Annotated in this window: 37 protein-coding genes and 1 pseudogene; 21 read left to right on the forward strand and 17 right to left on the reverse strand. The window is 70.4% G+C overall.

The genetic code is table 11. The annotated features are described in order from the left end of the window. Together KCH48_RS39365 and KCH48_RS39370 are read right to left on the reverse strand one after the other, a co-directional pair. Positions 1-1241 (reverse strand): annotated as a pseudogene (locus KCH48_RS39365) (rhamnogalacturonan lyase); the annotation flags it as partial. Positions 1242-1279: 38 nt separating this feature from the next. Next, complete coding sequence (locus KCH48_RS39370; RefSeq protein ID WP_210582433.1) at positions 1280-2236, reverse strand: YafY family protein; 957 nt, start codon at positions 2234-2236, stop codon at positions 1280-1282. Positions 2237-2275: 39 nt separating this feature from the next. Between KCH48_RS39370 and KCH48_RS39375 the strand changes: the two genes are divergently transcribed. Both KCH48_RS39375 and KCH48_RS43055 read left to right on the forward strand, forming a co-directional pair. Then, on the forward strand, positions 2276-2767 hold the full coding sequence (locus KCH48_RS39375) for a hypothetical protein (RefSeq protein ID WP_210582434.1): 492 nt from the start codon (positions 2276-2278) through the stop codon (positions 2765-2767). Between the two features lie 228 nt (positions 2768-2995). Further along, positions 2996-3121 carry a hypothetical protein gene (locus KCH48_RS43055; protein ID WP_282615243.1) on the forward strand — a complete coding sequence of 42 codons (126 nt, stop codon included), beginning with the start codon at positions 2996-2998 and terminating at the stop codon, positions 3119-3121. Here the strand turns inward: KCH48_RS43055 and KCH48_RS39380 are convergent. Beyond that, positions 3099-3848, reverse strand: coding sequence for a class I SAM-dependent methyltransferase (locus KCH48_RS39380; RefSeq protein WP_210582435.1), 750 nt, complete (start codon positions 3846-3848; stop codon positions 3099-3101). The two genes, KCH48_RS43055 and KCH48_RS39380, sit on opposite strands and share 23 nt — an antisense overlap. Positions 3849-3852: 4 nt before the next feature. Continuing rightward, positions 3853-4155, reverse strand: coding sequence for a 4a-hydroxytetrahydrobiopterin dehydratase (locus tag KCH48_RS39385; protein ID WP_210582436.1), 303 nt, complete (start codon positions 4153-4155; stop codon positions 3853-3855). A 142-nt stretch (positions 4156-4297) separates the two neighbouring features. Between KCH48_RS39385 and KCH48_RS39390 the strand changes: the two genes are divergently transcribed. Further along, positions 4298-5116, forward strand: coding sequence for a helix-turn-helix domain-containing protein (locus KCH48_RS39390; protein ID WP_210582437.1), 819 nt, complete (start codon positions 4298-4300; stop codon positions 5114-5116). Here KCH48_RS39390 and KCH48_RS39395 read toward each other — a convergent pair. Both KCH48_RS39395 and KCH48_RS39400 read right to left on the reverse strand, forming a co-directional pair. After that, positions 5095-7737 carry a cellulose binding domain-containing protein gene (locus KCH48_RS39395; protein WP_210582438.1) on the reverse strand — a complete coding sequence of 881 codons (2643 nt, stop codon included), beginning with the start codon at positions 7735-7737 and terminating at the stop codon, positions 5095-5097. The genes KCH48_RS39390 and KCH48_RS39395 overlap by 22 nt on opposite strands. Before the next feature lie 277 nt (positions 7738-8014). Further along, positions 8015-10930, reverse strand: coding sequence for a glycoside hydrolase family 48 protein (locus KCH48_RS39400; protein ID WP_210582439.1), 2916 nt, complete (start codon positions 10928-10930; stop codon positions 8015-8017). Between the two features lie 411 nt (positions 10931-11341). On the opposite strand from KCH48_RS39400, the gene KCH48_RS39405 reads away from it, so the two are divergent. Continuing rightward, the gene (locus tag KCH48_RS39405; RefSeq protein ID WP_210582440.1) at positions 11342-13051 is read left to right on the forward strand and encodes a glycoside hydrolase family 6 protein; all 1710 of its coding nucleotides are present in this window, start codon (positions 11342-11344) and stop codon (positions 13049-13051) included. Between the two features lie 85 nt (positions 13052-13136). Here KCH48_RS39405 and KCH48_RS39410 read toward each other — a convergent pair whose 3' ends face one another. Continuing rightward, positions 13137-13907: a phytanoyl-CoA dioxygenase family protein gene (locus KCH48_RS39410; protein WP_210582441.1), complete on the reverse strand. Its 771-nt coding sequence runs from the start codon at positions 13905-13907 to the stop codon at positions 13137-13139. 139 nt (positions 13908-14046) lie between these two features. On the opposite strand from KCH48_RS39410, the gene KCH48_RS39415 reads away from it, so the two are divergent. Both KCH48_RS39415 and KCH48_RS39420 read left to right on the forward strand, forming a co-directional pair. Further along, positions 14047-14946 carry a trans-aconitate 2-methyltransferase gene (locus KCH48_RS39415; RefSeq protein ID WP_210582442.1) on the forward strand — a complete coding sequence of 300 codons (900 nt, stop codon included), beginning with the start codon at positions 14047-14049 and terminating at the stop codon, positions 14944-14946. Positions 14947-15038: 92 nt separating this feature from the next. After that, positions 15039-15740: an SDR family oxidoreductase gene (locus KCH48_RS39420; RefSeq protein WP_210582443.1), complete on the forward strand. Its 702-nt coding sequence runs from the start codon at positions 15039-15041 to the stop codon at positions 15738-15740. A gap of 29 nt (positions 15741-15769) precedes the next feature. On the opposite strand, the gene KCH48_RS39425 is transcribed toward KCH48_RS39420, so the two are convergent. From KCH48_RS39425 to KCH48_RS39435, 3 genes are all read right to left on the reverse strand, one after another. Further along, on the reverse strand, positions 15770-16606 hold the full coding sequence (locus KCH48_RS39425) for an aldo/keto reductase (RefSeq protein ID WP_307841072.1): 837 nt from the start codon (positions 16604-16606) through the stop codon (positions 15770-15772). 108 nt (positions 16607-16714) lie between these two features. Continuing rightward, a complete protein-coding gene (locus KCH48_RS39430) occupies positions 16715-18541 on the reverse strand; it encodes a long-chain fatty acid--CoA ligase (protein ID WP_210582444.1) in 1827 nt (608 codons plus the stop codon). A 312-nt stretch (positions 18542-18853) separates the two neighbouring features. Next, a complete protein-coding gene (locus KCH48_RS39435) occupies positions 18854-19732 on the reverse strand; it encodes a LysR substrate-binding domain-containing protein (protein WP_210582445.1) in 879 nt (292 codons plus the stop codon). Between the two features lie 179 nt (positions 19733-19911). Between KCH48_RS39435 and KCH48_RS39440 the strand changes: the two genes are divergently transcribed. Then, entirely contained in the window at positions 19912-20916 is a 1005-nt protein-coding gene (locus KCH48_RS39440; RefSeq protein ID WP_210582466.1) for a bile acid:sodium symporter family protein, read from the forward strand. Here the strand turns inward: KCH48_RS39440 and KCH48_RS39445 are convergent. The 7 genes from KCH48_RS39445 to KCH48_RS39475 form a co-directional block, all read right to left on the reverse strand. Then, a complete protein-coding gene (locus tag KCH48_RS39445; protein WP_210582446.1) occupies positions 20852-22072 on the reverse strand; it encodes a DUF4185 domain-containing protein in 1221 nt (406 codons plus the stop codon). The genes KCH48_RS39440 and KCH48_RS39445 overlap by 65 nt on opposite strands. A gap of 9 nt (positions 22073-22081) precedes the next feature. After that, positions 22082-23980, reverse strand: a complete 1899-nt coding sequence (locus KCH48_RS39450) for a sialidase family protein (RefSeq protein ID WP_210582447.1) — start codon at positions 23978-23980, stop codon at positions 22082-22084. A gap of 449 nt (positions 23981-24429) precedes the next feature. Next, on the reverse strand, positions 24430-25278 hold the full coding sequence (gene fdhD, locus KCH48_RS39455) for a formate dehydrogenase accessory sulfurtransferase FdhD (protein ID WP_210582448.1): 849 nt from the start codon (positions 25276-25278) through the stop codon (positions 24430-24432). A gap of 7 nt (positions 25279-25285) precedes the next feature. Continuing rightward, the gene (locus tag KCH48_RS39460; RefSeq protein WP_210582449.1) at positions 25286-26146 is read right to left on the reverse strand and encodes a 2Fe-2S iron-sulfur cluster-binding protein; all 861 of its coding nucleotides are present in this window, start codon (positions 26144-26146) and stop codon (positions 25286-25288) included. Beyond that, positions 26143-27960, reverse strand: a complete 1818-nt coding sequence (locus KCH48_RS39465; RefSeq protein WP_210582450.1) for an NADH-ubiquinone oxidoreductase-F iron-sulfur binding region domain-containing protein — start codon at positions 27958-27960, stop codon at positions 26143-26145. The genes KCH48_RS39460 and KCH48_RS39465 overlap by 4 nt, the downstream gene beginning before the upstream one ends. Before the next feature lie 5 nt (positions 27961-27965). Then, a complete protein-coding gene (locus tag KCH48_RS39470; protein WP_210582451.1) occupies positions 27966-29894 on the reverse strand; it encodes a molybdopterin oxidoreductase family protein in 1929 nt (642 codons plus the stop codon). After that, positions 29891-30862: a 2-dehydropantoate 2-reductase gene (locus KCH48_RS39475; RefSeq protein WP_210582452.1), complete on the reverse strand. Its 972-nt coding sequence runs from the start codon at positions 30860-30862 to the stop codon at positions 29891-29893. Before KCH48_RS39475 ends, KCH48_RS39470 begins: the two co-directional genes overlap by 4 nt. Before the next feature lie 192 nt (positions 30863-31054). Here KCH48_RS39475 and KCH48_RS39480 point away from each other — a divergent pair, with 192 nt between their 5' ends. The 14 genes from KCH48_RS39480 (at position 31055) to KCH48_RS39540 (ending at position 48617) form a co-directional block, all read left to right on the forward strand. Beyond that, complete coding sequence (locus KCH48_RS39480; protein WP_210582453.1) at positions 31055-32392, forward strand: OFA family MFS transporter; 1338 nt, start codon at positions 31055-31057, stop codon at positions 32390-32392. Beyond that, on the forward strand, positions 32361-32495 hold the full coding sequence (locus KCH48_RS43060; RefSeq protein WP_282615244.1) for a hypothetical protein: 135 nt from the start codon (positions 32361-32363) through the stop codon (positions 32493-32495). The genes KCH48_RS39480 and KCH48_RS43060 overlap by 32 nt, the downstream gene beginning before the upstream one ends. Positions 32496-32642: 147 nt before the next feature. Next, complete coding sequence (locus KCH48_RS39485) at positions 32643-33581, forward strand: beta-ketoacyl-ACP synthase III (protein WP_210582454.1); 939 nt, start codon at positions 32643-32645, stop codon at positions 33579-33581. 83 nt (positions 33582-33664) lie between these two features. Then, entirely contained in the window at positions 33665-34342 is a 678-nt protein-coding gene (locus KCH48_RS39490) for a GntR family transcriptional regulator (protein WP_210582455.1), read from the forward strand. A 179-nt stretch (positions 34343-34521) separates the two neighbouring features. Then, positions 34522-35703 (forward strand): ROK family protein, encoded by a 1182-nt coding sequence (locus KCH48_RS39495; protein ID WP_210582456.1) that lies wholly within the window; start codon positions 34522-34524, stop codon positions 35701-35703. A gap of 113 nt (positions 35704-35816) precedes the next feature. After that, entirely contained in the window at positions 35817-37334 is a 1518-nt protein-coding gene (locus tag KCH48_RS39500) for a sugar ABC transporter ATP-binding protein (protein ID WP_210582457.1), read from the forward strand. Beyond that, entirely contained in the window at positions 37331-38350 is a 1020-nt protein-coding gene (locus KCH48_RS39505; protein ID WP_210582458.1) for an ABC transporter permease, read from the forward strand. The genes KCH48_RS39500 and KCH48_RS39505 overlap by 4 nt, the downstream gene beginning before the upstream one ends. A 17-nt stretch (positions 38351-38367) precedes the next feature. Continuing rightward, on the forward strand, positions 38368-39408 hold the full coding sequence (locus KCH48_RS39510) for a substrate-binding domain-containing protein (RefSeq protein ID WP_210582459.1): 1041 nt from the start codon (positions 38368-38370) through the stop codon (positions 39406-39408). Positions 39409-39662: 254 nt separating this feature from the next. Further along, the gene (locus tag KCH48_RS39515) at positions 39663-40889 is read left to right on the forward strand and encodes a Gfo/Idh/MocA family protein (protein WP_210582460.1); all 1227 of its coding nucleotides are present in this window, start codon (positions 39663-39665) and stop codon (positions 40887-40889) included. Positions 40890-40903: 14 nt separating this feature from the next. Beyond that, complete coding sequence (locus KCH48_RS39520; RefSeq protein WP_210582461.1) at positions 40904-41902, forward strand: sugar phosphate isomerase/epimerase; 999 nt, start codon at positions 40904-40906, stop codon at positions 41900-41902. A gap of 80 nt (positions 41903-41982) precedes the next feature. Further along, complete coding sequence (locus KCH48_RS39525; protein WP_210582462.1) at positions 41983-44472, forward strand: PQQ-dependent sugar dehydrogenase; 2490 nt, start codon at positions 41983-41985, stop codon at positions 44470-44472. Between the two features lie 11 nt (positions 44473-44483). Further along, a complete protein-coding gene (locus KCH48_RS39530) occupies positions 44484-45857 on the forward strand; it encodes a ThuA domain-containing protein (RefSeq protein WP_210582463.1) in 1374 nt (457 codons plus the stop codon). 169 nt (positions 45858-46026) lie between these two features. Further along, entirely contained in the window at positions 46027-47352 is a 1326-nt protein-coding gene (locus KCH48_RS39535; protein WP_210582464.1) for an inositol-3-phosphate synthase, read from the forward strand. After that, positions 47349-48617, forward strand: a complete 1269-nt coding sequence (locus KCH48_RS39540) for an SCO3242 family prenyltransferase (RefSeq protein WP_307841073.1) — start codon at positions 47349-47351, stop codon at positions 48615-48617. Before KCH48_RS39535 ends, KCH48_RS39540 begins: the two co-directional genes overlap by 4 nt. The last annotated feature ends 49 nt before the right edge of the window (positions 48618-48666 follow it).

Below are 48666 nucleotides of genomic sequence, written 5' to 3' on the forward strand. Positions count from 1 at the left end.
GCCCCGTGCCGGTCTGCGCCCAGGGTCACGCCGCCGACCACGTCCTCGCCGGGGCCGCCGGCCCCCCCGGCGGCGAGGGGCGGGCGGGGGCCCCCCCCCCCGCCGCCCCCCCCCCCGGGGGGGGGGGGGGGGGGGGGGGCGGGGGGGCGGGGGGGGGGGAGGGCGCCGCCCCGCCAGTCCCAGGCCGCGATCACGGAGCGGGTGTAGTAGCCGCGCGCCATGATGAGCGAGGGGCGGGCGCCGTCGAGGTACGCGGTGCCGGCGAGGAAGCGGTCGACGCGGTTGCCGTAGTTGTCGCCCCAGGAGGAGACGTTGCCGCGGGCCGGGACGTAGTCGACCGTGCCCATCGCCCTGCCGGTCTGCCCGTTGAACATGGTCAGGTACTCCGGGCCGGAGAGCACGTAGCCACTGGAGTTGCGGTGGTCGGCCGACGAACTGCCGATCACCGCGCCCGTGCCGTCCCGCGTGCCGTCGGCCGTCTTCATGGCGACCTCGGCCTTGCCGTCGCCGTCGTAGTCGTACACCTGGAACTGCGTGTAGTGCGCGCCGGAGCGGATGTTGCGGCCCAGGTCGATACGCCACAGCCGGGTGCCGTCGAGCTTGACGCCGTCGACGACGGTGTTGCCGGTGTAGCCGGACTGGGAGTTGTCCTTGGCGTTGGTGGGCTGCCACTTGAGGACGAAGTCGAGGGCGCCGTCGCCGTCGAGGTCGCCGACGGAGGCGTCGTTGGCCTCGTAGGTGTACGCGATGCCGTCGGGGGTGGTGCCGCCCGCGGGCGGGGAGATGGGGACGTCCTTGTAGCCGGTGCGGAACTGGATCGCGTGCACCGAGTCGGCCTGCTCGACGCCGCCGACGATCGCACGGACGGTGTAGTCGGCCTGTTCGGGAGCGCCGGAGTGGAAGTAGTTGGTGGAGCCGGTGATCGGGGTCGCGTTGACCTTCGTACCGGCGCGGTAGACGTTGAAGGAGACGTCGCCCGGGTCGGTGCCCAGCCAGCGCCAGCTGACCAGGTTGCCGGCGGCCGTGTGGACGCTGACCACACCCCGGTCGAGTTTCTCGACCTGGCGGGCGGTGGCGGCCATGGGGGTGCCCCCGCGCGAGCCGTGCGAAGCCGGTTCGAGCGTGGGGGACGTGCCGGTGGGGCCGGTCAGCGCGGTGAGTCCGGCGGCGACCAGCGCGGTCGTGGCGCCCAGCGCGGAGAGGACGACGCTTCGTCTGCGGTGCTTGTGCGGGTGCTGCACGAGACGTACCTCCTGAAGGACGGACGGGTTCCGGCCTCTCAGTGGTCGCCGTGCACCTCGAAGTTGCCGTATCTTTCGGCCAGTTCGGCGGCCGTCCGGGCGATCTTCGCCCGCAGCTCCGGCGGGCCCAGCACCTCGATGTCCGTGCCCAAACGCAGGAACTCGCCCGCCGCATGGTCGACGGACTCGATCGGGACGGTGGCCTGGATCCAACCGGTCTCGTCCGTACGGCCGTTGGCGGCGACGGCGCGGGCGAGCGGGCCGGAGAGCGTCACCGACGGCGCGATGCGTACGACCGCCTCCGCACGGTACAGCCAGTCGTGGAAATCCCTCTGGTACGCCTCCCAGTAGGCAGCCAGATCGAAGTCGCCGGGACGCGTGAACTCCTCGTCCGAGGCGGTGAGTTCGAGGATCTGGTCGACCCGGAAGGTGCGCGGCCCGGGACCGGCGACCACGTACCAGCGACCCGCCTTGAGGACCAGTCCGTACGGTTCCAGACGGCGCTCCACGTCGGTGGGCTCGCGCCAGCGCCGGTAGACGATGTGCAGCACCCGGCTGTTCCACACGGCATCGGCGACCGAGGGCAGATACGGGGCCTCCTCGCCGTCCGCGTACCAGCCGGGGGCGTCGAGGTGGAAGCGGCCGCTGATCCGGTCGGCTTGGACGGGCAGCGCGGCGCGCACTTTCAGCTCGGCGGCGGCGAGCAGGGAGCCGAGGCCGAGTTCAGCAGCCGGCCCCGGGACCCCCGCGAGGAACAGCGCCTCCGCCTCGTCGGCGGTCAGGCCGGTGAGGCGGGTGCGGTAGCCGTCCAGCAGCCGATAGCCGCCGTCGTGGCCCGCGTCGCCGTACAACGGGACACCGGCCGCCCTCAGCGCGTCGACATCCCGGTAGACCGTGCGGACGGAGACCTCCAGCTCCTCGGCGAGCTGGGCGGCGGTCATCCGGCCCCGGGTCTGGAGGAGCAGCAGGATCGAGATCAGGCGGCTGGACTTCACTGACACATGGTGGCAGTGAAGCGGTCCTAGCGTCCTGCCATGAGCTTCACCGAGAGACTGCTGACCGTGCCGCCGCCGATCGAGGTGGCCGGGCGGCACATCAAGCGCTACCACGTCACCGCCGACCCGGCGGGCATCGCACCCGACGTCGAGAAGGCGGCGTACGCGATCCTGCCGGACCTGCTGCCGGAACCGGACGGCACCCCGCCGGCCACCTTCGTCGTGCTGCACCGAGGCGGTGACGACGGGGCCTACCTGAACGCCTACAGCTGGGTCTGGGACAACGTCCTGCACTTCCGCGGCGCCGCGGCCGGCCAGCCGGCACTCGGCTGCCCGGACCACGACCCGACGCACTTCATCACACCGGACAAGCCGTGGATCGGCTGCGTCTGGGAGCTGCCGCCGATCCTGCACGAACGAGACGCCTGGGTACGGCACCTGCTCGCGCCCGAACTCCCCGACCTGGCCGCCTACTTGGCGGACACCCTGCCCGCCGGAACCACTGGAGACCGGGGCGCTGCGCTGGCGTGAGCCGATCACATCGGGCCGGTTCAGGGTGCAGGTCGGTCTGCGTGGCCGTCGCTCTGGGGGCTGCCGCCCCCAGACCCCCGCTTCGGCCTGAACGGCCTCGTCCTCAGACTCCCCCAGAGGGGGCACCCCCAACGGGCTCAGATGTGGTGACCGGCACTGAGAGGGCCGACGACGCGTTCCCCCCACTCTCAGCTTCGCCGAGCGGGTGGACCCATCGGAAGGGCCCGCGTGCGGTTCGTCTGGTCGGGCGTCTCGGCGGACGCGGCCCGCTGGGAGCAGGCGTTCTCCGTGGACGGCGGGGAGACCTGGCTGAGCAACTGGATCATGGAGTTCAGTCGTCGGGCGGCTTCCTGAAGGCCCGGAGGGAGAACACGGGGTCGGGGCGCGGCCGGTTCTGGTCGGGGAGCGTCGCCAGGAGCTCGGCGAAACGTTCGGTGCGCGGCTCGCCGGGCGGTAGCTGGGTGAACCAGCCGCGCCGCAGGTCGGCGGCGGTCCGCCGGGGGCTGCGGCCCTGCCCCACGCCCGGGAAGCGGGCCTGCCCGGCGGGGAGCAGTCCCTGCTCGGCGGCGTACGACTCCACGGCCGCCGCCTCGTCCCGGGCAGGCCGGCGTGGGCGCGGGGCGAGCACGGCATCGATGTCACTGCCCACGTCGTGCGCGGCGGCCTTGTCGACGGTGGTGACGTACATACCGCCCGGCCGCAGTACGCGGGCGCACTCGGCGACGGCGGCCCGCACGTCGTCGGGTTCGTCGAGCAGATGCAGCAGCCACACGCTGGTCACGGCGTCGAACGCGCGGTCCGGGAACGGCAGCCGCCGGCTGTCCGCGAGCACGACCGCGCCGGGCAGGCGTACGGCGGCCATCCGGGCCATCCCGGACGTCAGATCCGCGCCGGTCACCCGCAGCCCGGGCCGGGCCGCCGCGAGCCGCCGGGTCACGATGCCGGTGCCGCAGGCCACGTCGAGGAGGCGGCCGGTCACGCCGGGCAGCAGGCCCAGGACGGCGGCGGCAGCGGCGGCGGCCCGGGGCTCGCCGCCGCGTGTGATGTCGTAGGCGTCGGCTTCCTTGTCGTAGTCCAGCACCGCGTCACTTCGCCCCGTGGGCCGGTGCCAGTTCCTCCACCCGGCGGGCCAGCTTGAAGTCCCGCTCGGTCACCCCGCCCACCGTGTGCGTGTTCACGCTCAGTGACAGGGTGTTGTAGCCGAGGGTGAGGTCGGAGTGGTGGTCGAGCTCTTCCTGGACCTGGGCGATGTGGACGACCATCGCGGTGGCCGCGAGGTGCGAGCGCAGCCGGTAGGAGCGGGCGATACGGTCCCCGTCCAGGGACCAGCCCGGCAGCTGAGCCAGCCGCTCCTCGATCTCCTCCTGCGACAGCGGTTCGAGGGGCATGGCCTCGCTCCTTCCAGGGTGTCGGGTTCCTCTTCAGCGTGCCACAGCCGCGCACTTGACGCCCTGGTCAGACGGGTGCCCGGAGATCTGTTCCGGACACATTCCGGCGCCGCTGGACTCGCCCACGGACTACGGTCGTCGTATGACCACTCCCGTGTCCGACGGCGCCGCACTCCCCTCCGGCGACGGCGTCGGTCCCCTGCTGCGAGCCTGGCGGGAGCGGCGGCGGGTCAGCCAGCTGGAGCTGGCGCTGCGGGCCGACTCCTCCGCCCGGCACATCAGCTTCATCGAGACGGGCCGCTCCCGGCCGAGCGAGGAGATGGTGCTGCGGCTGGCCGAGCATCTCGACGTGCCCGTGCGCGAGCGCAACGCCCTGCTCCTGGCGGCCGGTTACGCCCCGCGCTACCGGCAGACCCCGCTGGACGACCCGGCGCTGGAGCCGCTGCGCGAGGGGATCGAGCAGCTGATCCAGGGCTACGAGCCCTACCCGGCCTTCGTGGTGGACGCGACGTACAACGTGGTGGCCGCCAACCGGGGCATCCTGGCCCTGCTCGACGGCCTGCCCGAGTCGCTGCTCGCGCCGCCGCTGAACGCGATGCGGCTGACCCTCCACCCGGAGGGCCTCGCGCCCCGCATCCTCAATCTGCGGGAGTGGCGCGGCCATCTGCTCGCCCAGATGGAACGGCAGATCGCGCTGCAACGCTCGGAACCGCTGCGGGAGTTGTACGAGGAGGTCGCCGCGTACCCGGTGCGGGAGACGGCGGAGGAACCGGCCGAACCGGCCCCGTCCTTCGCGCTCCCGATGCGCATCGAGCACGACGGCCGGGTGCTGTCCTTCATCTCCTCGATCTCCACCTTCAACACCCCCATGGACGTGACCGTCGCCGAGCTGGCCATCGAGACCCTGCTCCCGGCCGACCCGGCGACGGTCAAATACCTTCAGGCGATCGCGCAGGACTGATCACCGAGCTTGAAGGAAGCGGGTTTCGCGTTCGCTCCCGACCAGCTCCCCGTGAACCCGAAGCTCACCGACGACCCCGCCGCCACGGTGCCGTTCCAGCCCACGTTCTTCGCTGTCACCGCTGAACCCGACTGCGTGTGATCGGCGTTCCAGAGCCGGGAGATGGTCTGGCCGTTCGGGAAGGTCCAGCTGAGGGACCAGCCCGACCAGGCGCTCGTGCCGGTGTTGCTCAGCTGGACGTCGGCCTGGAAGCCGCCCGACCACTCGTTGGTCACCTTGTAGGTGACGGCGCAGGCGCCCGTCGGTGTGGGCGTCGGGTCGGTACCGCCGCTGTCGGGGGTGTCGCCGTAGATGACGCCGCGGCCGTTGGTCGCCACGTACACCCGGCCGTACACGCGAGGATCGCCGGTGATCGCCGCGCCCGTCCAACCCCACTGGTGGGCGTCGTCGTTGACGCGGGTCCAGCTCGCACCCTTGTCGGTGGAGCGGAAGATGCCTCGTACGCCACCGATCTTCGCGCTGGTGTAGAGGGTCTGGTACGTCGCTCCGGGCGCCGCCTTGCCGAAGCCGATGGTGTCGGCCTGATCGATGCCGGACAGCTTGGTGAAGGTGGCGCCGGAGTCGGTGGAGTGCCACAGGCCGTACGCGCCGTCGCTCGCGCCGCCCGCCAGCCATACGTCACCCTTCGTGCCGGGCAGCGCCTTGAAGCGGACGGTGTCGCCGGAGGGGAGCCCGGTCGCGGCCGACGCGGAGAAGGTCGCGCCGCCGTCCGTACTGACGTAGAACTTCCCGGACTTGAAGCCGTAGAAGGTCTTCGGGTCGACCCGGTCGGACTCGACGATCGCGCCCGCCGGGATGCCGCTCGACGCCGACCAGGACGTGCCGAAGCCCGTCGCGTAGTGGACCCCGGTGCCCTGCGGACTCCACACGAACCGGCTGCCGTCGGCCGCCGCGGCGACCGTGCCGCCACCGCTGACGCCCGAAGGGTCCGTCCCCGCGAACCAGTTGGCGCCGTTGTCCGTCGAGAACGCGATGTGCGGTCCGGAGTCCAGATTGCCGGCGCGGACCACGGTGTTCGGGTTGCTCTCCGCGAAGTCCAGGCTGGTCGTCGAGGTGAAGTTCGGCGAGGTGTACATCATCGGCGGGACCTTGGTGAGATCCGTGTGCCGGAAGCCGCCGATGTCGCCGAGCGCGCTGAGCAGGGGAGCGCCGGACGGCGGTGACGCCAGGTCCAGGACGGCCGTCTCCTCCAGGCCCCGCACCATCGGTTTGATGGTGAACTGGCCTCCGCTGTCCCACTTCGACAGCTCCTCGGTGCCGTAGATCGTCGCACCCGTCCCGTACATCATCCGGTTCGAGTCGAACGGGTCGATCTCCAGCGACTCCGTCATCCAGCCCAGTTTCGGGGTCTGTTCGGGCGGCGCCGGGTTCGCGCCCCAGGTCAGCCAGGGGGACGAGGAGACGTCCATCGTGTAGCGGTTCGCGCGGTTCGGATACGACGTGTAGTCCCAGGCCTTCGTCCACGTCCCGCCGCTGTCCGTCGAGCGGAAGATCTGGGTGTCCGGCCACCAGGAGCTGTACGCCGTCGCCATCACCGTGCCGGGCCGCTGCCGGTCGACGGTGAGACCGCTGAAGCCGTAGTACGTGTCGGCCTCCGCCACCGGGCTGATGTCCGTCCAGGTACCGGTCGCGGTCGCATACCGCCACAGCCGGCCCTTGCCGCCGTCGTACGGCCCGCCGGTGTCGCTGTACGCGAGGTACAGATAGCCGTTCGTCGCGTCCAGCACGCCTTTGTGAGCCAGATAACCGGTCGGCTGCCCGGCGACACGGGACCAGGTCGCCCCCGCGTCCGTCGAGCGGTATACCGCGTTTTCCTTGTCGGCGACCCCGACGTAGATCGTCCGCGTGGCGCTGCCCGCCGTACCGGTCGACTCGTCGAAGGTGACCCAGACGATGCCCTGGTTGTCGGAGGCGTAGCCGCTCGTGTCGCTCGGATCCTGCGCGTAGTTTCCGACGTTGGGGAAGTTCGTCACCTGAGACCAGCTGACTCCGGAGTCCGTCGACCGCCACAGCCCCTTGCCGCTGGGAGCCCCCAGATAGAGCAAGCTGTTCCTGTTCGGGTCGACGGCCAGCCGCTCACCCATGCCGCGTCCCGGCATGTTCCCGCCCAGCTTGAACGGCAGCTCGGCCTTCTGCCAGCTCGCGCCCCGGTCGGCGGAGCGCATGACGGCGCCGTTCCCCGGGTCCCAGCTGTTGGTGTACGTCCCGACCGCCGCGTACACCTTGTCGGGGTCGACGGAGTCGGAGGCCAGGCTCACGACACCGGTGTGCCCCCAGTCGTCCCAGCCGACCGAGTCCAGCAGCGGCGTCCAGGTCTTCGTCGACTCCTGCCAGCGGTAGGCACCGCCGATGTCGGTACGGGCGTAGGCGAGGTTCTTCTCCTTGCGGTTGAAGACGATGCCGGGGACGAAGCCGCCGCCGTCGATGCGCGCGTTCTTCCAGGTGTAGCTGTCGGCGGCGATCGACACCGGCTCGGTGTCGGCGGCGAGCGCGGACGGCGTGCCGGCGAGGAGACCGGCTGCCAGGGCCAGGACGGCCGTGAGGATGCGGGTTCTTCGCACGGGGGGTCCTTTCCGGGTGGGGGATGCGGAGACGGGAGGGTAAGCGCTTTCCCTATGGCGCGAGAGTTGCCGGGCGGCCCTCTGTGCGGGAGAGGACCGCCCGGCTGGTCGGTCTCGCCGTCAGGTGACGAGACCACGCACGCGAAGCTTTGAGGCGGTTCCGCGGAAACGCCGTGAACTGACACGCCCCGTCTTTCAGGGGCGCGGGGAACTGCGCGACCAGCCACAACGGACCCGCAGACAAATCACGGCCAACCCGCGGAGCGCCCGGCGGGGACTATTCGAGAAGCTCCGCGTACGAGCCCATGGCCAAGGCGATGTCCGCCTGGGCCCAGAACCGGTGATACGTGAACGACGGCGCCGCGCCACCCGCGAGATACGCCTCGATCTTCGACCAGGCCGGGTCGTCCTCGTAGAACGACCGGATCGAGTCGAACGTCGACGACGAGTTGATCGCGTCACCGTTCGGCATCGTGCCGCTCCAGCCGGACGGGACGTAGATCGCGTCGTCGAACCGGCTGTAGTCCGCCCGGGTCTCCGGGACGGCGACACCCAGCGCGTCCTGATGGTTGCTCCACATGCCGTCGAGCAGCGCCTTCGCCGTCGCCGCGGCCTCCGTGTCACCGGAGCGGTCCGCGTAGTACGTCAGGGTCTTGGCGTACGCGGCGGCCACACCGACATCGTTCGTGTAGTCGGCGACGGTGACATGAAGTCCGTTGTTGGCGCCCGGACTTGACGGGTTCCAGGTGTCGGGCTGGCCCGACCACTGAAGTGTCGACGGAATCTGGTACGTGCCGTCGGGATTGACGGTCGTCTCGGACAGTGCCCAGTCGACCCACTTGTCGAGGACCGCCTTGGCGTCCGCGTCTCCCGTCTGCTGGTAGTACTCGGCCACCCGCTCCATCGACCACGCCTGGAAGCCGAACCACTGGTTGGACGGCGGGTCGTGGTAGACGGGCTGCTGGTCGTAGTACATGCCGTAGAACGTCGACTTCCCGGCCGGCGGAGTCGCGTACCGGCCAGCCCAGCTGTTGGTCGCGCCGCCCGCGATGCCGCCCTCGGCCGACTGCAGCCAGCGGTAGAACTCCAGCTGCCGGTCGAGCGACTTGGCCCAGTCCGCCTGGCCCGTCGCCGACTTGGGCTTCAGGTCGGCGTAGGAGCTGAGCGCGTACGCGGCCAGCGGGTTCTGGTAGCCGCCGTGCGCATGGCTGGAGCCGATACGCCAGGACCAGCCGGCGGACGTGTCGGTCGCGCCGCCCCAGGCGTAGTACCAGGACATCAGGTACATCGAGGCGTCCTTGCCGGTGCCGGCCGCGCAGGTCGACGGCCCGACACAGTTGCCGACCTTCTTGAAGTACTTGTCGTACATCGAGTAGCGCAGGTAGTCGCCCATCTTCGCGGCCTTGCCGACGGTCGCGGAGACAGCACTGCCCTTGCCCTGCTCCTCGGCCCACTTGTCGGCCCAGTACGCGGCCTGCACGGCGCGCGCGTCGGCGTCCGGGGCGTTGGTGAACTTCCACTGTTTGGCGTAGGACGCGTCGCCGGTGAACAGGTCCAAGTACCCGTTCGGACCGCCGTACTTGAAGGCGTCACAGGTCGGCTGCGGCACCGTCTCCCACACCGACTCCTGCGCACCGCGCTGGAAGGTGTTGATGTACGACGGACCGGTGTCCGACGGCCCCGCCTCGCACTTGCCGGGCGAGTTGCCGTAGCCGTAGACGTTGTCGACGTCCTGCAGCCAGTGCATGCCGTACACGTCGTCCGTGCCGTACGCGCTCTTCAGCTCGGCCGCGATCGGGTCCGAGCCGACGGAGACGGACGAGTCGAGCCGGGCCGGGTACTCGTTCGGAGTGTCCAGCTCGGGTGCGTACGTCGCCGGCTTCGACGGGTTGTAGAAGGAGCCCGTCGGCTGGTCGGCGTGGGTGGGGATCATGTACTTCTCCATGATCTCCCAGGCGCCGTTGAACTTCGACCAGTCGCCGGTCACCTTGCCGTACATGGCCTGGAGCCACAGCAGATAGCTGTACGCCTCCGACGTGGTCTCATGGCCGTGGTCCGGCGCCTCGACGATCAGCGTCTCGACCGAGTGGTACGGGATGCCCTCGGGGGAGAAGTAGCCGTTCGCCGGGTTGGTGATCTTGCCGTAGAGCTCCAGGAAGCGGGCGTCGTACTGCTTCGTCGCCGCGATCTGCGTGACCGTGACCGCGGCCTTCGCATGACCCGTGGCGGACGACTCGAACGTCGCCGAGCCCGTGCCCGTCGAGCCCGCCGTGACCGTCACCGACTGTGCGGTGTTCCAGTTCGACGGAGTGAAGGTGAGGGACGCCCCACCGGTCACCGACAGACCCGAGTTGCCGCCCGTCCGGGCCGTCGTGACGGTCACATTGGCGGACGGCTGCGTCGACAGCTTCACCTGGTACGTGCCCGTCTTGCCCTGCTGGACGGCCAGTTGGTTGGTCGAGGCCACCACGGCGGGACCCGAGGCGACCGTGATGCCGACCGGTGTGGAGCTCGCGGACGCGCCCAGGCTGTCGTACGCCTTCGCCACCAGCGAATGACTGCCCACGGTCAAACTTGAGACCGAGAGCGAGTACGGCGCGCTGGTGTCGGTGCCGAGCAGCGTGGTGTCGTCGTAGAACTCGACCTTGCTGATCGTCGCGTCGTCGGCCGCCGCGGCGGTGGCCGCCAGCGGGACCGCGTCACCCTGCGAGTAGACGGCGCCCGGGGCCGGGCTGGTCAGCACGGTGATCGGCGGCTGGTGTGCGCCCGTGCAGGGCGTGCCGTTGATCGCGAAGCTGGTCGGCGCGGTGTTGGTGCCGCTGTAGGTGAACTGCGCGCCGGTCGTGGCGGCGGCTCCCGCCGCGATCGTCGCGTTGTACGAGGCGCTCTGCACGGTGACCGTCCGGCCGGACTGGGACCAGCTGCCGTTCCAGCCGTTGGCCAGCTTCTGGTTGCCCGAGTACGCATACGTCAGGGTCCAGCCGCTGATCGGATCCGTGCCGCGGTTGGTGATCGTCAGGTCCGCGGTGAAGCCGGAGCCCCAGTCGTTGGTCTTGTAGTCGACGCTGCACTGAAGTGCCGCCGCCTGGGCCGGTGTTGACCCTGTCGACAGCATCGTGAAAGGGAGGGCGAGGGCCGCCACGACGGCGGTCCACAACCGCCGCGCGGTGCGGCGTCTCCTTCTGGGGGGCATGTGCTGGTTCCTCCTTGCGGCTCGGGAGAAGTCAAGGCTTGAACCAGTGGGAGCGCTCCCATAGTGGAGATGGGCGTCAAAGGGGTCAAGGTGCTTGAAGAGTCGAAAAGATTCGATGGATTCCGTTGAGGAAAAGTCAAGCGCATCCCCTGTCCTTTACCGACACTTGGCGCTACCTTCCTTCGCACCAGTGGGAGCGACTCCATCAGTCGGCGCGTCCGTCCCGACGCGCCCGAACTGCAAGGACTCGCTCATGCGACACCCTCCGCGTTCAGGACTTTTACTCGGCTACGAGGTCGCCGGTGCGCGGAACCTGGACCTCGAACAGGCGGAACCGCAGTTCACGTGAGCCCTTGCGCGCCCTCGACGGACAACACCCCCATTCTCCGACCGAGAGGGAAACCCGCACTCATGAGTCGTACCAGAACAGCGATGCTCGCCGCCCTGGCGCTGGTCGCCGGGGCCTCAGGGACGGCATTGGCCGTCGACACCGGCTCAGTGGAGACGGCGGCCGTCCCCTGCACCGTCGACTACAAGGTGCAGAACCAGTGGGACACCGGCTTCACCACCGCCGTGACGGTCACCAACAACGGCGCCGCCAAGTCCACTTGGGCGGTCAAGTGGTCGTACGCCGGAAACCAGAAGATCACCAACGGCTGGAACGCGAAGTTCAGTCAGAGCGGGGCCGCCGTCACCGCAGCCAACGAGTCCTACAACGGGACGCTGGCGGCCGGCGGTTCGATCAGCTTCGGCTTCAACGCCTCGTACAGCGGCAGCAACGCGCTGCCGACGGCCTTCACCCTCGACGGCGTGACCTGCAACGTCGACGGCGGTGGCGGCCCCACGGATCCGCCGGACCCGACGGGACCGAAGGTCGACAACCCGTACGCGGGCGCCAAGGTGTATGTGAACCCGGAGTGGTCGGCGAACGCCGCCGCCGAGCCGGGCGGCAGCCGGATCTCCAACCAGCCGACCGGTGTGTGGCTCGACCGGATCGCCGCCATCAACGGAGCGGGCGGCAAGATGGGGCTGCGCGCCCACCTCGACGAGGCCCTGACGCAGAAGGGGAGCGGCGAGCTCGTCGTCCAGCTGGTGATCTACAACCTGCCCGGACGGGACTGCGCGGCCCTCGCCTCCAACGGTGAGCTCGGCCCGACGGAGATCGACCGGTACAAGACGGAGTACATCGACCCGATCGCCGCGATCCTCGCCGACCCGAAGTACGCCGATCTGCGGATCGTCACCACCGTCGAGATCGACTCGCTGCCCAACCTCGTCACCAACACCGGAAGCCGCCCGACGGCCACCCCGGAGTGCGATGTGATGAAGGCCAACGGCAACTACGTCAAGGGCGTCGGCTACGCGCTCAACAAGCTCGGTGACGCGCCCAACGTCTACAACTACGTGGATGCCGGGCACCACGGCTGGATCGGCTGGGACGACAACTTCGCGCCGTCCGCCCAGCTCTTCAAGGAGGCGGCGTCGGCCGAGGGCGCCACGGTCAACGACGTCCACGGCTTCATCACCAACACGGCCAACTACAGCGCCCTGAAGGAGGACAACTTCACCATCAACGACAACGTGGCCGGCAAGTCCGTCCGCGAGTCGAAGTGGGTCGACTGGAACCGGTACGTCGACGAGCTGTCCTTCGCCCAGGCCTTCCGCACGCAGCTGGTCTCGGTCGGCTTCAACTCGGGTATCGGCATGCTGATCGACACGTCGCGCAACGGCTGGGGCGGTACGGCACGGCCCGCCGGTCCCGGTCCGCAGACCAGCGTGGACGCGTATGTCGACGGCGGCCGTTACGACCGTCGCTTGAACCCGGGCAACTGGTGCAACCAGTCGGGCGCGGGTCTTGGCGAGCGTCCGCAGGCCGCGCCGGCCTCCGGTATCGACGCGTATGTGTGGATGAAGCCGCCGGGTGAGTCCGACGGTTCGAGCAAGTTCATCGAGAACCCTGAGGGCAAGGGGTTCGACCGGATGTGCGATCCGACGTATGAGGGCAATCCTCGGAACAACTACAACATGTCGGGGGCGTTGGCGGATGCGCCGATTTCGGGGCACTGGTTCTCTGCGCAGTTCCAACAGCTGATGCAGAACGCCTACCCGCCGTTGTCGTAGTGCTTTGACTGCGGCTGCGGGTTGTTCGTGGCTTGTCGCGCAGTTCCCCGCGCCCCTTTAGGGCGTTGCAGTCCGCCGGGGTTGGTCAGATCTCTTGGGCCAGGCCCCGGCGGATTGCGAACTCCACTGCTGAGTAGTCGGCGTCTGGGCGCTCCAGTTCGATGGGCTTTGCCGGGAGGAGGTTTGGCTGGGCCATGAAGCGGGGGTGGGTGCCGTGGTGGGGCTGGGCGGCGTGGACGAGGAAGGGGTGGCACAGGTAGACGTCGCCGGGGCGGCCGGTGGCGTGGGCGAGGGGGCGGTGTGCGGAGGCTTCGGCGACCTTGGGGCCGAGCTCCAGGTAGGAGGCGCCCGTTTCGCCGTACGGCGCCAGGACCGGTGGTACGTCGAGATGTGAGCCGACCCGGATGCGGGTCGGGGCGTTGTCCTCGGTGACCTCGCTGAACAGGAACAGCATCAGCAGGGCGCGGTCCTTCGAGCGCAGGTTCGTGTGGGGGTGCTCGGCGCCCTCGGGGACGTAGCTGCCCTCGATGTGCCAGCCCGCGTCGTCCGGTTCCTCCTCGTGCGGGAACCGCAGCGGGAAGGTGCCCAGCGAGTAGCGGGACTGCCAGCGGTCCTCACCCACCAGCAGGTCGAGGGCCTCGTGCAGGGCGGGGGAGTTGGCGGCGGCCGCGAAGGGGCCCTGCGCCATGTCGTAGACCCAGTGCACCGGGTCCTTCCAGGTGCCCGGATCCTCCGGGTCGTACCCGGTCTCCCGCCACAGCAGCCGCGCGCAGTGCTCGGCGACGCGCGGCGGGAAGGCGCCCTCGATCTTCACGAACCCGTCTTCGAGGAACCGCTCCACCATCACGTCGTCCATGGGGCCATCCTGGGCGACCGGCGGCAGGCGGCGCATCCGATTTTCGGCGCCGTGTTTTTTTGCTGTGGCGGCAACTCCGATTGCCTGTTCGCGGTGCGTCGGCGCACGCTGGCCGTACCTGGACGAGAGGCTGACCACCATGGCGCACGACCACCAGCACCAGCACCGGCACGACCACCATCACCACCACGAGCACACCGACATCGACTGGGCGGAGATGGCCCCGCTGCTGGAGGAGCAGGCGGAGCTGTACACGCCCCTGCACGAGCGCGCGCTCGCCTGGCTCGGCAAGAAACAGACCGAGCCGGGGCTGATCGTCGACGCGGGCAGCGGACCCGGCGTCGTCTCCTGTCTGCTCGCCGACGCCTTCCCCGGCGCCCGGGTCGTCGCCGTCGACGGCTCCGAGCCGCTGCTGGAGCGGGCCCGCGCGCGGGCGGAGCGGCTCGGCGTCGCGGACCGCTTCGGCACGCTCGCCGGTGAACTGCCGGACATCATGGCCGACTTGGAGTACCCGGCCGATCTGATCTGGGCCAGCCACAGCCTGCACCACCTCGGCGACCAGCGCGCGGCGATCGCGGCCTACGGCGAGCGGCTGACGTTCGGCGGCACGCTCGCGCTGGTGGAGGGCGGCCTGCCCACCCGCTTCCTGCCGCGCGACATCGGGATCGGGCGCCCGGGCCTGCAGGCGCGTCTCGACGCCGTCCAGGAGGAGTGGTTCACGCAGATGCGGGCGGCGCTGCCGGGCAGTGTGGCCGTGGCCGAGGACTGGCCGGCCCTGATGACCGCCGCCGGCCTGAAGCCCACCGGCACCCGCAGCTTCCTGCTCGACCTGCCCGCCCCGGCCCCCGACCGGGCGCGCACCGTCGCCGCCGCCACCCTCTCCCGCTACCGCGAGACCCTCGGCGACAGCCTCGACGCCACCGACCGCGCCACCCTCGACCGCCTCATCGACCCCGACGACAAGGCGAGCGTCCACCACCGCCCGGACCTGTTCATCCTGTCGGCCCGCACGGTCCACACGGCGGTCCGGACCGGCTGAGGCGGGGCTGGGCAGTCGTCGGCGGCACTTGACTTCAAGAGCACTCCAAGTGATGGACTCCCCGCTGTTCACCTACGAACAGGGGGAAGACCATGACCGACTCTCCGGTCGCGCTCATCACCGGCGGTGGCAGTGGCATCGGTGCCGCAGTGGCCCGGCAGTTGCTCGGCGCAGGGCAGCGGGTGGCTGTCACCGGTCGCGGTGAGGCACGTCTGCGGGGCTTCGCCGAGGAACTCGGCGATCCTGAGGGGCTGTTGACGATCAGTGGGAACGCGGGCGAGTACGACGAGGTCCGTGCGGCCGTCGAGGCCACGATCAAGGAGTTCGGGCGGCTCGATACCGTCGTCGCCAACGCCGGTGTCGCCACGCACGATTCGGTCGCCGAGGGCGATCCCGCCGGGTGGACGGAGATGGTGCTGACCAATGTGCTCGGCCCCGCGCTGCTCATCCGCGCGTCCATCGACGCGCTGAAGGAGACACGGGGCCGGATCGTCCTGGTCGGGAGTGTCGCCGGGTTCGTGCCCACGCCGGGCAATATCTACGGGGCGACGAAGTGGGCGGTGACCGGGCTCGCGGAGAACACCCGGCGGCAGGTCACCGAGTGGGGCGTCGGCGTGACCCTGATCGCGCCCGGCCGGGTGGAGACGCCGTTCTGGGACAGCTACGGCAGTCTGCCGCCCGGCCATCTCCTCACCGCCGACCAGATCGCCGACTCGGTGGTGTGGGCGATCCGCCAGCCGGAGGGAGTCGACATCAACACGGTCGTCGTACGGCCGATCGGGCAGCCCAACTGACGTAGGCGGGCCGCCCCGATCGGTGCTGCTCAGACTCCCTCGAAGGTGGCCGGGTTCAGACCCAGTCGCCGGTCCTCGTTGAGCGCGCTGATCGCCGCCAGGTCCTCGGTGTCCAGGGTGAAGTCGAAGACCTCGATGTTCTCCTTGATCCGGGACGGCGTCACGGACTTGGGGATCACCACGTTGCCCAGCTGGAGGTGCCAGCGCAGCACGACCTGGGCGGGCGTGCGGCCGTGCTTCTGAGCGATGGCCACGATCGCCGGGACCTCCAGCAGGCCCTTGCCCTGGCCGAGCGGCGACCAGGCCTCGGTGGCGATGCCCTGCTCCGCGTGGTACTCGCGGGCCGCGTGCTGCTGGAGGTGCGGGTGCAGCTCGATCTGGTTGACCGCCGGGATGACCGACGTCTCGCCGATCAGGCGCTCGAGGTGCTCCGGCAGGAAGTTGGAGACACCGATGGCCCGCACCCGGCCGTCGGCGAGGAGCTTCTCGAACGCCTTGTACGTGTCGACGAAGTTGCCGGTGGCCGGGCGCGGCCAGTGGATCAGGTACAGATCCAGGTGGTCCAGGCCGAGCTTGGCCAGGGACTCGTCGAAGGCGCGGAGGGTGGAGTCGTACCCGTGGTCGCTGTTCCAGAGCTTGGTGGTGACGAAGAGGTCCTCGCGGGGAACGCCGGAGGCGGCGATCGCCCTGCCGGTGCCCTCTTCATTGCCGTAGATCGCCGCTGTGTCGATGCTGCGGTACCCGGTCTCCAGCGCGGTGGTGACCGCCTGCTCCGCCTCGTCGTCCGGCACCTGCCAGACGCCGAAGCCCAGCTGGGGCATCTCGACGCCGTTGTTGAGGATGATCGGGGGGACCTTGCTGCTCACGAGCTCTCGATCCTTCGGTTGTCGTCAGGTGGTACTCACATCGTCAACGATCACGAGCCGTGACGCATTCCTGACCGGAGAATCCCTCGAAACTCCTGCGCACCGGCGTCACGCGCGGTACAGCGCCTCGACCTCATTGGCGTACGCGTTCTCGATCGCCTTGCGCTTCAGCTTCAGCGACGGGGTCAGCAGCCCGTGCTCCTCGGTGAACGGCTGGGCGAGTATCCGGAATGTGCGGATCGATTCCGCCTGGGAGACAAGGGTGTTGGCGGCGACCACCGCGCGCCGCACCTCCGTCTCCAGGTCCGCGTCGCGCACCAGCTCGGCCGGGGACATCTGGGGCTTGCCGCGCATCGACAGCCAGTGCTCGACGGCTTCCTGGTCGAGGGTGACCAGGGCGGCGATGTACGGGCGGTCGTTGCCGACGACGATGCACTGGGAGACCAGCGGATGGTCCCGTACGCGTTCCTCCAGCTGGCCGGGCGAGACGCTCTTGCCGCCCGAGGTGACCAGGATCTCCTTCTTGCGGCCGGTGATGGTGAGATAGCCGTCCTCGTCGAGGGAGCCCAGGTCGCCGGTGGCGAGCCAGCCGTCGTGCAGGGTCTCGTCGGTGGCCTTCTTGTTGTTGAGGTAGCCCTGGAAGATGTTGCCGCCGTGCAGCCAGATCTCGCCGTCGTCCGCGATGTGCACGGTCGTGCCGGGGATGGGCTGGCCGACGGTGCCGTAGCGGGTGCGCTCGGGCGGGTTGGCGGTCGCGGCGGCCGTCGACTCGGTCAGGCCGTAGCCCTCGTAGATGTGCACGCCCGCGCCGGCGAAGAACAGGCCGAGCCGCCGGTCCATCGCCGAGCCGCCGGTCATCGCCTGCCGGATGCGGCCGCCCATCGCCGCCCGGATCTTGGCGTAGACGAGCTTGTCGAACAGCTGGTGCTGCATGCGCAGACCGGCCGAGGGGCCGGGCCCGATGCCCCAGGCCTTCGCCTCCATGGCGTCCGCGTACTTCACGGCGATCTCGACGGCCTTCTCGAACGGCCCCGCCTTGCCCTCCCGCTGGGCCTTGCGGCGGGAGGCGTTGAAGACCTTCTCGAAGATGTACGGCACGCCGAGGAAGAACGTCGGCTTGAAGGCGGCGAGGTCGGGAAGGAGGGCGGCCGCGTTCATCTGCGGCTGGTGGCCGAACTTGACCTGGCCGCGGATCGCGGCGACCTGCACCATCCGCCCGAAGACATGCGCGAGCGGCAGGAACAGCAGGGTGGCCGCCTCGTCGCCCTTCTTCGAGTGGAAGATCGGCTCCCAGCGCTCGATGACCGTGTCCGCCTCGTACATGAAGTTGCCGTGCGTGAGGAGACAGCCCTTGGGGCGGCCCGTCGTCCCCGAGGTGTAGATGATCGTGGCGACCGAGTCCGGGGTGACCGCCTGCCGGTGCCGGTGCACGATCTCGTCGTCGATGTGGGCGCCCGCGTCGTACAGCTCCTGCACGGCGCCGGAGTCGAGCTGCCACAGCTGGCGCAGCTGCGGCAGCCGGTCGATGACGGTGGCGATCGTCATCGCGTGGTCCTCGTGCTCCACGATCGCGGCCGAGCACTCGGAGTCGTACAGCATCCAGAAGCACTGCTCGGCCGAGGACGTGGGATAGACCGGCACCACCTGGGCGCCGATCGTCCACAGCGCGAAGTCGAAGAGCGTCCACTCGTAACGGGTGCGGGACACGATCGCGACCCGGTCGCCGAACCGGATGCCTCGGGCAAGCAAACCCTTGGCGAGAGCCAGCACTTCGTCACGGAACTCCGCGGCGGTGACGTCCCGCCACTGGTCCTGCTCGTCCTTGCGGCCGAGCGCGATGTGCAGGGGGTCTTCCTGGGCGTGCTGGAAGACGACATCGGCCAGACCGCCCACCGGCGGTGCCAACGCCAACGGAGGGTTGGTGAACTCGCGCACTCCCCGCTCCCCGCTCCCTCTTACCTGGTTCGCTCACTGGTGACGCTCCGCACAGGCCGTGAAAGCTACCCCACGCGCGGGCGCGACGGGAGAGGGGCCGAAACGGAGTGACTCTCAGGTACGCCCTGGTCAGCGTCGGAAAATGCGCTCACATGGGGAAGGGTCGGACAGTTTCCTGACGGTTGAGTAAGTTTCGGTGCCGTAATCTCCACCGAATCTGTACGACGCGATTACGGCGTCGGCGGGGGCCGGTTTCACGCGCATACCCGAGCCGCCGGAAGGTATTCACCTCTCTACTCCGTAGCTGACGTATCAAAAGCCCTTCCGCTGGCGGCGGTGCAGTCGGTCGCCGCCCGCCAGGATCGACGCGGCGAGGGCGTCCGCCGCGCCCTGGGCGGAGGTGTGGCGGCGGCCGTGGACGAGGACGAAGTCGACCTGGCCGAGTTCCGGCAGGTCCGCCCGGTCCGGGACGCGGACCAGGCCGGGCGGGATCAGGCCGCGGGAGTGGGCCATCACGCCCAGGCCCGCGCGGGCCGCCGCGACGAGGCCGTTGAGGCTGCCGCTGGTGCAGGCGATGCGCCAGGCGCGGCCCTGTCGCTCCAGGGCCTCCAGCGCCAGGGCGCGGGTGATGCCGGGCGGTGGGTACACGATCAGCGGGACCGGGCGGTCGGGGTCCAGCCGCAGGCGTTCCGCGCCGATCCACACCAGGTCGTCGTGCCAGACCAGCTCACCGCGCGGGTCCTCGGGGCGCCGTTTCGCCAGAACCAGGTCCAGTTTCCCGGCGGTCAGCTGCTCGTGCAGGGTGCCCGACAGCTCGACCGTCAGCTCCAGGTCGACCTCGGGGTGGTCGTGCCGGAAGCCCTCGAGGATCTCCGGCAGCCGGGTCAGCACGAAGTCCTCCGAGGCACCGAAGCGCAGCCGGCCCCGCACCCGGGTACCCGTGAAGAACGCCGTCGCCTGCTCGTGCACCTCCAGGATCCGGCGCGCGAAACCGAGCATCGCCTCGCCGTCCTCGGTCAACTCCACCGAGTGGGTGTCCCGGCTGAACAGCTGCCGCCCGGCGGCGTCCTCCAGCCGCCGCACATGCTGGCTGACCGTCGACTGGCGCAGCCCGAGACGCCGGGCGGCCTGCGTGAAGCTGAGGGTCTGTGCCACCGCCAGGAAGGTGCGCAGGTGGGAGGGCTCGTACACACAGACCACGGTAGCGCGTTATCGCATACCGCGATGACAGTCAGAGCGGTATGACGGATTCCCGATCACGATGCTGTGGAGGACGATGGGGAGGGGCCTTCTCGGCCCGCACCGCCCGAGAACCAGAGCTGAACCAGAGCTAGTGGAGCACCGTGAAACGCCTGCGATGGCCCCGTTGGATGCCGATCGACCCGTACATCCTGCTGCTGCTCGGGACGGTCGGCGTAGCCGCTCTCCTCCCGGCGCGCGGGACGGGCGCGGACGTCGCCTCCGGTGCCTCCACGGCCGCGATCGCCTTCCTGTTCTTCCTCTACGGGGCCCGGCTGTCGACCCGCGAGGCGCTGGACGGGCTGAAGCACTGGCGGCTCCATGTCACGGTCCTGGCCTGTACGTTCGTGATCTTCCCGGTGCTCGGTCTGGCCTCCCGCGGCCTGGTCCCGGTGCTGCTGTCGGAGCCGCTCTTCCAGGGCCTGCTCTTCCTCACACTCGTCCCGTCGACCATCCAGTCGTCGATCGCCTTCACCTCGATCGCCCGCGGCAACGTGCCCGCGGCGATCTGCGCCGGCTCCTTCTCCTCCCTCGTGGGCATCGTCGCCACGCCGCTCCTGGCCGCCTCCCTGCTGGGCAGCACCGGCGGATTCTCCGCCGACTCGCTGATCGAGATCGTGCTCCAGCTGCTGGTGCCGTTCGTGGCCGGGCAGCTGCTGCGCCGCTGGATCGGGGGGTTCGTGGCGCGGCACAAGAAGGCGCTCGGGCTGGTCGACCGCGGGTCGATCCTGCTCGTCGTCTACACCGCGTTCAGCGAGGGAATGGTGCAGGGCATCTGGCACCAGGTCAGCCCCGCCCGGCTGGCCGGTCTGCTCGCCGTGGAAGCGGTCCTGCTGGCCGTGATGCTCGCGCTGACCTGGTACGGCGCCAAGGCGCTGCGCTTCGACCGGGAGGACCGGATCGCGATCCAGTTCGCCGGCTCGAAGAAGTCCCTGGCCGCCGGACTGCCCATGGCGAGCGTCCTGTTCGGAGCGCACGCCGCGCTGGCCGTGCTGCCGCTGATGCTCTTCCACCAGATGCAGCTGATGGTGTGCGCGGTGATCGCCAAGCGCCGGTCGCACGACAAGGTGCTCAGCGAGGCGCCTCCAGGCGAAGTGTCACGAATCGCGGTCGGTACAGGGACACGTTCCGGCTGAGCTGCGCCGCCGCCGCGCCGCCGTTGGTGTCCAGCCAGTTGACGTCGTAGCTGAGCACCAGCCGCCCGTCGTCGCTCAGTTCGGGGTGGACCTGCGGGTTGTACGCGGCGACCTGGCCGTCGGGCAGCGCGGGGCTGAAGTCCCGCGTCGGCCCGTGCCAGGGCCCGTTGGGGGAGCAGGCCCAGTACGAGGTGATCGTCGTCAGCCCCTCGGCGCCCGCCGCCATGCTGAACAGGACATACGTGTCGTCCTCACGCACCACCGAGAACGCGCTGCCCACCCCGTCGCCCAGCACCGTGCGCGGGGCGCCACCGGCCGCCCACTCGGACCCGTTCCAGTACCGCCAGGCGCCCGGCTCGGCGAGCCTTCCCTCGGGCACCCGCGCCACGTACGCCGACGAGGCCGGGCGGGACGCCGCCTGGGCGTCGTCGCCACCGAAGACGTAGGTCCAGCCGTCCCGTTCGACCAGCGTCGTGCCGAACAGGATCCGCCGGGAGGGGTCGGGGACGAGTCGCTGGTCCAGCACCGGGACGACCGACTCGACCCGCAGATCGGGCAGGGACAGGGTGGCGACCTCGGTGGCGGTGGGCACGCCGTAGATCCAGGGTGACTGGCCCGCCGTCCGCACCCACAGCACCACCCGTACGACCTGCTCCGACGAACCGGGAGAGCGCGGCTCGACCCGAGCGGCGACCGGCCACCGCCACTGGTTCGGGGCCGGATCGGGGAACAGGGGCGCGGGCAGGGTGCTCTGGAGCCGACCGTCCCGCATCACCACCGCCGAGTTGCGCACCAGCGGTGCCGCGGTGTCCCGCCAGGCGTGCGACTCGCCGGCCGGATTGGGCGGCGCGTACACCTGCCCGAGATAGGTGTCCGAGAACAACCACAGCAACCGCCCGTCCGGCAGCCGCACCGAGTGGGTGCCGTCGCCGCCGGTCCAGTCGTCCGCGCGGGACGCGTCGTCGCCGTAGCGGGCGAACTCGCCGGTCAGCCCGCGGTCCGCCGACCAGGAACCCACCGTACGGGCCGGGCACGCTCCGTCGCCCTCCCGGTCGCCGTCCGGGAGGGCGGTGAGCAGCACGGCCCCGAGGACCAGGGTCAGCAACAGGCCGATCCCGGTCCCCGTCCGCTGTCGTGCTCGTACGTCGTCGGGCACGCCGCGACGTTAGCCGCTGCCGTTCACCTGGTCCATGGGCAGCCACACCACGGTGCCGAGGACCGGCCCCGTGCCGTCCGTACGGACCTCGCCGATCTCCGCGTCGGTCAGCGCCCGGTCCCAGACGCGGACGTCGTCGATCGCGCCGGTGAAGAAGGCACGGCTGTCCATGCGCTCGCCGATGTGCACACCGAAGGGCGAGTTGCGGCTCACCGAGCCGGGCACATCGGCGGCGCTGATCGCCTTGCCGTCGAGAAACAGGGTCAGGGCCCCGTCGCCACGCCGCAGCGCCAGATGGTGCCAGCGGCCGTCGTTGTACGCCCCCACGGTGCTCACGGACGCCTTGCGCACGGTCGTCGGACCCTCCCGCGCGGTCATCAGGGCCTGTACGCGGTTGCCGGCGGGCTCGCCGCGCAGCGTGATGTGCGGCTGGCCGGTCGCGACGCCGCCCATCGACAGCAGCGGCTGCTCGCCGGAGGTGGCGGTGTGCCGGAACCAGAGGGAGGCGGTGAAGTCCTTGGTGCCGAGCGGGAGCCGGTCGTGGTACGGCAGGCGCACGGCGTCGTCGGTGCCGTCGAAGGCCAGCGCACCGTCGAACGCGCCGTCCGTCACCGTGGCACCGCCGAGGACGGCGGCCGCCGGGGCGAGCAGGGCCTGGTCGGCGGTGGTGGGATCCGGGCCGCGGCGCGGGCCGAGCCAGTCCTCGTTGAACCGGGCGAAGCGGATCTCGTCGCGGGCGTCGACGGTCCCCGCCTCGTACATCAGGCCCACGCTCGTGCCGGTGATGTGCACCAGATCGGAGTAGCCGGACCAGTCCCGGGTGACGACCCTGCCCCGGTCGACGCTGTCCCAGGTGGCGCCGCCGTCGTACGAGGAGCGGATCATCATGGTCCGGCGGCGGTCGGGGTCGCCCGGGCAGGCCAGCAGCATGCGGGTGCTCACCCGCAGCATCGAGCACTGCACCTGCGGGGCGTACAGGTCGGGAAGGTTCTGGAACGGCGTCTCGAAGCTGTCGCCGCCGTCCTCGCTGATGGCCTGGGTGCGATGGCCGACGTTGGTGCCGTCCTGCTCGCGGCCGCTGACCAGGATCGAGCCGTCGGTGCGCTCGGCCAGCGTCAGCTCGCCGTTCTTCTGCTCGAACGTGCCGTCCGCGGCGACTTCCGACGTGTCGGTGGCGCCGAGCCGCCAGTGGTCGCCGCCGTCGTCGCTGATGATGAGCGCCGCATGGTTCGCGGTGACCCGACTGCCGTTCCATGTCTCGCCGTTGACGCTGATGACGATCCGCCCGGCGTTCAGGCCCCGGGTGAGCTGGATGCCGTGCACGGGCCCGGTCGCGTACCACGAGTTCCAGTGCTCGGGCAGGATCTCGGCGCTCAGGTCGCGCGGCTCGGACCAGGTGCGCCCGTCGTCGTCGCTGTACTGCAGATACGGGCTGCGCTTGCAGGGCACTTCGCAGTTCCCGCTGTCCGTACGGCCCTTGTTGTACGTCTCCGCCAGCAGGATCCGGCCCGTGGACTGGTCCACGACCGGCGTCGGATTGCCGTGCGTATCGCCCGCACCCTCGTTCACCACCTGGAGCGGACCCCAGGTACGGCCGCCGTCGGTGGAGCGCTTGACGACGATGTCGATGTCGGTGGCATCACCGCAGTTGAGGACCCGGCCCTCGGCGAACGCCAGCAGTGTCCCCTCGTTGGTGCGCACGATCGCCGGGATCCGGTAGCAGGCGTAGCCGGGGTCCTGCGAGGCCTTGAACAGGACCTGCTGCTCGAACTCGGGGGCCTTGACAGCCGGTTGGGCGTGGGCGGGGCTCGGCAGCGCGGCGGCCGCCGTAGTGACGGCGGCCGCGGTGAGAGTGTGTCTCAGAGCTCGGAGGGGGGATCTAAGACGTGCACGAAGACTAGGCGGCATGGCATGACCTGCCCTTCAGGCATCTGGACATCTGACCGTCTGGACGTCCCACGTCCAACATGCGCGCATCAGACGGTAGTTGTGGCGACGGCAGTTCACGAGAAACGAATGGGGGCCCATGGGAGTACTCAGGGGAGTGCTGCCGGTGATGCGCGCCGCGTCAGTGCCGCGGCACCACCTTCCCGAGGGCTATTCGGCCTGCCCGGGTCCGCGTCATGGAGCCACCGGGGGCGTCGTACCGCACGCGACGCATCGACCGCACCTCCACGGGGCTCGTTGGGAGTCCCAACGATAAGCAGATGATCGTAGGGAGGTCCGGCACCACGCCGTCCTCTCGACACCGGCACTAAGAGCCCCGTACATGACAAAATAAAAACAGCGGGACCCCTAAAAGGCGCAGGGGGCGCTCCCCGCCTTCGGGGCCCCGCCGCCGTGCAGCGGACGGCCCGTCAGCCCTGGGCGGCCGCGGTCCGCAGGGCGATGCGGTCCTCGCCCGCGTACACGTTCATGGAGCTGCCGCGCAGGAACCCCACCAGGGTCAGCCCCGTCTCGGCCGCCAGGTCCACCGCGAGGGACGACGGAGCCGACACGGCCGCGAGCACCGGAATCCCGGCCATCACCGCCTTCTGCGCGAGCTCGAACGACGCCCGCCCCGACACCAGCAGGATCGTCCGCGACAGCGGCAGGCTTCCGTTCTGCAGCGCCCGGCCGACGAGCTTGTCCACCGCGTTGTGCCGGCCGACGTCCTCCCGTATGTCCAGCAGCTCCCCGTCCTCGGTGAACAAGGCCGCCGCGTGCAGCCCCCCGGTCCGGTCGAAGACCCGCTGGGCCGCGCGCAGCCGGTCGGGGAGGCCGGCCAGCAGTTCGGGTGCGACCCGGACCGGGGGAGTGTCGGCGATGGGCCACCGAGCCGTCGTACGGACCGCGTCCAGGCTGGCCTTGCCGCACAGACCGCAGGACGACGTGGTGTAGACGTTCCGCTCCAGCGTGATGTCAGGGATCACGACCCCCGGCGCCGTCCGCACATCCACCACGTTGTACGTGTTGGAACCGTCCACGGTGGCGCCCGCGCAGTACACGATGTTCTGCAACTCGGCCGCCGCGCCCAGCACCCCCTCGCTCACCAGAAACCCGGCGGCGAGCGCGAAGTCGTCTCCCGGCGTTCGCATGGTGATCGCGAGCGCCTTGCCGTTCAGCCGGATCTCCAGCGGTTCCTCGGCGACGAGCGTGTCCGGGCGGGTGGAGACCGCCCCGTCCCGGATCCGGATCACCTTGCGTCGTTCCGTGACTCGTCCCATGTCCTGATCAGCCCCGGTTCTGTACGTGCTGGTAGCCGAAACGGCCCTTGATGCAGAGGTTGCCGTGGGTCACCGGGTTGTCGTGCGGTGAGGTGACCTTCACGATCTCATTGTCCTGCACGTGGAGGGTCAGGTTGCAGCCCACTCCGCAGTACGCGCACACGGTCGTCGTCTCCGTCTGTGCCGACTCGTCCCACGTACCCGCCGCCCGCATGTCGAACTCCGACTTGAACGACAGCGCGCCGGTCGGGCACACCTCGATGCAGTTCCCGCAGTACACGCAGGCCGAATCGGTCAGCGGAGCGTCGTGCTCCACCGCGATCCGCGCATCGAATCCCCGCCCCGCCACCGAGATCGCGAACGTGTTCTGCCACTGCTCACCGCACGCGTCGACGCACTTGTAGCAGAGGATGCACTTGTCGTAGTCGCGCACATACAGGTCGTTGTCGACCTTGGGCTCCTCGTTCAGCCGGGCCGCGTCCGGCCCGAAGCGGTCCGGCTTGGCCTCGTACTCCTTGATCCACTCAGCCACCCGGGGCGTGGTCGACAAATCGACCGACGAGGCAAGAAGCTCAAGCACGACCTTCCGACTGTGCCGCGCCCGCTCCGTGTCGGTGCGGACCTCCATGCCCGGCTCGGCCTTGCGCGAGCACGCGGGCACAAGGGTCCGCGCGCCCTCCACCTCGACGACACACACCCGGCAGGCGTTCTTCGGCGTGAGCGTGTCCCCCTCGCACAGGGTCGGGATGTCCTTCCCCGCCGACCGGCAGGCGTCGAGGATCGTCGATCCCTCCGGCGCCCGCACCGGCTCCCCGTCGATGGTGAACTCCAGCAGCCGACGCGGCACTCCCAGCGGCACAACACTCATTCGTACGCCCCCAGACGGTCGATGGCGGATTCCACGGCGTTCCACGCGGTCTGCCCGAGACCGCAGATGGAGGCGTCCCGCATGGCGCGGCCGACCTCCCGGAGCAGGGCGATGTCGTCGGCGGTGCCCGCACCCGTGCGCTCCGCGATCCGGTGCAGCGCCTCCTCCTGCCGCACGGTCCCGACCCGGCACGGCACGCACTGCCCGCACGACTCGTCGCGGAAGAACTCGGCGATCCGCAGCAGCAGCCGCGGCAGCGGAACCGTGTCGTCGAAGGCCATCACCACGCCCGAGCCGAGCGTCGTCCCCGCCTCCCGGGTGCCTTCGAAGGTGAGCGGGATGTCCATCTCGTCGGCCCGTACGAAGCCGCCCGCCGCCCCGCCGAGCAGCACGGCCCGCAACCCGTCCCGCACCCCGGCCAGCTCCAGCAGCTCGCCCAGCGTCGCGCCGAACGGCAGCTCGTAGATCCCGGGCCGGTCCACCGTCCCCGACACACAGAACAGCTTCGGCCCGGTGGACCTGGCCGTCCCGATCGCCGCGTACGCGGGCGCGCCCATCGTCAGGATCGGCAGTACGTTGACCAGCGTCTCCACGTTGTTCTCGACCGTGGGCTTGCCGAACAGGCCCTTCTCCACCGGGAACGGCGGCTTGGAACGCGGCTCGCCGCGGTAGCCCTCGATGGAGTTGAACAGGGCCGTCTCCTCACCGCAGATGTACGCGCCCGCGCCTCTGCGGATCTCGATGTCGAAGGCGTACCCCTGGCCGAGGACGTCGTCGCCGAGCAGCCCCCGCGCGCGTGCCTGCACCAGTGCGTGCTCCAGACGCCGCAGCGCCCGCGGGTACTCGCCGCGCAGATACAGATAGCCCTGGTGCGCGCCCGTCGCGTACGCCGCGATCGTCATCGACTCGATCAGCGCGTACGGGTCGCCCTCCATGATCACGCGGTCCTTGAAGGTGCCCGGCTCGGACTCGTCCGCGTTGCACACCACGTAGTGCGGATGGTCGGGCTGGGATGCCGTGGCCTGCCATTTGCGGCCGGTGGGGAAGGCGGCGCCGCCACGCCCGACCAGGCCCGAGTCGGTGACCTCACGGATCACCCCGGCGGGGCCCAGCTCGAAGGCGCGGCGCAGGGCGGTGTACCCGCCGTGGGCCCGGTAGTCGTCGAGCGACGCCGGGTCGACCACGCCGACGCGCCCGAGGAGCATCAGGTCGCTCGAGCCTGCCTGGGGCACCGCGAGTGCCGCCGGCGGTTCCTCGGGCGCCGAGTCCGGCGCGGTCGCGGCGAGGACGGCCTCGCGGACGGTCGCCGGCGCCGACACCGCCGTACGCACCGGATCCCCGGCCTTGATCGCCAGCGCGGCCGGAGCCCGCTCGCACAGGCCCAGGCAGGGGCTGCGCTCCACCTGGACCCCGGGACCGAGTCCCGCCTCGATGCCGGCGCACAGCTCGGACGCTCCGGCGGCCGCGCACGCCAGGTCGGTGCAGACGTGCAGCACCGTCGCCGGGCGCGGCTTCACGGAGAACATGGCGTAGAAGGTGGCGACCCCGTACGCCTCCGCCGGCGGCACCGTGAGCCGGCGGCACAGGTAGTCCAGGGCGCCGTCGCTGATCCAGCCCACCCGGTCGTTGATGGCGTGCAGTCCCGGCAACAGCAGATCGCGGCGGTCCCGGGCCTCGCGTCCGCCGCGCGCCCACCGCAGGTCGGCGTCGGAGCGGTCGGCGCCCTCCCAGGAGGACTCGGGCGGGCCCAACAGGGTGTCGACGGCCGCCCGTTCGTCGTCCGTGGGTTTGCTGTCGCCGAAGTGCAGGTCCACTTACGTCACCTCACGATGGTCGCGACGGGGAGCTTCTCGATCCGGATCGCCGACGCCTTGAACTCCGCCGTCCCCGCGATCGGGCAGTTCGCCTCGATCGTCAGCTGGTTGGTGTCCACCTCGTCGGGAAAGTGCATGGTCATGAACGCCAGACCGGGCCGGAGCGCCGGATCGACCCACACCGGCGCGACCACCGCCCCGCGCCGCGAGGTCACCTGGACCTCCTCGCCGACCACGACCCCGTACCGCTCGGCGTCCTCCGGGCACAGCTCGATGTACTCCCCGCGCCGCAGCGGGGAGGCGAAACTCCCGCTCTGCACACCGGTGTTGTAGGAGTCGAGCCGCCGCCCGGTCGTGAGCCGGATCGGGAACCGGTCGTCGGTGAGGTCGACCGGCGGATCGTGCTGGACCAGCCCGAACGGCGCCGGCATGCCCCGCTTCGCCGGGTCGGCCTCCCACAACCGGCCGTGCAGATACGTCGGTTCGAGCTGCTCGGTGCTCGGGCACGGCCACTGGATGCCCTGATGTTCCGCCAGGCGTTCGTACGTCATCCCGTAGTGGTCCGGCGACACCGACCTCAGCTCGTTCCAGACGGCCTCGGAGTCGGCGTACTTCCAGTCGTGGCCGAGGCGTGCCGCCAGCTCGCAGATGATGTCGATGTCCTCGCGGGCCTCACCGGGCGGCGTGACCGCACGCCGGACGCGCTGAACCCGGCGCTCGCTGTTGGTGGTTGTGCCGTCGGTCTCGGCCCACCCGGCGGTCGCGGGCAGCACCACGTCCGCCAGCTCGGCCGTCTTCGTCAGGAAGATGTCCTGCACGACCAGGAAGTCGAGCGCCTGCATACGCCGTACCGCCTGCTCGCTGTCCGCCTCCGACTGCGCCGGGTTCTCGCCGATGCAGTAGACGGCCTTGAGCGTGCCCTCCTCCATCGCCTCGAACATCTCGGTGAGGTTCATGCCGTAGTGCGGCTGGATGACGGTGTCCCAGGCCGACTCGAATTTCAGCCGGGTGTCCGCGTCGAGGATGTCCTGGAAGCCGGGGAGGCGGTTGGGGATGGCGCCCATGTCGCCGCCGCCCTGGACGTTGTTCTGGCCGCGCAGGGGCTGCAACCCGCTGCCGTAGCGGCCCACATGGCCCGTCAGCAGCGACAGGTTGATCAGCGCCCGGACGTTGTCCGTGCCGTTGTGGTGCTCGGTGATGCCCAGGGTCCAGCACAGCTGGGCGCGCTCGGCGCGGGCGTAGGCGTGCGCCAGCTCCCGTATGGCGACGGCCGGTACGCCTGTCACCTTCTCGGCGAGCGACAGCGTCCACGGCTCGACCAGCTTCCGGTACTCCTCGAAGCCGCTCGTCGCCCGCTCGATGAACGCCTCGTTGGCCAGCCCCGCGTGGATGATCTCGCGGCCGATCGCGTGCGCCATCGGGATGTCGGTGCCGACGTTCAGGCCGAGCCAGCTCTCCGCCCACTCGGCCGTCGACGTACGGCGTGGGTCGACGGCGTACATCCGGGCGCCGCCCCGGATCCCCTTCAGTACGTGCTGGAAGAAGATCGGGTGCGCGAAGCGGGCGTTGGAGCCCCACATCACGATGACGTCGGTGTGCTCGATCTCCTCGTACGACGACGTCCCGCCGCCGGAGCCGAAGGCGGCCGACAGGCCCGCGACGCTCGGGGCGTGGCAGGTGCGGTTGCAGGAGTCGACGTTGTTGGTGCCCATGACGACGCGGGCGAACTTCTGGGCCACGTAGTTCATTTCGTTGGTCGCGCGGGCGCAGGAGAACATGCCGAACGCGCCGTGGGCGGCTTGCAGACCGCGGGCCGCACGGTCCAGTGCCTCGTCCCAACTCGCCCGGCGGAAAGGCTCGTTGCGGGAATCCCGTACCAGGGGGTGGGTGAGCCGGGTGTAGGTCTTCGGTTCGCGCTTCCTCGTGCTTTTCATGCGGCGCTCCTCAGCGCGAGCAGGTCCGAGATGGCGTGCACGGTGCGCAGGGTGGGCACCTGGACGCCGGTGATCTCCGCCAGCTCGACGACCGCGGCGAGCAGTACGTCGAGTTCGAGCGGCTTGCCGCGCTCCAGGTCCTGGAGCGTGGAGGTGCGGTGGTCGCCCACGCGCTCGGCGCCGGCGAGACGGCGCTCGATGGAGACGCCGACCTCGCAGCCGAGGGCCTCGGCGACGGACAGCGTCTCGGTCATCATGATCTCGATGACCTTGCGGGTGCCGCCGTGCAGGCACATCTGCCGCATGGTGGCGCGGGCCAGCGCGCTGATCGGGTTGAAGGAGATGTTGCCGAGCAGCTTGAGCCAGATGTCGTTGCGCAGATCCGGCTCCACTGGGCACTTGAGCCCGCCGGCGTGCATGGCCTCGCTGAGCGCGAGGCACCGCCTGGACACGCTGCGGTCGGGCTCGCCGATGGAGAACCGGGTGCCTTCGAGATGTCGTACGACTCCTGGTTCCGCCAGTTCTGTGGCCGCGTACACGACGCAGCCGACGGCCCGTTCGGGCGCGAGCACCGCACTGACCGCGCCGTCCGGGTCCACGCTCTCGACGCGGTGGCCGTCGTGGGGGCCGCCGTGCCGGTGGAAGTACCACCAGGGGATGCCGTTCTGGGCGGCGACGACCGCCGTGGTGTCGTGCAGCAGAGGCTCGATCAGCGGCCCGCACGCCGCGTACGAGTTGGCCTTCAGGCCCAGGAAGACGAAGTCGGCCGGGCCGATCTCGGCCGGGTCGTCGGTGGCGTGGGCGCGGGCGGTGAAGTCGCCGCGCGGACTGAGCACCCGCACCCCGTGCCGCCTCATGGCCGCGAGATGCGGTCCACGGGCGACGAGGTGCACGTCGGCGCCCGCGCGGTGGAGCGCGGCACCGACATAGGCGCCGATCGCACCGGCGCCGAGGACTGCGACTTTCATACGGGGGAGCTCCGTTCGGTCGAGGGTACCGAGGAACTGCCGAAACTCTGTCGACGGAATATTGTCTACAGTATGGAAGTTGGGCCAGCAAGGGTTCGCGCAAGACCGTTCATCGCGCCCTGGATACCGCTCACCGCATACGGTCGACGGGCCGCTTTTCAACTACCCGTCTTCTTCTTACCGTTCGGGATCATGAGTCCACCCGTCGCCCCCGCGGGCTGGAGCCGCTGGCTCGTTCCCCCAGCCGCGCTCTCGGTCCATCTCTCCATCGGCCAGGCCTACGCCTGGAGCGTGTTCAAGCCGCCGCTCGAATCCGCGCTCGGCCTCAGCGGCACCCAGAGCGCGCTGCCCTTCCAGCTCGGCATCGTGATGCTCGGTCTGTCGGCCGCGTTCGGCGGCACGCTCGTGGAGCGCAACGGACCGCGCTGGGCGATGACCGTGGCGCTGGTGTGCTTCTCGTCCGGCTTCCTGCTCTCCGCGCTGGGCGCGGCGACCGAGCAGTACTGGCTGATCGTCTTCGGCTATGGCTTCGTCGGCGGGATCGGCCTCGGTATCGGCTACATCTCACCCGTGTCGACACTGATCAAGTGGTTCCCCGACCGGCCCGGCATGGCCACCGGCATCGCCATCATGGGCTTCGGCGGCGGCGCGCTGATCGCCTCGCCATGGTCGGCGCAGATGCTGGAGTCGTTCGGCAGCGACAGCTCCGGGATCGCGCTGGCGTTCCTGGTGCACGGACTGTCGTATGCCGTGTTCATGCTGCTGGGCGTGCTGCTGGTGCGGGTGCCGCGCAGCGAGAAGCCGGTCGAGGGTGCGCCGAGCGCCTTCCAGGGGCCGCAGGTCTCCGCCAACAGCGCCATCCGCACCCCGCAGTTCTGGTGTCTGTGGGTGGTGCTCTGCATGAACGTGACCGCGGGCATCGGCATCCTGGAGAAGGCCGCCCCGATGATCACGGACTTCTTCGCGGACACCTCGACGCCGGTCTCGGCGACGGCCGCCGCGGGCTTCGTGGCGCTGCTGTCGGCGGCCAACATGGCGGGCCGCATCGGCTGGTCGTCCACCTCCGACCTGATCGGACGCAGGAACATCTACCGCGTCTATCTGGGCGTCGGCGCGCTGATGTACGCGTCCCTCGCGCTGTTCGGCGACTCCTCCAAGCCGCTGTTCATCCTGAGCGCGCTGGTGATCCTCTCCTTCTACGGCGGCGGCTTCGCGACCATCCCCGCCTATCTGAAGGACCTCTTCGGCGCGTACCAGGTCGGCGCCATCCACGGGCGGCTGCTGACCGCCTGGTCGCTGGCCGGCGTGCTCGGGCCGCTGATCGTGAACTGGATCGCCGACCGGCAGGAGGAGGCCGGCAAACACGGCTCGTCCCTGTACGGGACGTCCTTCGTCATCATGATCGGGCTGCTCGTCGTCGGCTTCATCGCCAACGAACTCGTCCGGCCCGTCCACCCCCGCCATCACATCCCCGAACCCATCAGTCAGGAGGCCGTCGATGTCGAACGACAGCAGCCAGAGTCCGCCTGACCGGCGCCCGCTGATCGCCTTCGCCTGGGTGTGGGTGGGGGCGCCGCTCGCCTACGGGCTGTACGAACTCGTGCGGAAGGCGACGCAGCTGTTCACCGGGTGACTGTCCGGGAAGTGTTCGGACATCCGGGAACCTGACGGAAGCCGACAACGGGTGCGACCGTTTCCTGTGGCTTCACCTGCCGTCGTACCGGTGAGTCACTGATCAGACTGGTGGATCCCGTAACCGAAGCACCGAGGGGGACCACCCATGAACGGCTCGAGGATCGCCGCCGTCGGCCATTACCAGCCCGCCAGGGTACTCACCAACGAGGACCTGGCGGGCTTGGTCGACACCAGCGACGAGTGGATCACGAGCCGGGTGGGCATCCGGACGCGCCACATCGCCGGGCCCGACGAGCCGGTGGACGAGCTGGCCGCGCACGCCGCCGCCAAGGCGCTCGCGGCGGCGGGCCTGACGCCCGCCGACATCGACCTGGTGCTGGTCGCCACGTCCACGGCCGTCGACCGCTCCCCGAACATGGCCGCCCGGGTCGCGGCCCGGCTCGGCATCCCGTCGCCCGCCGCCATGGACATCAACGTCGTCTGCGCGGGCTTCACCCACGCGCTGGCCACGGCGGACCACGCCGTAAGGGCGGGAGCGGCCGTACGCGCCCTGGTCGTCGGCGCCGACAAGATGTCCGACGTCGCCGACTGGACCGACCGGACCACCTGCGTCCTCGTCGGCGACGGGGCGGGGGCCGCCGTCGTCGAGGCCGCGGACGAGCCCGGGATAGGGCCGGTGCTGTGGGGCTCGGTGCCGGAGATGGGGCACGCCGTACGGATCGAGGGCACCCCGTCGCGGTTCGCGCAGGAGGGGCAGAGCGTCTACCGCTGGGCCACCACACAGCTGCCGCCGATCGCCCGCAAGGCCTGCGAGAAGGCCGGGCTCGCGCCCGAGGATCTCGCCGGGGTCGTCCTCCACCAGGCCAACCTGCGCATCATCGAGCCGCTCGCCGAGAAGATCGGCGCGGTCAACGCGGTCGTCGCCCGCGATGTCGCCGAGTCCGGCAACACCTCCGCCGCCAGCATCCCCCTCGCCCTGTCCAAGCTCGTCGAACAGGGCGCGATCACCACCGGCGACCCGGTCCTGCTGTTCGGCTTCGGCGGCAATCTCTCGTACGCCGGACAGGTCGTCCGGTGCCCGTGACGAGGGCAACTCCGCGTTCCCCTGGCGTCGGTGCGCCGTAGACTGTAGACGAAAGACAATTCAGGCCGAGGAGGGGGACCGCGATGTTGTCGACAGGACTGCCGCAGGGGGCCGTACCCAAGCTCGAACGACCCGGACCGCTGCGCGACCGCGTCTATGAGGCACTGCTCGAACTCATCACCACCCGCGCCCTCCAGCCCGGCCAGCATCTGGTCGAGAGCGAACTCGCAGGCCATCTCGGCGTGTCGCGTCAGCCGGTGCGGGAGGCGCTGCAGCGCCTGAACACCGAGGGCTGGGTCGATCTGCGGCCCGCGCAGGGCGCGTTCGTGCACGAGCCGACCGAGGAGGAGGCCGACCAGCTCCTCACGGTCCGGACGCTCCTGGAGGCCGAGGCCGCCCGGCTCGCCGCCGCCAACGCGGGCAGCGCCGGCATCACCACGCTGGAAGAGCTGTGTGCGGAGGGCGAGAAGGCCGTCGCCGCCGACGACGTGGACGGCGCCGTCGCCATGAACGCCCGCTTCCACGCCAAGGTCATGGAGCTGGCCGGCAACGCGGTCCTCGCCGAACTCGCCGCCCAGGTCGACCGCCGCGTCCGCTGGTACTACACGCCGATCGCCCGCCAGCGCGGCCGGCAGTCCTGGATCGAGCACCGCGAGCTGATCGCCGCGATCTCGGAGCGGGACGAGGAGCGTGCCACCCAGCTGATGCGGGACCACACCGAGCACACGCGGCGGTCGTATCACGCACGGGCGAAGTCCTGAGCCGGTAGCTGCCGTTCGCTCCGACAGGGACTTCTCACGCCGACCTTTGTCCTGTGAGTGGAGAAAGTCGGCAGCAATCTCTGCACGGATTCTTCCCAGGGCCGCCGACCGCTGCTACGTTCCACTCGAAAGCCCGGCAACTGGTGGCCGAGTGAGGCGGGGAGGGGCTCGTGAGACGCATGACGGCACGACCCGCGAACGCCCATCAGGCCCGTCTGCTCCTGCTGCTCAGGGACGGCGGTCCCAACTCACGGGCCCAGCTGGGTGATCAGGTCGATCTGTCACGGTCGAAGCTGGCCGTGGAGGTGGACCGGCTCCTGGAGACCGGCCTCGTCGTGGCCGACGGACTCGCCGCCTCGCGCGGCGGCCGTCGCTCCCACAACGTCCGCCTGAACCCGGGACTGCGTTTCCTCGGCGTCGACATCGGCGCGACCTCGGTCGACGTCGCGGTCACCAACGCCGAGCTGGAGATCCTCGGCCATCTCAACCAGCCCATGGACGTACGCGAGGGCCCGGTCGCGGTCTTCGAGCAAGTACTCGCCATGGCCGCGAAGTTGAGGGCCACGGGGCTCGCGGAGGGCTTCGACGGCGCCGGTATCGGCGTCCCGGGGCCGGTCCGCTACCCCGAGGGTGTGCCGGTGGCTCCGCCGATCATGCCGGGCTGGGACGGCTTCCCGGTACGGGAGGCGCTCAGTCAGGAACTCGGCTGCCCGGTCATGGTCGACAACGACGTGAACCTGATGGCGATGGGGGAGCAGCACGCCGGCGTCGCCCGGACCGTGGCCGACTTCCTCTGCGTCAAGATCGGTACCGGTATCGGCTGCGGCATCGTCGTCGGCGGCACCGTCTACCGAGGTACGACCGGCAGCGCGGGCGACATCGGGCACATCCAGGCCGTGCCCGACGGCCGACCCTGCGCCTGCGGCAACCGGGGCTGCCTGGAAGCCCACTTCAGCGGCGCCGCGCTGGCCCGGGACGCCATCGAGGCGGCCCAGCAGGGCCGTTCGGCGGAACTCGCCGCGCGCCTCGAGGCGAACGGCACCCTGACCGCCGCGGACGTCGCCGCCGCGGCTGCCGCGGGTGACGCCACCTCCCTCGACCTGATCCGTGAGGGCGGCAACCGCGTCGGCCAGGTCATCGCCGGACTCGTCTCCTTCTTCAACCCCGGCCTGTTGGTGATCGGCGGTGGAGTGACCGGCCTCGGCCACACCCTGCTCGCCGCGCTCCGCACCCAGGTCTACCGCCAGTCGCTGCCTCTGGCGACCGGCAACCTGCCCATCGTTCTAGGGGAGTTGGGCCCCACCGCCGGAGTCATCGGCGCGGCCCGGCTCATCAGCGACCACCTGTTCTCACCCGCGTAAGCAGCACCTTCGACAGGCACCTCAAGCACAGCGCCCCTGATTTGCCCTGCCCTGAACACGCATGCCCGCACGCGCCCTGCAACCGGCCCGCACGCCCGCCAAGGGGAAGCCACATGGCACCAGAATCTCCGCTGCTCAGCATGTCCGGCATCACCAAGTCGTTCCCCGGAGTCCGGGCCCTGGACGGCGTCGACCTCGACGTCCAGGCCGGTGAAGTGCACTGCCTCCTCGGCCAGAACGGAGCCGGGAAGTCCACGCTGATCAAGGTCCTGGCCGGCGCTCACCAGCCGGACACCGGCACGATCCACTGGCGCGGCGAACCGGTCACGCTCCGCTCGCCCATCGCCGCCATGCGCCTCGGCATCGCCACCATCTACCAGGAACTCGACCTGGTGGAGCACCTGTCGGTGGCCGAGAACGTCCACCTCGGCCATGAACCCACGGCCGCCGGTTTCGTCGTACGACGCAAGACCGCACGTGAGTCGACGGCCGCGCTGCTACGGCGGCTCGGGCACCCGGAGATCGATCCGGCGCGGCTGGTCGGGGAGTTGTCGGCGGCCCAGCAGCAGATCGTGTCGATGGCGCGGGCGCTCTCCCACGACGTACGGCTCATCGTGATGGACGAGCCGTCCGCGGCGCTCGACCCCGACGAGGTCGACAACCTCTTCCGGATCGTGGGGGACCTGACCGCCGACGGGGTGGCCGTCGTCTACATCTCGCACCGTCTGGAGGAGATCCGCCGCATCGGCGACCGGGTGACCGTGCTGAAGGACGGGCGGGCGGTGGCGGTCGGGCTGCCCGCGAAGTCCACGCCGACACGCGACGTCGTGGCGCTGATGACCGGGCGGAACGTCGAGTACGTCTTCCCCGACCGGCCTGCGCAAGATGCTTCCGGGAGTCCGCTGCTGGAGGTGCAAGGGCTGGCCAGGGAAGGCGAGTTCGAGCGCCTCGACCTGACCGTGTACCCCGGAGAGATCGTCGGTCTGGCGGGTCTGGTCGGCTCCGGCCGCTCCGAGATCCTGGAGACGATCTACGGCGCCCGCAAACCCACCTCCGGTCAGGTCCGCGTCGACGGGCGGGCGCTCAGGCCCGGCAGTGTGCGGGCCGCCGTCCGCGCCGGGCTCGGCCTGGCGCCCGAGGAGCGCAAGGCGCAGGCGCTGCTGATGCTGGAGTCCGTCACCCGCAATGTGTCGGTCTCCTCCATGTCCCGCTTCTCGCGCGGCGGCTGGATGGACCACGGCGCCGAGCTGAAGGCGGCGCGGGCCGCCACACGCGAGCTGTCGCTGCGCCCCGACAACCCCTCGGTGCCGGTGCGCACCCTGTCCGGCGGCAACCAGCAGAAAGCGGTCCTCGCCCGCTGGCTGCTGCGCGGCTGCCGGGTGCTGCTGCTCGACGAACCGACCCGGGGCGTCGACGTCGGCGCCCGGGCCGAGCTGTACGCGGTGATCCGCCGTCTCGCCGACGAAGGACTCGGCGTGCTGCTGGTCTCCAGCGAGGTGCCCGAGGTGCTGGGCCTCGCCGACCGCGTCCTGGTGTTGCGCGAGGGGCGTGTCGTACACGAGGCGCCCGCCCGTGAACTCGACGAACACCGTGTACTCGACCTCGTCATGGAAGGAAGTCCGGCGTCATGACGCAGCACGTCTCCCCGCCCCGGGGCGGCACCGACAAGACGGTCCCGGTGGGCGAACCCCCCGCCTGGCGAGGGATATTGGTCCGCCCCGACGTCCGCACGCTCTCCCTGCTCGGCGTACTCGCCGCGCTGATCCTGATCGGCGGTATCACCAAGCCCGACGAGTTCCTCGACACCCGCAACCTCCAACTCGTCCTCACCCAGGGCTCGGTGATCGGCGTCGTCACGGTCGGGATGACCTTCGTCATCGTCTCCGGCGGCATCGATCTCTCCGTCGGCGCGATCGTCGCTCTCGCCTCGGTCTGGGCGACCACCGTCGCCACCCAGGAGTACGGCTTCGCGGGTATCCTGTTCACGGCGGTGATCGTCGGAGTGGGCTGCGGTCTGGTCAACGGCCTGCTCATCGCGTACGGCGGGATGGTCCCGTTCATCGCCACCCTCGCCATGCTGGCCTCGGCGCGCGGGCTCGCCCTCCAGATCACCGACGGCAAGACCCAGATCGTCACGGTGCCGTCCGTCCTGGACCTCGGCGAGCGCGACGCGTACATCCTCGGCATCCCGCCGCTCGTGATGGTCTTCGCCGTCGTCACGATCATCGGCTGGCTGATTCTGAACCGCACCACCTTCGGCCGCCGCACCGTCGCAGTCGGCGGCAACGCGGAGGCCGCCCGGCTCGCCGGCATCGACGTACGCCGCCAGCGGCTGTACCTCTACCTGCTGTCCGGACTGTGCTGCGGCATCGCCGCCTTCCTGCTGATCGTCCTGGCCGGCTCGGGCCAGAACACCAACGGCAACCTGTACGAGCTCGACGCCATCGCGGCCGCGATCATCGGCGGCACGCTGCTGAGCGGGGGCCGCGGCACCATCGTCGGCTCGGTGCTCGGCGTTCTGATCTTCACCACGATCACCAACATCTTCGCCCTGAACAACCTGCAGAGCGACGTCCAGCAGATCGCCAAGGGCGCGATCATCGTCGCCGCCGTGCTGGTCCAGCGCCGTACAGCGAGCACGACTTGAGGAAAGGGTTCAGTGATATGTCACATCTCACCAGTCGCAGAGGGCTGCTCTTCGGGGCCGCCGCCGTATCCACCGGAGCCCTCCTCGCAGGTTGCACGAGTAACGAGTCGAGCAACGACGAGCCGGCCGCGAACGACCAGCCGGCCGCCGAAGACAAGCCCGGCAAGCCCGTCACCATCGGCTTCGCCGGCCCGCAGGCCGACCACGGCTGGCTCAACGCGATCAACGACAACGCCAAGAACCGGGCGAAGAAGTACTCCGATGTCACCCTGGAGATCACCGAGGGCTCCAACGACACCGCCCAGCAGATCGGCCAGATCGAGACCCTGATCAACAAGAAGGTCGACGTCCTGGTGATCCTGCCCGCCGACGGCAAGGCGCTCACTCAGGTCGGGTTGCAGGCGATGCGCGCGAACATTCCCGTCGTCAACCTCGACCGGATCTTCAACACCCCGCAGGCGTACCGCTGCTGGATCGGCGGCGACAACTACGGCATGGGCCTCAACGCCGGCCACTACATCGGCGAGAAGCTCAAGGGGAAGTCGGGCGCCCGCGTCATCGAGCTGGCCGGCCTGGACAACCTGGAGCTGACCCAGCAGCGCACGCAGGGCTTCGACGACGCGCTGAAGAACTACCCCAACGTCAAGAAGGTGGCCCGTCAGGCGGCCGAGTTCACGGTGGAGTCCGGGCAGGCCAAGATGGCCCAGCTCCTGCAGGCCCAGCCGAAGTTCGACGCCCTGTGGAACCACGACGACGACCAGGGCGTGGGCGCCCTGCGCGCCATCGAGCAGGCCGGACGGGACGACTTCCTGATGGTCGGCGGGGCAGGCGCGCTCTCCGCCTTCCAGGCCATCAAGCAGGACGACGGCGTGCTGAAGGCGACCGTCCTCTACCCGCCGACCATGGCCGCGTCCGCGATCGACCTCGCCCGCGCGCTCGGCCAGGGCAAGGGCGTCGGCGGCCTCGCCGAGTTCGAGATCCCGGCCTCGCTGACCTTGTACTCGGCCGTCGTCGACAAGACCAACATCGACCAGTACATGTCCACCGGCTTCAAGTAAGCGCGCCCCGCGCACCCGGGTCCGGCCCGCGCACCGGGCCGGACCCAGGGGGTGTCTGATGGATCAGGCCGGCTTCAAGAGAGGTGCGTTCTGGCCGAGTCGAGCGGGGGCGCGCGAGCGCATTCGAGCGTGGGGGAGTCGGCGACCGACGACAACGCTGCCGATGTGCGTGCCAGGCCCCGCGACCCCGGCCGGATCCACAAGACACCCCTTGACACCCCCCACCGCGCCACGACGACGAGGAGGACCACTCCATGGGACAGCCGAACCCGCCCGAGGGAGCAGAGGGAGCCGGGGGAGCCGAGCCCGACAAGCCGCCGCTGCGTGTCGGCATGGTCGGTTACGCCTTCATGGGCGCCGCCCATTCCCAGGGCTGGCGGACCGCGGGCCGTGTCTTCGATCTTCCCCTGCGCCCGGCGCTGACCGCGATCTGCGGACGGGACGCGGCCGCCGTACGCGCGGCGGCCGACCGGCACGGCTGGGCGTCGGCCGAGACCGACTGGCGGGCCCTGATCGCACGGGACGACATCGACCTCGTCGACATCTGCACCCCCGGCGACAGTCATGCCGAGATCGCCCTCGCCGCGCTGGCCGCCGGCAAGCACGTCCTGTGCGAGAAGCCCCTCGCGAACACCGTCGAGGAAGCGGAAGCCATGACGGCGGCTGCTCAGGAGGCGGCGGGCCGTGGCCAGTTGGCGATGGTCGGCTTCAACTACCGCCGGGTACCCGCCACGGCGCTCGCCCGGCGGATGGTCGCCGACGGCAAGCTCGGCAACCTGCGCCACGTCAGGGTGACGTACCTTCAGGACTGGCTCGTAGACCCGGAGTTCCCGCTGACCTGGCGGCTGCGCAAGGAGCTGGCCGGCTCGGGCTCCCTCGGCGACCTGGGTGCCCACATCGTCGACCTCGCGCAGTATCTGACGGGGGAGCAGCTGGCCGGGGTGTCCGCGCTCACGGAGACGTTCGTGCGGGAACGCCCGCTGCCGGGCGGGGCCGTGAAGGGCCTGTCCGCGGTGTCGGCCGAGGGCACCGGCCCGGTCACCGTCGACGACGCCGCCCTGTTCACCGGCCGCTTCCCCTCCGGCGCCCTCGCCTCCTTCGAGGCGACCCGGTACGCCACCGGCCGCAAGAACGCCCTGCGCATCGAACTCAACGGCGAGCGCGGCTCGTTGGCCTTCGACCTGGAGCGCCTCAACGAGCTGGAGTACCACGACGGTACGGAGCCCGGCACGCACGCCGGCTTCCGCCGCATCCTCGTCACCGAACCCGACCACCCCTACCTGGAGGCCTGGTGGCCGCCCGGCCACGGCCTCGGCTACGAGCACACCTTCGTCCACCAGGCCCGCGACCTCGTCCACGCCATCGCCGAGAGCCGCCCGCCGGAACCGTCCTTCGCGGACGGCCTCCAGGTGCAGCGCGTCCTGGCAGCGGTCGAGGAGAGCGCCGAGAAGAACTCCGTCTACACACCCATCGCCGTCTGAGGAGGCATTGCTCCATGCCGCGGAACTTCACGCTCTTCACCGGCCAGTGGGCCGACCTCCCCCTCGAAGAGGTCTGTGGCCTCGCCCGAGACTTCGGTTACGACGGGCTCGAACTCGCCTGCTGGGGCGACCACTTCGAGGTCGACAAGGCCCTCGCGGACCCGTCGTACCTCCAGTCCCGGCACGCGCTGCTGGACAAGTACGGCCTCAAATGCTGGGCGATCTCCAACCACCTCGTCGGCCAGGCCGTCTGCGACGCCATCATCGACGAGCGCCACCAGGCGATCCTGCCGGGCGAGATCTGGGCCGACGGAGACCCGGAGGGGGTGCGGCGGCGGGCCGCGGACCGTATGAAGGACACCGCGCGTGCGGCGTCCGCCTTCGGTGTCGACACCGTCATCGGCTTCACCGGCTCCGCGATCTGGCATCTGGTCGCGATGTTCCCGCCCGCCCCCGAGTCGATGATTGACCGGGGCTACCAGGACTTCGCCGACCGCTGGAACCCGATCCTCGACGTCTTCGACGCGGAGGGCGTGCGGTTCGCCCACGAAGTCCACCCGAGCGAGATCGCCTACGACTACTGGACAACTCACCGCGCGCTGGCGGCAGTTGACCACCGGCCGGCCTTCGGCCTGAACTTCGACCCCTCCCACTTCGTGTGGCAGGACCTCGACCCGGTCGGCTTCCTCTGGGACTTCCGCGACCGCATCTACCACGTCGACTGCAAGGAAGCCCGCAAGCGGCTCGACGGCCGCAACGGCCGCCTCGGCTCGCATCTGCCCTGGGGCGACCCGCGCCGCGGCTGGGACTTCGTGTCGGCGGGCCACGGCGACGTCCCCTGGGAGGACGTCTTCCGCATGCTGCGCTCCATCGACTACCAGGGCCCCATCTCCGTGGAGTGGGAGGACGCCGGCATGGACCGGCTGCAGGGCGCACCCGAGGCCCTGACCCGCCTCAAGGCCTACGACTTCGAGCCGCCGTCGGCCTCCTTCGACGCGGCCTTCGGCAACTGAGCAGTTCACTTCTCCGGGGTGACGGCGCACCCCGGCGCAAGGCACCCGCATGGACAACCAGCCCCATTCTGGAGGCACCCGTGCACGCGAACGACCGCACCGCCAGCACCGCCAGAAACGAGACCCACAGACGACGCCGCCTGTCCTTCCGCAAGGCGGTCGCCCTGCTCAGCGGGACGCTGCTGGCAGGCGCGTCCCTCACCCTCGCAGCGCCCCCCGCCAGCGCCGGACCCTCGGTGGCCGCCGAGGACTTCCAGCAGGTCACGCTCGCCAAGGGCGAGCCGGAGGTCGGCGAGCCCATATCGCTCGCCGTCCTCCCGGACCGCTCGGTCCTGCACACCTCCCGCGACGGCGAACTCCGGCTCACCGACGCGACGGGCACCACCAAGCTCGCCGGCAAGCTCGACGTCTACTCGCACGACGAAGAAGGCCTCCAAGGCGTAGGCGTGGACCCGGGATTCGCCGACAACCGGTTCGTCTACCTCTACTACGCGCCCCCGATGAACACCCCGGCGGGCGACGCCCCCGAGACCGGCACCGCCGCCGACTTCGCCCCCTTCGACGGCGTCAACCGCCTCTCCCGCTTCGTGCTGAAGACGGACGGCACCCTCGACACCGCCAGCGAGCAGAAGATCCTCGACGTCCCGGCCACGCGCGGCATCTGCTGCCACGTCGGCGGCGACATCGACTTCGACGCGGCGGGGAACCTGTACCTGTCGACCGGTGACGACTCCAACCCGTTCCAGTCGGACGGCTTCACCCCCATCGACGAGCGCGCCAACCGCAACCCGGCCTTCGACGCCCAGCGCACGGCCGGCAACACCAACGACCTGCGCGGCAAGATCCTCCGCATCAAGGTCAACGCCGACGGCTCCTACGCCATCCCCGACGGCAACCTCTTCGCGCCCGGCACGGACAAGACGCGCCCCGAGATCTACGCGATGGGCCTGCGCAACCCGTTCCGCTTCAGCGTCGACAAGGAGACGGGGATTCTGTACGTGGGCGAGTACGGCCCCGACGCGGGAGCCGCCGACCCCGCCCGTGGACCCGCGGGCCAGGTCGAGTTCGCCCGCATCACAAAGCCCGGCAACTTCGGCTGGCCGTACTGCACCGGCGACAACGACGCCTACGTGGACTACGACTTCGCGACCGGCGCTTCGGGTGCGGCATTCGACTGCGCCGCCCCCAAGAACACCTCCCCGAACAACACCGGCCTGACCGACCTTCCCCCGGCCCAGGCCGCCTGGATCCCGTACGACGGTCCGTCCGTCCCGGAGTTCGGTGACGGCTCCGAGTCCCCGATGGGCGGCCCGGTCTACCACTACGACCCCGACCTCGACTCTCCGGTCAAGTTCCCGGAGGCGTACGACGGTGACTTCTTCGCGGGCGAGTTCGGCCGCCGCTGGATCAAGCGCATCACCTCGGACGCCGACGGCACAGTGCAGGCGATCAACGACATCCCGTGGTCCGGCACCCAGATCATGGACATGGAGTTCGGCCCGGACGGCGCGCTGTACGTCCTCGACTACGGCGTCTCCTGGTTCGGCGGCGACGAGCACTCAGCCCTGTACCGCATCGAGAACGCGACCGATGGCCACTCCCCGGTGGCGCAGGCGTCCGCTTCCGTGACGTCCGGTCAGGCGCCGCTGAAGGTGAAGTTCTCCTCCGCCGGCTCCAGTGACGCCGACGGTGACGCCCTCACGTACAGCTGGGACTTCGGCGACGGCGCCAAGTCGACGTCGGCGAACCCCACGCACAAGTACACGAAGAACGGGACCTACACGGCGACGCTGACCGCCAAGGACGCGAGCGGCCGGAGCGGCAGCGCGAGCGTACAGATCGTGGTGGGCAACACGGCGCCGACGGTGACTCTGGAACTGCCGCGTGACGGGCAGCTGTTCAGCTTCGGGGAGGCCGTGCCGTTCAAGGTGAAGGTCACCGACCCGGAGGACGGGACCATCGACTGCGCCAAGGTCAAGGTCACCTTCGTCCTCGGCCACGACAGCCACGGTCACCCGGTGACCTCGGCGAACGGCTGCACCGGCACCATCCAGACCAGCGCCGACGGCGGCCATGACGAGGACGCGAACATCTTCGGCGTCTTCGACGCGGAGTACACCGACGGCGGTGGCGGCGGCCAGGAGGCGCTGACCACCCACGACCAGTCCGTCGTCCAGCCCAAGCACCGCCAGGCCGAGCACTTCGGCAAGGCCTCGGGAGCCAAGGTGCAGACGCGTGCCACGGCCCATGGCGGCGAGACCGTCGGCGACATCAACAACGGCGACTGGATCTCCTTCGAGCCCTACGTCCTGAGCAACGCCAAGAAGCTCACGGCACGGGTCGCCTCCGAGGGTGCGGGCGGCAAGCTCGAGATCCGCGCGGGCTCGCCCAAGGGACGCGTCCTCGGCACCGCGACCGTTCCGGTGACGGGCGGCTGGGAGACCTACCAGGACGTCAGTACGTCCCTGAAGGGCGCACCACGCGGGACGACCACGCTCTACCTGGTCTTCAAGGGCAGTGGCACCGGCGCCCTGTACGAGGTGGACGACTTCACCTTCACCACGGGCTGAGAGGAGACGTGATGCGATCAACCAGCCGAATGGCGACCGCGGTTGTGGGCGCGGCACTGGTCCTCGGCTGCGTCTCGGGGCCGGCCGCGTCGGACCCCGACGCAGACCCCGACGCGGACGCCGGGCGGGTGCTGGTCTTCTCCAAGACCGCGGGCTTCCGCCATGACTCCATCCCCGAGGGCGTGGCAGCCCTCAAGGAACTCGGCGCGTCGAGCGGCTACACCGTCGACGCGACCGAGAACGCGGGCGCCTTCACCCCGTCGAACCTGCGGCGCTACGACGCCGTGGTCTTCCTCTCGACGACCGGCGACGTCCTGAACGGCAAGCAACAGCGCGCCTTCGAGGGCTACATCCGGCAGGGCGGCGGCTATATGGGCGTCCACGCCGCCGCCGACACCGAGTACGACTGGGCGTTCTATGGCGGTATCGCCGGCGCGTATTTCGAGTCGCACCCGGCGATCCAGCGCGCGACGGTGCACGTCGAGGACCACGCGCACCCCGCGACCGCGGGTCTGAACACCGCCTGGGACCGGACGGACGAGTGGTACAACTACCGCTCCAACCCCCGGGATCGGGCTCATGTCCTCGCCTCGCTGGACGAGTCCTCGTACACGGGCGGCACGATGGAGGGCGACCACCCGATCGCCTGGTGCCAGCAGTACCAGGGCGGACGCTCCTTCTACACGGGCGGCGGTCACACCAAGGAGTCCTTCGCCGAACCGGCCTTCCGGCAGCACCTGTTGGGCGGGCTGCGCTGGACCGCCGGCGACGCCCAGGCCGACTGCCGCCCGGAGAACGGCTACCGCCCGATCTTCGACGGCACGGCCGCCTCACTGGCCGACTGGAAGCAGGCGGGCCCGGGCTCGTTCGACCTGAACGACGACGGCACGCTCACGACGACCGGCGGCCTCGGCATGCTCTGGTATGCCTCCAAGGGCTACGGCTCCTACTCACTGAAGCTCGACTGGAAGGTGGACGGAGACGACAACTCCGGTGTATTCGTGGGATTTCCGCCCTCGGACGACCCGTGGTCGGCTGTCGACAACGGCTATGAGATCCAGATCGACGCCACGGACGTACCGGAGAAGACGACCGGGTCCGTCTACGGCTTCCGGTCCGCCGACCTGGCCGCGCGCGACCGTGCGCTGAACCCGCCGGGGGAGTGGAACACGTACGAGATCCGCGTGGTGGGCGAACGCCTGCGCGTGTGGCTCAACGGCGTCCAGATCAACGACTTCACCAACACCGATCCGGCCCGGAGCCTGCGCGACGGACATGTCGGCATCCAGAACCACGGAGCCGACGACCAGGTGTCCTTCCGCGACATCCGGATCAAGGAACTGCCCGCGAAGGGGTCGAAGACCTCGACCGCTCCGGGCAACTGAACGACGGCGGGCGGGGGACGCCGGACTCCCGCCCGCCGTCTCCCACTTGTGCGTTCCCGGACGAGGCTCGTGACCGGTGTTCGGGTATGGAGTTCGGGCATGGAGTTCGCGCCCGGTGTTCGGGTACGGAGTTCGCGCCCGGCGTTCGCGTACGACAAGGAGGCTGCCCATGTCCGCGTCCCTTTCTCGACCGCCTCGTGTGGGGGTATGGCTGATCGGAGCCCGCGGCTCCGTGGCCACGACCGTCGTCGCGGGGTGCGCCGCCGTCACGGCGGGCCTGCATCCGCCCACCGGAATGGTCACCGAGACCCCCGACTTCACGGACTGCGGTCTGCCACCCCTGTCCTCCCTCGTCTTCGGCGGCCACGACACGGTCGACTGCCCCCTGCCGAAACGCGCCGAGACCCTCGCGGCGGGCGGCGTCCTTCCACCCGGCCTCCCCGCGGCGATCGCCTCCGAACTGACCGCGGCGGACCGGGAGATCAGGTCCGGCGGCCCGGCTCCCGGCGACACCCGGGACGAGGAGGACCTGATCGCCGCCTTCGCCGCGGACATCCAGGACTTCGTACGACGGTGTGGACTGGAGCGCGCGGTGGTGGTGAACGTGGCCTCCACGGAACCCCCGGCCACCGGCGCCTCCCTCCCGCCGAGTTCCCTGTACGCGGCGGCTGCCCTCCGCGCGGGCTGCCCGTACGTCAACTTCACCCCGTCGACCGGCCTGCACCACCCCTCGCTCGCCGCCCTGGCCGAGTCGAGCGGTCTGCCGTACGCGGGCCGTGACGGCAAGACCGGCCAGACGCTGCTGCGTTCCGCGCTGGGCCCGATGTTCGCGCAGCGCGCCCTCGCCGTCCGGGCCTGGTCCGGCACGAACCTGCTGGGCGGCGGTGACGGTGCCGCGCTCGCGGATCCCGGCGCCGCGGCGGCGAAGAACGCCGGCAAGGAACGGGTGCTGGCGGACACCCTCGGCACCGTCCCCGAGGGCGAGGTCCACATCGACGACGTCCCCGCCCTCGGCGACTGGAAGACCGCCTGGGACCACATCGCCTTCGACGGCTTCCTCGGCACACGGATGATCCTCCAGACCATCTGGCAGGGCTGCGACTCGGCCCTCGCGGCACCCCTCGTGCTCGACCTCGCCCGACTGGTCACCCGCGCCCACGAGACGGGCCTGTCCGGCCCGCTGTCAGAACTCGGCTTCTTCTTCAAGGACCCGGTGGGGGAGGGGCCTTCGGCTCTGGGTGAGCAGTACGCGGTGCTGCGGGAGTTCGGGGGGCGGCTGAAGGGGGCGGGGGCTCTGGGGGAGTTGGGCGACGGTTCGGGGGCGGGGGCTCCCGGGGATGCAGGGGACGGTTCAGGGACTGCGGCTGCGGCTGCGGGGGAGTTGCAGGACGGCTCGACGGCTGCGGCCACGGGAGAGCTGCAGGACGGCTCGGTGGTCGCGACAGCCGGGGAGCCGAAGGACGGTTCGGTGGCCGGGGTCGAGGAGGAGCGGTGAGTGGGGACCGTGACGGGGCTTGGCTGCGTGTCGTGGGTGACGGGGGGATGGGGGATCGAGCTGCTCGGGCGGGTGGTTCGGGCCGTGTCGATGCCGGTGGTGTCGAGGCGGTGGGCCGGGACGACACCGGTACCGGTGAGGCCGCGCACCGCGTTGGTGCCGCAATCGACCTGACCCCGACCCTGCGCCAGGTCCCCGCCCGTACTGCCGCCCCGAGCCGGGCGCGCGCCTGGGCCGAACTCCTGCGGATCCCGGCCCTGTTCACGGTGCCCGGCGATGCCCTGGCAGGCGCCGCCGCGACCGGGGTGCACCCCAACCGCCGCACTCTGCTCGCCATCGGATCCTCCCTCCTTCTGTACGAGGCCGGCATGGCTCTCAACGACTGGGCGGACAGGGACGAGGACGCCGTGGAACGCCCGCACCGCCCCCTGCCCTCCGGCCGCATCCACCCCACCGCGGCCCTCACGGCAGCCTGCGCCTTCACCGCGGGAGGGCTCGCCCTGGCCGCCCGCGCCGGCCGCCCCGCCCTCGCGGTCGCGGTGCCTCTCGCGGCGACCGTCTGGGCCTACGACCTCGCCGCGAAGCACACCCCCGCGGGCCCGCCCGCCATGGGCCTGGCCCGCGGCCTGGACGTCCTCCTCGGCGCCGCGGCGACCGCCGGCCGCACCCGCGCGGCCCTCCCGTCCGCCGCCGTCCTCGGCGCACACACCCTCGCGGTCACGACCGTCTCCCGCCAGGAAACGCGGGGCGGTTCACCCCTGGCCCCCTTGGCGGCGCTGGCCACGACCGCGGTGCTGTCACGGCTGCTGACCCGCCCGAGCACGAGGCACGCCTCCGCGGACCCGTCGACGGAATCCCCAGCCGGCACCAGCCGCACCCCGTTCCGGCGGCCCTCATCTGACCAAGTGACCGCAGCTGACCTAGGCCTGCCGGCCACGACTACCCCCGCCGCCAAGCCGAGCCCCGCCAAGCGGCCCCTGGCCCCCCCGAACCCGGCCGCCATGCCGAGCCCCGCCGCCAATCCGAGCCCCGCCATGCCACCCCCGGCCACCCCGACCCCCCTTCCCCCAGCCCCCCCCCCGGTCTACGCGGCAACCGCGGCCCGCCCCTACTTCCACGCCACGCTCAACCCGTCACCCCCACTCACCCCACGCGCCGTCCCCCGCCGCCACCCCCCGACGAACCCCCCCCCAACCGCCCCCCCCGCCCCGCCCCCGACCCGCGCGTGCCCCGCACCCCCTCCCCCCCCCGCGGCGGCGCCATGATCGCCTTCGAGGTCCACGGCGACCCCCACCAGGTCATCGCCGACGTCCG

It is taken from the genome of Streptomyces sp. GESEQ-4, from assembly GCF_017948455.1.
Classification (GTDB): domain Bacteria; phylum Actinomycetota; class Actinomycetes; order Streptomycetales; family Streptomycetaceae; genus Streptomyces.

Bases quoted from the DNA above. Each gene is read 5' to 3' on its own strand.
- KCH48_RS39375 (WP_210582434.1), top strand. From the start codon at position 2,276: ATGAGCTTCACCGAGAGACTGCTGACCGTGCCGCCGCCGATCGAGGTG.
- KCH48_RS39385 (WP_210582436.1), bottom strand. From the start codon at position 4,155: ATGCCCCTCGAACCGCTGTCGCAGGAGGAGATCGAGGAGCGGCTGGCT.
- KCH48_RS39390 (WP_210582437.1), top strand. From the start codon at position 4,298: ATGACCACTCCCGTGTCCGACGGCGCCGCACTCCCCTCCGGCGACGGC.
- KCH48_RS39400 (WP_210582439.1), bottom strand. From the start codon at position 10,930: ATGCCCCCCAGAAGGAGACGCCGCACCGCGCGGCGGTTGTGGACCGCC.
- KCH48_RS39405 (WP_210582440.1), top strand. From the start codon at position 11,342: ATGAGTCGTACCAGAACAGCGATGCTCGCCGCCCTGGCGCTGGTCGCC.
- KCH48_RS39410 (WP_210582441.1), bottom strand. From the start codon at position 13,907: ATGGACGACGTGATGGTGGAGCGGTTCCTCGAAGACGGGTTCGTGAAG.
- KCH48_RS39415 (WP_210582442.1), top strand. From the start codon at position 14,047: ATGGCGCACGACCACCAGCACCAGCACCGGCACGACCACCATCACCAC.
- KCH48_RS39420 (WP_210582443.1), top strand. From the start codon at position 15,039: ATGACCGACTCTCCGGTCGCGCTCATCACCGGCGGTGGCAGTGGCATC.
- KCH48_RS39440 (WP_210582466.1), top strand. From the start codon at position 19,912: ATGCCGATCGACCCGTACATCCTGCTGCTGCTCGGGACGGTCGGCGTA.
- KCH48_RS39450 (WP_210582447.1), bottom strand. From the start codon at position 23,980: ATGCCGCCTAGTCTTCGTGCACGTCTTAGATCCCCCCTCCGAGCTCTG.
- fdhD (WP_210582448.1), bottom strand. From the start codon at position 25,278: ATGGGACGAGTCACGGAACGACGCAAGGTGATCCGGATCCGGGACGGG.
- KCH48_RS39460 (WP_210582449.1), bottom strand. From the start codon at position 26,146: ATGAGTGTTGTGCCGCTGGGAGTGCCGCGTCGGCTGCTGGAGTTCACC.
- KCH48_RS39470 (WP_210582451.1), bottom strand. From the start codon at position 29,894: ATGAAAAGCACGAGGAAGCGCGAACCGAAGACCTACACCCGGCTCACC.
- KCH48_RS39475 (WP_210582452.1), bottom strand. From the start codon at position 30,862: ATGAAAGTCGCAGTCCTCGGCGCCGGTGCGATCGGCGCCTATGTCGGT.
- KCH48_RS39480 (WP_210582453.1), top strand. From the start codon at position 31,055: ATGAGTCCACCCGTCGCCCCCGCGGGCTGGAGCCGCTGGCTCGTTCCC.
- KCH48_RS43060 (WP_282615244.1), top strand. From the start codon at position 32,361: ATGTCGAACGACAGCAGCCAGAGTCCGCCTGACCGGCGCCCGCTGATC.
- KCH48_RS39485 (WP_210582454.1), top strand. From the start codon at position 32,643: ATGAACGGCTCGAGGATCGCCGCCGTCGGCCATTACCAGCCCGCCAGG.
- KCH48_RS39490 (WP_210582455.1), top strand. From the start codon at position 33,665: ATGTTGTCGACAGGACTGCCGCAGGGGGCCGTACCCAAGCTCGAACGA.
- KCH48_RS39495 (WP_210582456.1), top strand. From the start codon at position 34,522: ATGACGGCACGACCCGCGAACGCCCATCAGGCCCGTCTGCTCCTGCTG.
- KCH48_RS39500 (WP_210582457.1), top strand. From the start codon at position 35,817: ATGGCACCAGAATCTCCGCTGCTCAGCATGTCCGGCATCACCAAGTCG.
- KCH48_RS39505 (WP_210582458.1), top strand. From the start codon at position 37,331: ATGACGCAGCACGTCTCCCCGCCCCGGGGCGGCACCGACAAGACGGTC.
- KCH48_RS39510 (WP_210582459.1), top strand. From the start codon at position 38,368: ATGTCACATCTCACCAGTCGCAGAGGGCTGCTCTTCGGGGCCGCCGCC.
- KCH48_RS39515 (WP_210582460.1), top strand. From the start codon at position 39,663: ATGGGACAGCCGAACCCGCCCGAGGGAGCAGAGGGAGCCGGGGGAGCC.
- KCH48_RS39520 (WP_210582461.1), top strand. From the start codon at position 40,904: ATGCCGCGGAACTTCACGCTCTTCACCGGCCAGTGGGCCGACCTCCCC.
- KCH48_RS39530 (WP_210582463.1), top strand. From the start codon at position 44,484: ATGCGATCAACCAGCCGAATGGCGACCGCGGTTGTGGGCGCGGCACTG.
- KCH48_RS39535 (WP_210582464.1), top strand. From the start codon at position 46,027: ATGTCCGCGTCCCTTTCTCGACCGCCTCGTGTGGGGGTATGGCTGATC.